Here is a 55,840-nt window from a genome sequence, read left to right as displayed (position 1 = left end):
CGTCGCTGCTGACCGAGTCGCTGTCCGCCGCGGGTGTCGCACACCGAGTGCAGAAGGCGGGTAACCTGCTCAGCGTCTTCTTCACCTCGGCCGCCGGCCCGGTGACCGACTACGAGACCGTCAAGGCCACCGAGACATTCCGGTTCGCGCCGTTCTTCCACGCGCTGCTCGACGGCGGTGTGTACGCGCCGCCGAGCGCGTTCGAGGCATGGTTCGTCTCCGCCGCGCTCGACGACGACGCGTTCACCACGATCGCCACCGCCCTTCCGGCGGCCGCCGCTGCCGCCGCCGCGGCCATCGACCCCAGGGGGAACTAGATGCACACCGTTGTCCACATGATGCGCCACGGCGAGGTGTTCAACCCCGAGGGTGTGCTGTACGGGCGGCTGCCCGGGTTCCGCCTGTCCGACACCGGCCGCACCCAGGCGCGACGGGTCGCCGAGACACTCGCCGACCACGATATCGCCGCCGTGTTCGCCTCGCCGCTGCAGCGTGCGCAGGAGACGGCGGCGCCGATCGCCACCGCACACGGCCTGCAGATCGTCACCAACGACGAACTCATCGAGGCCGACAACGTCTTCGAAGGTCTGAAGGTGTCGGTGGGCGGCGGAGCGCTGGGGCGGCCCCGCCACTGGCCCAAGCTGCGTGACCCGTTCACCCCGTCATGGGGCGAACCGTACATCCAGCTCGCCCACCGTATGCTGGCGGCGGCCACCACCGCGCGCGATGCGGCTCGCGGGCATGAGGTGGTCTGCGTGAGTCACCAGTTGCCGGTCTACACCCTGCGCCGGTTCCTCGAGGGCAGCCGACTGTGGCACGACCCGCGGCGCAGGCAGTGTTCGCTGGCCTCGCTGACCAGCCTGATCTACGACGACGACGCGCTCGTCGACATCGTGTACTCCGAGCCCGCCGGGGCATCGGATCCGATGGTGACGGGAGCCTGAGAGAAGTTCTGATGCGAGTTGAGTCCCGGCGCCCCCCGCGAACCGGTCGGGTGGGTGCGCTGATTGTGTCGTTGCTGCTGGCCGTGTGCGCACTGGCCGGCTGTGGTACCGGCGACGACGCGGTGGCCCAGGGCGGCACGTTCCAGTTCGTCTCGCCGGGCGGCAAGACGGTGATCACCTACGACCCCGCCGACCGCAAACCGGTCTCGGGCATGTCCGGGCCGGACGTGATGACCGACGCCACCCTGTCGCTGGCCGACGAGCGCTTCGCGGGCAAGGTGGTGGTGGTCAACGTGTGGGGTCAATGGTGCGGCCCCTGTCGCGGTGAGGCCGACGCGCTCGAAAAGTCCTACGCCACAACCAAGGACAGTGGCGTCGAGTTTCTCGGGATCAACCTGCGCGACGATCGGCAGTCGGCGCGGGATTTCATCACCGACCGCGAGGTGCGCTACCCATCGATCTACGATTTCGCGGGCGCCACCCTGGCCGCGTGGAAGGTACCCACCGCGGTGCTGCCCACCACGATCATCCTCGACCGTCACCATCGTCCCGCGGTCGTGTTCCTCAAGTCCCTCACCACCGACGAACTGATCCCCGCGATCGAGCGCGTCGCGGCGGAAGAACCGGTCCCCGGCGCGCCGGTGGCGTCCACACAGGCGGGTACCCGGTGATCGAGCTTCTCCCGCAGGCCGCCGTCGGCGACACCTTCGCCGACACCGTGTCCAGTGGTCCGCTGCTGCTGGCACTCGGTGCCTGCCTATTGGCCGGGCTGGTGTCGTTCGCCTCGCCGTGCGTGGTGCCGCTGGTGCCCGGGTACCTGTCGTACCTGGCCGGACTGGTCGGCGCGGAGGCACCCGCGGTCAAGGTCGGCGAACCCGCCAAACAGGGGCGCACCCGGGTGGCGGTCGCGGCCGGATTGTTCGTCGCAGGATTCACCGTGGTGTTCGTGGCGGCCACCGCCACCGTACTTGGGGTGACCAGCACGTTCGTGCTCAACCGTGAGCTGCTGCAACGGATCGGCGGTGTGGTCACCATTGTGATGGGCCTGGTGTTCATCGGGCTGATCCCGATGATGCAGCACGAGTTCCGGTTCGCGCCGCGACGACTGTCCAACATCGTCGGCGCCCCGCTCCTCGGCGCGGTGTTCGCGCTGGGCTGGACGCCGTGCCTGGGGCCGACGCTGGCCGCGGTGATCGCGACCGCCAGCGGCACCGAGGGCGCCACCGCCGCGAAGGGCGTACTGCTCATCGTCGCCTACTGCGCGGGGCTCGGTATCCCGTTCGTGGTGCTCGCCTTCTCGTCGGCGTGGGCGCTGCGCAGCCTCGGCTGGCTGCGCAACCACGCCCGCACGATCCAGGTCTTCGGCGGCATCATGCTGCTCGCCGTCGGTATCGCGCTGGTCACCGGACTGTGGGATCAGTTCATCGTGTGGGTGCGTGACGCCTTCGTCTCCGACACGGAGCTACCGATTTGAGCACGCCCACCCTCACCCCGCCGACCCGGCCCGCCGGCAGGCCCGCCGCACCGCACTGGCTGCTGCGCCGGGTGCTGTGGCCGCTGCGCAACCTGTGGCGTTCGCTGACCTCCATGCGCACCGCGCTGGTGCTGTTGTTCCTGCTGGCGCTGGCCGCGATCCCCGGCGCGCTGCTGCCCCAGCGTGAACTCAACGAACAGAAGACACTCGAGTACATCGACAACCACGGCGCGGTCGGGGAGTGGATGGACCGGCTGCAACTGTTCGACGTGTTCAGCTCGGTGTGGTTCACCGCCGTCTACGTGCTGTTGTTCGTCTCGCTCGTGGGCTGTCTCACCCCGAGGATGATCGAGCACGCCAAGAGTCTGCGCGCCACACCGGTCGCCGTGCCGCGCAACCTGGGCAGGCTGCCGCGGCACAAGACCTTCACCGTCGACGGCACCCCCGAACAGATTGCCGAACGCGTCTCCGGGCGGCTGGGCATGTGGCGGCGCAGCACGACCGAGCGCACGCTCTCCGGCGGCACCGCGGTCGTCGAGATCTCCGCCGAGAAGGGCTACCTGCGCGAGTTCGGCAACCTCGTCTTCCACGTCTCCCTGCTCGGCATCCTCGTCGCGATCGCCCTGGGTAAGGTGTACGGCTACGAGGGCACCCGCAGCCTCATCGCCGACGGCGAGCAGGGTCTGTGCAACACCTCCACCGCGGTGTACGACTCCTTCCGCGCGGGCAGTCTCGTCGACGGCACCGATCTGTCGCCGTTCTGCTTCAAGGTCGACGACTTCTCGGCCACCTTCCTGCCCAACGGCCAGCCGTCGATGTACAAGGCCGAGGTCTCCTACACCGAGAACCTCGCCGACGGGGTGCCGACCGACTGGCAACACACCGCGATCAAGGTCAACGAACCGCTGCGGGTGGCCGGCGACCGGGTGTACGTGCTCGGCAACGGCTACGCGCCGACGTTCTCGATCACCTTCCCGAACGGAGAGAAACGCACTCAGACGGTGCTGTTCATCCCCGAGGAGATGGCCACCATGCTGTCCTCGGGCGCCGCCCGCTTCGACACCCCCGCCGGCCTGTACCCCGACGAGGACGAGCGCCGTAACAATCAGATCGCCCTGCAGGGCATCTTCGCGCCGACCGCCGAATTCACCGGCACCGGCGGCACACTGTTGCAGTCCGCGTCGCCGACCCCGAAGAAACCGGCGGTCGCGATCGACGTCTACAAGGGCGACACCGGCCTCGACACCGGGCGCCCGCAGAACGTCTACCAGCTCGATTCGGACCTGATGCATCAGGGACGGCTCAAGCGCGAGGCCCGCGTCAATCTCGAACAGGGGCAGTCGCACACCCTCGCCGACGGCACCATCGTCAGCTTCGACGGCTACAAGCGCTGGGTGTCAGTGCAGGTGTCGCACGATCCGGCGCAGAACTGGGTGCTCGTGTTCGCCGTCGCCATGCTCGCCGGTCTGCTCGTCTCGCTGCTCGTGCGCCGCAGGCGGCTGTGGGTCAGGATGGTCGAGGTGGCCGATACCGCAGACCCCGAGAAACGACGTACTGTAGTAGAGATTGCCGGGCTGGCACGGACCGACCAGGCCGGCTGGGGCGAAGGCTTCAGCGATCAGGCGGCGGCACTCGTCGACGGCGCCGACGGCGCGCGCCGCCGTATCCGCGGCCTGTGACCGGCCCCGGCCATGGTCGGTGACCACCCGGGTTCGTGATCACCGGGCAGAGTTTGTGAGCAAGGAGAACAGATGGATCCCAACGAGGTCGTCGCCGACGTCGACGAGACGCTCGCGCGATACTCCGACCTGTTGTTCGGCACGGCCATCACCGTGTACGTGCTGGCGATGTTCCTGTTCCTGTGGGCGCTCGGCAGCGCCCGCATCCGCCGCATCCAATCCGCCGAGGCCCAACAACTCGTAGGTGCCACATCAGGGCGGGCCACATCAGGGAGCGCACCGGGTGGCGGCCCCGACCTGAACAAGCCGGGCAAACTTGAGACGGCGCCGCGCCAGCCGTTCAGCGAGAAACTCGCCGCCATGGCCTACCCGGTCGTCATCGTCGGCGTCCTGGCCCACCTGGCGTCCATCGTGACCCGCGGCGTGGCCACCGACCGCGCCCCCTGGGGCAACATGTACGAGTTCATCTCGCTCACCTGCGTCGCATGCGTCATCGCCGGGATCGTCGTTCTGCGCAAAGCCGAACACCGGCCGCTGCTGTCGTTCGTGCTGCTGCCCGTCTCCCTGCTCATGTTCATCGCCGGCCGATGGCTCTACACCCAGGCCGCGCCCGTCGTCCCCGCACTCAAGTCGTACTGGCTGGCCATCCACGTCTCGGTCATCTCGATCGCCTCGGGTGTACTGCTCGTCGCGGGAGTCGCCAGCATCCTGTACCTGATCAAGATGCGCTGGGGAGCACCCGGGGACTCCGCCGACCAGCAGCGCACCGGACGAACCGCCGCACTGCGCCGCATCGTCGACGCCATCCCCGGCGCCGAGATCCTCGATCGTCTCGCCTACAAGTCCGTCGTCTTCGGTTTCCCGCTCTTCGGACTCGGCGTGATCCTCGGCGCCATCTGGGCCGAGTCCGCCTGGGGCCGGTTCTGGGGCTGGGACCCCAAGGAGACGGTCTCCTTCATCGCCTGGGTGATCTACGCCGCCTACCTGCACGCCCGCGCCACCGCGGGCTGGAAGCACACCGCCGCGGCCTGGATCAACGTCGCAGGATTCGTGGCCCTGCTGTTCAACCTCTTCATCATCAACCTGGTCGTCAGCGGCCTGCACTCCTACGCGGGACTCTGACGGGCGGTCGTGGCCGACCACCGATCCCGACCCCGTCGGTCGGATCCGTCGGTCGGACACCGGGCGACCCGGGATGGCCGTGATCGCGATCGCTCGCCTACCGGCGGGATGCGGCGAGTGTCTGAATCGCGCGTACTCTTGGGTGGAACAAGGGAGGTCGGCAGTGACATACGTAGTCGCGTTCATCGGCGTCATCGCCATCGCGTATCTGCTGTGGCGCGCCTTCGGTCCCGCCGCCGGATCGCCGGGGCAGACGAGCAGGGGCAACAACCCCGTCGGTCCCGACGACGATCCGGACTTCCTGCGTGATCTCGACCGCCGGAAACACGACTGAATCTGCTGATCGGGGGACCGGCCGCCCAGCCATTCGGGTGGGTCGTCGCCGGTCCGCCGGCCCTGACATCGCACGCCGGGACCCCTGACATCGCGTGCTGGGGCGTTGCCGGGTTTGCGGGGTTTCCAGGTTCGTCGCTGACGCTCCTCGCACCTCCACCGGTGGTGGTCGCAGGTCGGTGGTGGGTGCCGGCGGCGGTTACGTGTCTCGGGGCTCAGCTGCGCCGGTTGAGGAGGGCGACCACGTCGGCCTCGCGGAAGCGGCGGTGTCCGCCGGGCGTGCGGATGGAGCTGAGCATCCCGGAACTGGCCCAGCGCGCGACGGTCTTGGGGTTGACGTTGAACATGGCGGCGACCTGACCGGGGGTCAAGGTGTGCTGTGCGGCGACGCCGGGGGTGATGAACTCGCTGGGGGCGGCTTCTACGGTGGTCACTGGTGTCCTCCCGACTGGGTGGTCGGCGGTCCCGGAGGGGCCGGCCGAACTGGCTGGATGCCAGTCCGCGGGTCCGAAAGCGCTGCGCCTTCGGGTCCTACGGTCTGTGCGTTACATGGATACACGCAAATCGCCCGGGTACTCGAACAGTCAGCTATTGGTAAAGAAACGGCAAAATGGACTGGCGTACCCTGAACCACGTGCGTAGTGACAACGAACAGCGGAGTCAGGGCAGTGGATCCTCGGGGAGCGGGGCCACGGGGTCGACGGGTTCGCTGATCCGTGCGGTGGCCCTGTACACGCTGGCCAGGCTCGCGCTGGTCGCCGTGTTCACCCTGCTCATCCTGTTCGTTCCGCGCCTGTTCGACGTGACGGTGCCGTTCCTCGCGGCGCTCGCCTTCGGCGTGCTGATCGCGCTTCCGCTGGGCATGTTCCTGTTCAGATCATTGCGAATCGACGTCAACGACAACATCGCGGCCGTCGACGCCGAGCGCCGTCGCAAACATGACGACCTGCAGGCCCGCCTGCGCGGCAAGTGACCCGCGTGCCGGGATCCGGGCCGCCGGGGTGGGCGGCATCCGCGCTCGACATCGATCGCCGGGGCGACACCGCGTGGCAGCGCAACGCGGTCCGGCTCATCGAGGCCGACGCGCGGCGCAGTGCCGATACGCACCTGCTGCGGGTCGAGTTGCCCGACTGGTCACGGTGGACCGGCGATGACGGCATCGAGACCGGCGTCGACCTGTATTTGAAGGACGAGAGCACCCATCCGACCGGTTCACTGAAGCATCGGCTGGCCCGGTCGCTGTTCCTGTACGCCATCTGCAACGGCTGGGTAACCCAGAACACCGCGGTGATCGAGGCGTCGTCGGGGTCGACGGCCGTCAGCGAGGCATATTTCGCGAAGCTGGTGGGGGTGCCGTTCGTGGCGGTGATGACCAAGGGCACCTCCCCGGCCAAGACCGCGCTGATCGAACGTGAGGGCGGGCGCTGCCACTTCGTGGACCGGCCGGGTGAGGTGTACGAGGCGGCGCACCGGCTCGCCGACGAGCTGGGTGGGCACTTCATCGACCAGTTCACCATGGCCGAACGGGCCACCGACTGGCGCGGAAACAACAACATCGCCGAATCGATCTTCGCGCAGCTCGAATGCGAACGCCATCCCGTACCGACCTGGATCGTGGTGGGTGCCGGTACCGGTGGCACGTCGGCGACACTGGGCCGCTACCTGCGATACCGGCGGCACCGGACGTGGCTGTGTGTGGTCGACCCCGAGAACTCGGTGTTCACCTCGGCGTACGCGGCGGGCGACGGCTCTCTCACCACCGACACCGGGTCACGGATCGAGGGGATCGGCCGGCCCCGGGTGGAGCCGTCGTTCGTCTCGCAGGTCATCGACCGGATGATGCGGGTTCCCGACGCCGCGTCGGTGGCCACCGCCCGGCTCATGTCCGACCGGCTCGGCAGGCTCGTCGGCGGGTCGACGGGCACCAACATGTGGGGTGCGCTGGCGCTGGTCGCCGAGATGGTCGCCGAACGTCGTCCCGGCGGCGTCGTCACCCTGCTGTGCGACTCGGGCGACAGGTACACCCACACTTATTTCGACGACGGCTGGGTCGCGGCGCAGGGACTGGACTTGGCCGGACCGCGGGCCGTGCTGGAGGAGTTCTTCGCGACCGGGACGTGGGCCGTTCCCGGTGCGCCGGGCGCCTGAGGTGCACATAGGACGCTGCGTTACGATCCGCACCATGAGCGAATCAGCACGAACCGGACCCGCCGGATCCGGGGTGCCACTGGTTCAGGCCCGTAACCTGGTACGCGAGTACCGGATGGGTGATCAGACGGTACGGGCGCTCGACGGCCTGGACCTGACCCTGCCCGGCGGACAGTTCGCATCGGTCGTCGGCCCGTCCGGCGCCGGAAAGTCGACGCTGTTGCATGTGCTGGGCGCGCTCGACACCCCCACCTCCGGCACCATCATCGTCGACGGGGTGGATCTCGGTTCGCTCGACGACACGGAGGCATCGGCGTTCCGGCGTACCCGGGTCGGATTCATCTTCCAGTTCTTCAACCTGGTCCCGACGATGTCGGCGTGGGAGAACGTGGCGCTGCCGCGGTTGCTGGACAGTCAGTCGCTGCGCAAGGCCAAACCGCGCGCCGTCGAACTGCTCGAACGGGTGGGTCTGGGCGACCGCATCGACCACCGGCCTGCCGAACTGTCGGGCGGGCAGATGCAGCGGGTGGCGATCGCCCGGTCGCTGATCATGGACCCGGCGATCCTGCTGGCCGACGAGCCGACCGGAAATCTCGATTCCAAGACGGGACAGTCGGTCCTCGAACTGCTCGGCGAGGTGGCCCATGACCGGGAACGGGAGGCGGGACGCCTGGTGGTGATGGTCACCCACGACGCGGGGGCCGCGGCGTTCGCCGACACCACCATCACCGTCCGCGACGGCCGGGTCGCCTGATCGATGAGCGCACCGCTGCTCGCGGGTCTGACCCGGATTCGCCTGATCAATCTGCGTGAACTGCGCACCCACCGGCTGCGGGTGCTCACCTCGCTGTCGGTGGTGGTGGTGTCCTCGGCACTGCTGATCGCGGTGCTCGGCACCTACGGGTCGATGACCGAATCGGTCCGGCAGTTCAACGCCTCGATCAGCGGGGCGGCGAAGCTGGAGGTCACCGCGATCGGCGACGCGGGTCTGGACGCCGGTATCGCCGGTGAGATCCGCGCCCGGGTACCGGGTGCCAGGGCGGTCGTCCCGATGGTCCGGGGCACCGCGCGGATCGGCCCGGACACCACCGCGGGCGGTGCCGGTGATGACGACAGAACCGTGCCACTGCTCGGTTCGGACTTCCGGGTGTCGTCGCTGTCGGGTGACCTCCGGAAAGCCGTGGCCGACAGCGGAAACCAGGAGGGATTCAGCCGCGACGAGCTGGCCGACGGCGTGATCGTCGGTCCCCGAACGGGATTGACGAAGGGGCAGACCGCCACCGTCAACGGAACCGTCGTCACCGTGCTCGACGTGGTGTCCGGGGACACCCTCAACGGCGGCGCGTTCATGTTCGCCTATCTTGACCTGGCACAACGACTGACCGCCACACAGGGCAAGCTCGACTCGGTTCTGATCGTGCCGCGCGACGGCGTGCCCGTGGCGCAGCTGCGCACCGAGATCACCCGGATCGTCGACGGGCGCGCCGCCGTCGTCGACCCCGGATATCGGGCCAAGCAGCTGGAGACGGCCACCTCGGTGACCCGGGACGCGACACTGCTGGTGTCGTTGATCTCGTTGGTGATCTCCGCCTTCCTGGTGTTCAACACCATGAACATGGCGGTGGCCTCGCGGCGGCAGTCGATGGCGATGCTGCGGGCGCTCGGTGCCAAGCGCGGCCATCTGGTCGCCGACCTGCTCGGCGAATCCGCGGTGTACGGCCTGGTCGGAGGTCTGATCGGGGTGCCGCTCGGCATTCTCGGCGGCCGCGTGACCGTGTCGCAGGGATCGGGGGACTCCTCGCACGGCATGGTGATGCAGTACCACCTGCCGGTCAGCGCGCCGGTGATCGCCGTTCTCGCCTGTGTGCTGGCATGTGTCGCCGCGACGATGCTGGCGGCGAGATCGGTGTTCGCGGTCGCGCCGGTCGAGGCGATGTCACAGGGTGAGGTGGCCGAATCGGCCGCCCAACGCACCGTGGCGCGGTGGGCCGCGGGACTTCTCGGTGCCGCCGTCATCATCGGCGCCTTCATCGTGGCCCTGCAGGTTCCGGGCAGATCGGCGATCGTGGCGGGGGCGGTGTACGCGGTGGGCGTGCTGTTGCTGTGCTACGCGCTGACCGGACAGCTGGTGTGGCTGGTGGTGCGGGTCGCGAACCTGTTCTCCGGACCCGGCCGGCTCGCCGCCGTCAATACCGATCGCGCGCCGCGCCGCGCGTGGGCCACGCTGATGACCGTGGCCGTGGCCATCGCCGTCGGCATGGGAACCTCCGGGGCGCTGGCCAACATGGTCTCGTCGATGTCCGGCTCACTGGACGGGCTCGACGATCCGGACTTCTACGTGGCCTCGCAGCCACTCGGCGAACTGCCCACCGATCCGCTGCTCGCGCCGGCGATCGCGGAGCAGATCCGGCAGGTGCCGGGGGTGGCGTCGGTGTCCGAAGGGCAGTGGGCCACGGTCAACGTCGGCGAGGCCCGGATCATCGTGCAGGGACTCACCGCCGACGCGCTCGCCCCGTTCATGAAGAAGTCCCCACCCGAGGCCCGTCGGCAGATGCTGGCCGGTGAGGGCATGGTGTTCTCCAAGGTGCTCGCCCGCACCCTCGACGTCTCCACCGGCGACACCGTGCGCCTGGCCACTCCCACCGGCTACCGCGAGACCCGCGTGCTCGCCACTGTCGACTACGTGTCGATGGAGTCGGGGACCGCTGCGATGTCGCTGGACCTGCTGCGCGACTGGTTCGACCGCGACGGCGCCACCTACCTGCAGGTGATGCTGTCCGAGGGCGCCGACGCCGATCAGGTGCGGGCGGCGCTGGAGCGGATCGCCGAACAGAATCCGTCGGCGGGCGGTGCGCCCGTCGACGTGCACAGCGGCGCGCAGGCCATCGAGTCGTCGAAACAGCTGGTCGAGCAGTCCGGGGCGTTCACCGTGGCGATCCAGTGGATCGTGTCGGGTGCGGCCGCCATCGCCTTGCTCAACACGCTCTTGCTGTCGGTGATCGAACGGCGCCGCGAACTCGGGGTGCTGCGGGCGATGGGTGCCTCGCGCCGGTTCATCTCCCGGATGGTGCTCGCCGAGGCCGCGGCCGTCGCGATCGTCGGCTCGGCGACCGGTCTGCTCATCGGCGGGGTGCTGCACTGGCTCGCGGACAAGATCCTGTCGGCGACCACCTCGGTCGGTGTCGAGTACTCGCCGCAACCGTCGACGCTGCTGTTCGTCGCCGTCGCGATGGGGTTGTGTCTGCTCGGTGCGCTGGTGCCCGCGATGCGGGCGGCCCGGCTGAACATCAGCGAGTCGATCGCGCAGGAGTGATCGCGCACGAGCAGGAGTGCCGGGGCCGACGAGGACGCCGGTGTCCTCAGATCGTCTTGCGTCGCTTGGCCGGCCGCTCGGACGGCGGCAGTGGATGCACCGCCCCCACGTGCAGGCGCCGGACGAACGGCAGCGGCGCGGCGATGTGCTCGGCATGGCGCGCGCGCTGCCACCAGCGTCGCCTCCGGAACCGCGGGCAGCCGCACGCCGCGCAGTCCTCGCCCGCGCGGTGATGCGCGTGCGCGCTGCGTGAATGGCCGCAGTCGAAACATTCACCATCTCGCATGGGGCGATTCTAGCCAGCGAAACTGTGTGCCAGGTGGGAGTTCGAACACCGGTCAGATCGATACCGGCGGGGGAGCCGGATCGTCGTCCGGCCCGCCGCCGGTCCCGAATTCCAGCCGGACCGGGTCGCCGCCCTCGGTCGCGGGATCGATGACGACCGTGGCCAGCAGCTGCCGGCCCGGCGGCAGTACCCGCACCACCACCGACCCGGAGACGGCCGAGTCGAGTGCCCCGGCCAGCCCGGCCAGCACCGCCGTCCGCCGCTCGGCGGTCACCTCGTCGAGTGCGTGCCCGTCGACCATCACCACCTCCACACCGCGCGCCCGGGCCCGGGCGGCGGCCGCGGATGCTCCCGCGTCGGCGGCGATCACCGGGGCCCGAACCCGGTCTCGCAGCGACTCCTCGAGTCGGCGGCAGTGCGCGCGTTCGACATCGGTGAGTGCCTCGGGCCGCGCGATCCGGTTGAGCGTCGGCCGCACCTCGGCATCGAGATACCGCATCTGCTCACGGTTCTCCTCCAGCACCGCCAGCGCGGCCGCCTGGGCGGCGTTGGTCTGCACCGACCGGTTGCGCAGTTCGTAGATGTTGTCGACGGCCGGCCGGATCGTCAGCGAGAACAGGGTGGCCGCGGCCAGCCCCGCGACGGTGGTGGCCATGAGTTTGCCGGCCTCACCGATGCCCTGTCCGGTGGAGGTGGTCCACACCGAGCACGCGACGGTGCAGCCGATCATCAGTATCCACGCAGCCGCGGTGCGTCCCCGGATACTCAGATAGATGCAGATCGCGGCCACCGTCGCCAACGGCCACGTCTGCTGCGGCGCGGTCGTCGGTGACGGCGTGGTGGTGAACACCATGTACAGCAGGATCGGCACGGTCACGACCATCGCCGCGGTGATCGGCCAGGGCAGCCGATCCCCGGGTGCGGCGAGCAAGGCCAGCCCGCACAGGGCCACCACCAGCAGCAACAGCACACTGGGCCATCGCGGATGCACGTCGCCGGAGACCATGATCATCTGGATGGTCTTCGACACCAGGAACAGACCCGCGAGTGCCCACGCCGCGCCGGTGGTCATCCCGAGCAGCACGCGGACATCGGTCTGGGCGGTGCGGGGCCCCGGTGGGTCGATCACGTCGGGGTCGATCACAGCGGGCTCGATCACGTCGGGGTCGATCATGACGGGACCGTCCAGGCCAGGCGCACCGCGGTGCCCGCACCGGGGGTGGAGACGATCGCGGCCGTGCCGCCGTCGAGTCCGTTGACCCGGCGCAGGATGCTGACGGCCACGCCCAGTCGGTGCGGCGGAATGGCGGCGGGGTCGAATCCGCAGCCGTTGTCGACGACGTCGACGGTCACCGACGTGGCATCGGCCCGGATCGCCACCTGCCGGACGGTTCCGGTGCCCGCGTGCCGGACGGAGTTACGCATGGCCTCGCCGACGGCCGCGTCGAGGACGTCGACCACATCGGCGGGGACGGTCAGGTCGCCGGCGCCGGGGGCGGCGGTGACATCCACGCGCGGGGTCAGATCGACGGCGAGGACCCCGGCGCGCAACTGGGTGAGCGCGGAGCGGACCGGCACCACGGCGGCCGGTGCGGGCCGGGCGTTGAGCTTGTCCAGGGTGGTCAGGGCCTGCCGACGCACAGAGCCGGTGTTGCCGTGGCGGCCGGCCGCCAGCAGGGTGGAGATCACCCAGTCGTGCAGCAGCGCGTCGATCTTGGTGCGATGCGCCTGGCGGGCCAGGGTGGCGGCGGTCTCCGCGGCGGCGGCATAGGTGGCGGCGCGGGTCCGGTCGAGCAGTCGGGCGGTGCGCAGCGTCATCACCCCGGCGGCGACGAACAACAGGGTGAAGCTGAGGGTGAACGCTATCGACAGCGGCAGCACACCCGCCTTGTCGTCCGGGCGGGCCAGGTATTCGGAGGTACAAGCCAGCAGGACCGCCGCGCACAGGAACACCATCGTCGCCCGTGCGGACAGGACGATCGCCGCCGCGAGTGCCGCGAAGACCGGCAGCATCGAGTACCACAGCGTGACCGGGGAGGACTCATGGTTCCACGCGACGAGCCAGGCCAGGCCGGTGGCCAGGTAGCCGTACGCGGTGGCGGCCGCGGACCAGCGCGCCAGACGTCTGCGGCGGGCCAGCGAGGCGATCAGCATGGTCAGCGGTGCGCCGAACACCACGGTCACCGCGGGCGCGGTCCACCACCGGGCGACGAGGTCGGTGTTGGCATCGATCGACGGGATCAGGATGGCGAGGTAGATGAGGTAGGAGCCACCGACGAAAATCCCGAACAGCCGCTCGATGCGGATCTGGGCGTCGTCGTCGGTGACCGGGGTGCTCATGACGCGGCGAACTCGAGGCGGGTGGCGCGCAGGGCGGAATCGGGGCCGGTCGCGTCGGCGGCGGGGTCGATGACCGCGGTCGCGACGAGCTCGCGCCCCGGCGGGAGTACCCGGATGACGATGGAACCGCCGGTGACCGTGTCGAGCGCGTCGGCGAGACGTTCGAGGACGCTTTCCCGGGTGGTGGGCGCGATGTCGTCGAGTCCGTGGCTGTCGACCATCACCACGGTGACGCCGCGGTCGCGGGCCCGGGCGGCGGCGACGGCGGTGCGCTCGTAGCGGGCGAGGACCGGTGCGCGCAGGGCGTCGCGCAATTGTGCCTCCAGCGCCAGACATTGCCGGCGTTCGTCGTCGGTCAACGGGGTGGGGGCGGCGATCCGTTCGAGCATGGGGCGGACCTGCTGGTTGAGGGCCCGCATCTGCTTGTCGTGTTCGGCGACGGCGGCCAGCGCGGCCTCCTGCGCCGCGTTGCGTTCGACGGCCCTGCGGCGCAGTTCGTAGATGCTTGCCGCGGCCGGGCGGATGGTGAAGGCGAACAGCGTCGCCATGAACAGCGGGCCGAAGTTGATCGCGCCGATGCTCAGGCCCTGCGCCGCACCGTCACCGTCGATCAGCGTCCACACCATGGCCGCGAGGACGACCAGGCACATCAGCAGCCATGCCGCGCCGGCGCGCCCGCGGACACACATGTACGTGGCGATGGCGGTGAACGCTCCGAACTGCCAGGTCTGTTCGGGCCGGGTCAGCGGCAGCGGGGTGCCGACGAACGAGGCGTACGCCGCCAGGGGGCCACCGACGGTTACCGCGACCGCGTACCAGACGGGGAGCGGGTCGTCGGGTAGGGCGAGCAGTCCGAGTCCGGCGAGCGCCACCACCAGCAGGACCACCAGGCTCGGCAGCGGGGAACTGCCGGCGTTCACCGCGACGGCGACCTGGGCGGCGAGCGCGATCATGAAGAATCCGGCCACCAGGTGTGCGGTGCGGGTGTTCATCCCGAGCAGGTCGCGGACATCGCCGGTCGTGGCCGCCGACCCTCGGGTTCGCCGGTTCCGCCGGTTCTCGGATCTCTCGCTCATCGGGCGGCCCGTTCGTGCGCGCGTGTCCGCTGGTCGTCGTCGGTCCAGCTCAACGCCACCGTGGTGCCCTCACCGGGGGCGGTGATGAGTTCGGCCGTGCCGCCCGGCAGCGCCCGCAGCCGGCCCAGGACGCTGACTGCCAGGCCGAGTCGGTGTGGTGGGACATCGCCCGGGGCGAATCCGGCACCGTCGTCGGCGACGACCGCATCGATCCCGTGGCCGGTGATGTGCAGGGACACCGTGCGCGAGGCGCCCGGACCGGCGTGGAGGATGCTGTTGCGCACCGCCTCACAGACCGCGGCGTCGATCACGTCGACCACATCGGCGGGGAGTGCGATGCCGTCGTCCTCGACGCGTGCATCGATGTGCTGGGCGAGGTCGACCTCGAGCACACCGGAGCGCAACTGTGCCATCGCGGTGGCCGCCGGCAGCCGGGTCAGGGCGATCGGTCCGGCGTCGAGTTTGCCGAGGGTGACCGTTGCCTGCCTGCGGACCGACTCGGAATTGCCCTGTCGTCCGGCCGCGAGCATCGTCGAGATGACCCAGTCGTGCAGCAGCGCGTCGATATGGCTGCGCTGGCTGCGCCGGGCGTCGGCGGCGGCCGCGGCGGCGGCCTCGGCGTAGGTGTTGGCCCGGGTGGCGTCCAGGACACGACCGGTGCGTACCGCGACGATCGCCGCGGCCAGGAACAGCAAAATGAAGGAGATCGAGAACAGCGTGATGACCAGGACGTTGTCGGTGAACGAGTCTTCACGAGCGAAGTGCTGGTACACGTTGGCCGGGATGACGGCCGCGACCATCGCGGACAGGGCCCACCGCGAGGAGAGGGTGATGGCGGCGGCCAGTGCCGCGACGCCGGGGATCGCGTAGAACCAGAGGTAGCCGGGCACCGGCTGCCCGTCCCAGGCCAGTCCGAAGGTGGCGGCCGCCACGATGTAGCCGACGGCGGCCGCACGGGCTGCCCAGGTCGAGATCGTCCGGTGGTGGGTGAGCGCGGCGACCAGCAGGACCACGGGCGGACCGAAGGTGAGCGTCAGGGCGAACGGTGTCCACCATCCGGCGGTGTGTTCGGCGGTGGCGGCGATGGCGCCGGCCAGCAGCGGGATGTACCCCAGGTAGCCCGCGCCGACGAAGATGGAGAACAGTCGCTCGATGCGGATCTCGGCGGCCTGGTCGTGCCGCCCCTGCGTTACCTGCGCCGCCGTCGGGGGAAGGGTAGCCATCCGTCTTCCAAGGCGCGTCGGTACAGGTCTGTCTTGGTCGATGCGGGCCGTCCGACCTCGGCGTACTTCTGCCGGATCCGGCCGAGATAGTCGTTGACCGTGTCGACGGACAGTTCGGTGAGCGCCGCGACACGGGCGGCCGACTCGCCGGAGGCGTACAGGCTCAGTACCTCTCGCTGTCGGGGACTGAGCTGCGCGGCGGCGAATTCGGTGTCGCCGTCGACGGCCATCGCCCAGTCCAGTGACCGGACCATCTCGCCGCGGCAGGTGGTGCGGATCGCGTCGATGATCACCGCGTCGCGTTCGGCCTTGTTGATGACCCCGAGCACACCGGCCCGGGCGGCGGTGCGCACGAGGTACGGCTCCTCACCCGAGGTGAACACGAGCACCTTGGCGATACCGGCCGCACCCAGGTCGGCGACGTTGGCGGCGGGGGACGAGCCGTCCGGCAGCCGCAGGTCGAGGATGGCCATGTCGATGCCGGTGGCGGAGTCGAGGAGCTCACCGACGGTCGGGGCGGCCGCGACCACCTCGAGGTCGGGTTCGTCGGCCAGGAGCTGGCGCAGGCCGGTGATCACCACCGTGTGGTCCTCGACGATGCCGATGCGGCATGCGGACATTGTTCCTCCGTCCGTCTCGGTGCGGTCTTGTCACAGGTGTTGTTCAGAGTTCTGAGACTAGGCCAAGACACGGACATTTCTGCCGCGACCGGTTGTTCCCCCGGACCGCACGAGAATTTCTGTCAATAATTATTGACAGGACGACGAGCGTCAATATAACCTGACACCATGCACGACGACCTGAGTGAAGCAGCCCGATCGGACGAATCCGCCGACGGCCTCGCCGGACTGGCCGCCTCGGAGGATCCGCGGAACGGCCTCGGTGCGGTGCGCGCACTGCGCACCCTCGCCGACCGACTCGAAGAGGTTCAGGTGGCCAACGCCCGCCGGGCCGGCTGGAGCTGGCAGCAGATCGCTGAGGTGTTGCAGGTCAGCCGACAGGCGGTGCACCAGAAGCACGCCGACGTGCATCAGAAACACACACACGAACACCGGCCGCACCGGCCGGAAGGAGATCAAGAACCATGATGGAACGATTCACGCGAGAAGATCGCATGACAATGGCATTCGCCGAGCAGGAAGCCCGTGACCTCGGGCACCCGGTACCGGGTAACGACCACCTGGTCCTCGGGATGCTCTGCAACGCCCGCAGCCCGCTGTTCGGGCTGCTCGGAGAACGCGGCCTGACACTGGCCGCCGCACGGGCCGCGGTAACGGCCCATCGGGCCGAGCACGGTACCGGCGACACCGCCGAGGAGACCGCCGCGGCCCGCTACGACGAGGACCGAGAGGCGCTGCGCGCCATCGGTATCGACCTGGACAAGGTCCGGGAGGCCGTGCGCGGCAAGTTCGGCGACGACCTGGCCGAGGGCTGGGGCGGGCGCGGCGGCCGGAGCCGCAAGGGCGGCCGAGGTGGCCGCGGGGGATGCGGTGAAGGGCACCGCGGTCCGCGTCATCCCCGATCCGCGGGCTACGGGCCGGATGCCTTCGGACCCGGCGGATTCGGACCCGGCGGATTCGGGCCGGGCTTCGGCCCCGGCGGACCGAGGGGGCCGCAGGAGTTCGCGGACTGCGCCGACACGGGTGAGCAGGGCGACCGGCGAAGCGGCGGACGCGGACGACGCGGACCCGGCGGCGACGCGCCCTGGGAGGGCGGCCGGGGCAGGCGCGGGCCGCGCGGACGCGGCGGTCGGCCACGGTGGGACGCCGACGTCCGCTCGGCGCTGCGCGCGGCGGTCGATGTCGCCCGCGAGCGCGGTGACCGCACACTGACCGCGGCGCATCTGCTCATCGGCATCATCGACACCGCCGACGACGCCTCCCGCGCGGTGCTCACCACGGCGACGGTGCCGGTGGACGACCTGCGCCGGGCGGTCCTGGACTCGCTGCCCCCGGTCGGCGCTCCCGCCTGACCGGGTCGGGCGCGTAGACCAGGGCGTGCTGTCGCCGAACCCGGCTTCGGCGCGGTCTCGGCGCGACACCGGCGCCGGGATCAGTCCAGGTCCACCTGCACGACGTGGGCCCGCTTGCGCGGGACCGCCACGGTACCGATTCCGCGCAGCGCGTAGCCGGTGCCCTCGGCTGTGACCATGACCTTCGCGCCGGGCACGATGCACGCGGCCACCAGGTCGGCCATGAGTGCGTCGTCGCCCTGCGCGTCCTCGGAGATCGAGCGCACCCGGGCCGAGACCGCGCCCGCCGTGCGTGGAAGATCGGGCAGCCGGACGGCAGCGGGCGCAGGCCGACGGGTGTCGCCGCGTTCGGGAATCGGGTTACCCCAGGGCGAGACCAGCGGCCCGATGAGCGCGGACGCCGCGCCCTCGGCGGCTTCGTCGCTCATCACCTGTGCCCAGCGGCACGCCTCGTCGTGGGCCGCGAGGATCGGCACACCCAGCATGTCGACGAGGATCCGTTCGGCCAGACGATGTTTGCGGGTTGATGAGACCGCCAGCGTCAGACCGGTGGCGGTGAGTTCGACCTGCCGGTCGTCGGTCACCCGGATCAGCGACTCGGCCCGCAGGCGCCCGACCATCTGGGAAACCGTCGGACTCGACAACCCGAGCCGGTCGCACAGCCGGGCCCGGCGGGCCGGCACGCCGTCTTCGGCGAGGTTGTAGACGGTCCGCAGATAGGCGATCGCCGTCTCGGACACGGTGTCGGCGATCCCCGGGTCAACGGGTGCCGTGTCGTGCCCGGCGTCGGACAGTAGGGTTGAGTGCTGGTACATACCTACCTGCCTGGAGAAGGGTGAGTAGCAAGGACATGCGCATCCTGCTGGTGGAAGACGACCGCAACGTGGCCGAGACGGTCCGGCGGACGCTCGTGTCGCAGAGTTGGGTGGTAGAGGTGACCGGCGACGGCGAGTCCGGCCTGCACAAGGCCCTTTCCGCGCACTTCGACGTCGTCGTGCTCGACATCATGCTGCCCGGGCTCAACGGCTACGAGGTGGTCCGCCGGATGCGTGCGGCCAAGGTGTGGACCCCGGTGCTGATGCTCACGGCCAAGAGCGGTGAATACGATCTCGCCGATGCCCTCGATCTCGGTGCCGACGACTACCTGACCAAGCCTTTCTCGGTGGTGGTGCTGATCGCGCGGTTGCGTGCGCTCGCCCGCCGGGTGGCCGCCGAACGTCCGACGGTGCTCACCGCCGGTGATCTGAGGCTGGATCCGGGGGCGCACACCGTTTTTCGGGGCGACAGTGAACTTTCCTTGACGCCAAGGGAATTCGCCGTCCTGGAGTATTTGATGCGCAACCGGGGGCAAGTGTGTGCCAAGGCGGACATCCTGGCCGCGGTGTGGGATGCGGAGGCCGGTGGTGACGACAATCTGGTGGAGGTCTACATCAGCTATCTCCGTCGGCGGGTCGACGCGCCCTTCGGTCGCCGTGCCATCGAAACGGTCCGCGGGCACGGCTACCGCCTGGCCGCCGACGGCGGTGCGCGCGTGTCCTGAACCGCCGCAACGTGATCGCGTCATGTGCTAACCGCCCGGGCGTCGTGGGGAGGTGTCTGACCCGGCGTCCCGGCCGTGGCCGCGGCCAGCGGCAAGGTGATCGCGAAGACTGCCCCGCCACCCGGGTTGTCCTCGGCGACAACGGTTCCGCCGTGTGCGCGGACGATATCGGCGACGATGGCCAGACCCAGTCCCGAACCGCCGCGGTCGCGATCACGGGCCGCGTCGAGCCTCACGAATCGGTCGAACACCCTCGTCTTGTCGGCGTCGGCCACACCGGGCCCGTTGTCGGCCACCGAGACCGTCACGGTGCCCGCCCGGTCGTCGCGGGAGATGGCGAACGACAGCGTGCTTCGCGTGTGCCGGGCGGCGTTGTCGGCGATATTGCGGACCGCCCGCGTGAGCTGGCCGGGATCGCCGTCGACGCGGGCCGCGACGATCGCCGACGAGACATCGGCCGGCGACAGGGCGCGCATCCGCGTGACCTCCGAGCGCACGATGTCGTCGAGGTCGACGCTCTGCGGAGTCGTCCGCATCCCCTTCTCATCGGCGCGGGCCAATATCAGCAGGTCCTCGACGAGTTGTCCGAGCCGGTGCGCATCCGGCAGCAGGATCGTCTCGATGGTGTGGATGTCGATCGGTTGGCCGGTGGTCCGGGCCAGGTCGAGCAGTCCGATGATCGTGGTCAGCGGGCTGTTCAGTTCGTGGGAGGCGTCGTTGACGAATTGCAGCTGCCGTGACCGGGAGTGTTCGATGCGTTCGAGCATTTCGTTCATCGTGCTGGCCAGTCCGGCGATCTCGTCGCCGGTGGCCGGCACGGTCAGTCGTCTGCTGGTGTCGCCGCCGGAAATGGCGTCGGCCTGTTTGCGGATGGATTCGACGGGGCGCAGCGCCCGGCCGACCAGGAAGTAGGTGAGCAGTGCGACGCCGATGATGATGCCGGGGAACACCATGCAGATGGTGTAGGCCACCGTGAGCACAGAGGTGGTGATCGGGCCCTGATCGGTGCTGACGATCACGGTGAGCGGGCCGTTCGGGGTGTCCACGCCCACCGCGTTGGCGGTGTAGGTGTAGTTGTAGCGGCCGACCACCCGGATGTCGCGGACGGTCTTGCTGCTCCCGGGCGGCAGGCTTGCCAGCAGCGGCCGGACACCGACGACGCTGGACTTCTCCACCTCACCGTCGGCGTCGATGATCACGACGTCGGCGACGTTGGGATCCCGCGCGAGCATCAGCGGTGTGATGGCGTGCAGTCCGTCGGCTTCGAGGGCGTCGGCGAGCTGCCGGGCCCTGTTCGCGCCGGCGGATTCGGCGTCCGCGATCAGGCTGCGATGCATCGTCAGCAGCATCCCGATGGCGGCCACGGCCATCGCGACGGTCACCACCGCGGTCGCCACCAGGGTGAGCCGGATGCGTACGGGACCGAGCCAGCGTCCTGCGCCGGGGCGGCGATTGTCGGCGGCGGATGACACGCGTCGACAGTAGGTCGACCTACGATTTGGTCGCCAGTGCTACTCAGGGAGCGCTAAGGACTCCCGGAGCCGGCTGCTAGCCCACGGCCAGCGCGCAGGCGGTGGCGACCGACCACAGCAGCATCGCCCGGCCGGTGGTGGCCAGCGACACGATCAGCGCCGGTCCGATGGCGCCGGTGCGCACCGGCCCCGCGGCCACCCAGGCCAGTGGCGCGGCGAGCAGGCCGATGAGGGCCCACCAGGTGGCCGGGATCAGTACGACCGAGACGATCAGCGGCACCGCGAGCAGTGCGCCGAACAGAACGCGGGTCCGGGCGTCGCCGAGCCGGACGGCGAGGGTGATCTTGCCCGATTCGGTGTCCGACGGGATGTCGCGCAGGTTGTTCACCACCAGCACGGCGCTGGAGAAGCAACCGACGGCCACCGCGCACAGCAGTCCCACCCAGTCGACGGTGTCGGCGGTGACGAACTGGGTGCCGAGCACGGCGACGAGACCGAAGAACACGAATACCGCGATCTCACCGAAACCGAGGTAGCCGTAGGGCGAGCTGCCGCCGGTGTAGAACCACGCACCGGCGATGCAGACGACGCCGACGGCCACCAGCCACCACGCGGTACTGACGGCCAGCACCAGCCCGCACACAGCGGCGATGCCGAAGCATAGGAACGCGGCCCGCCTGACCGCCGCAGGGGCGGCCGCGCCGGACCCGACCAGACGCATCGGGCCGACCCGGTCGTCGTCGGTGCCGCGGATGCCGTCGGAGTAGTCGTTGGCGTAGTTGACACCGATGATCAGCGCCAGCGCCACCGCGAGTGCGAGTGCCGCCCGCCACCACGACAGGTCGCCGGTGCCGGGTACCGCGTGGGCGGCGGCGCCGAAGCCCGCCACGACCGGAGAGATCGCGTTGGGGAGGGTGTGTGGGCGCGCGCCCTGGATCCACTGCTGTGCGGTAGCCACCGTCCGATCCTCGCACGCGGTGGGCGCGCTCGACGCATCCAGGTGATGCGGGTCGGGGGTGTTCGGGGATTCTTTCCCGGGACTTGTCGACGTGACACGCCAGGTAGGTGCCGATTTTAGGACCTTGGCCCCTAGTAGCGGGACGTTCGGGATGAATTGGAGGTGGCGTTTTCGCTCGGGGCGTGGCACACTATGTGAAGTCTCTTCCCGGAGACTTGCGCCCTGCCTGCATCCCCCCCAAGTCGGCAGGGCGCTTCTCCGTTTCCGGGGTCTTTTTCTCCCCGGTCAGGCGTGCGCGCAGCGCGGCCCGGTCGGGTTTTCCCGGACCACGCATCGGCAGGGTATCGACGACGATCACTTCTCGTGGCGCCGCGAAACGATCGAGCCGGGACGCCACCAGTGCGGCGATGGCCCGGCCGTCGACCGTTTCGGAGCCCGAGGCGACGACCGCGGCCACCACCTTCTCGCCCAGCCGCGGGTCGGGCAGGCCCAGCACCACGCATTCGGCGACGGTGCGATCTGTGAGGATCACCTCCTCGACGACCTCGGGCAGGATGGTGAGTCCGCCGGTGCTGATCGCCTGGTCGGCGCGCCCGACCACCCGCAGCAGCCCGGCATCGAGGACTCCGACGTCGTCGGTGCGGAACCAGCGCCGCCCGCTGTCCGATCTCCCGGGGATCGTGTGTGCGGTGCCCGGACGTCCCGGCGCGAAGGCCGGGTGGTCCGGCAGGTTCCGGTAACCGTGGGCCACCACCGGCCCGCCCAGCAGGATCCGGCCGGGGCCGGGGTTCTCGGGATTCTCCGGGGTGTCGGGGGTGTCGGGGGAACTGTCGATCAGCACCTCGATCCCGTCGAGCGGAGTGCCGTCGTAGACACAGCCACCCGCGGTCTCGCTCATCCCGTACGTGCACACGACGGCCAGCCCCGCGTCGACCGCTCTGTGCCGCAACGGCTCCGGCGTCGCGGCGCCGCCGACGAGGATCGCGTCGAACGATCCGGCGGCCGCGACGGCGGTCGGGGAGTCCAGAACCTTGATCAGTTGGGTGGGCACCAGTGAGGTGTACCGCCGGTCGCCGTCGAGCCGGTCGGCGCCGCCGATGAAGTCATCGACGTCGAAACCGGCCCGCACGTCGACGACTCCTGGCCGGTAACCCGCGCCGATGGCCCGCAGCAGTACCTGCAGGCCGGCGATGTGGTGCGGTGGCAGGGTCAGCAGCCAGTTGCCGGGCCCGCCCAGGAACGCCTCGGTGGCCTTCGCCGAAGCACGCAGCGTGGCGGCGGTGTGTTGCGCGCCCTTGGGTGTACCGGTCGAACCGGAGGTGGAGATCACCAGGGTGACCTCGTCGGCGATCGGTTCACCGGCGCCGAGTGCGCCGCACAACCGGGCCGCGGCCGCGGCATCGTCGGGCACCGGCAGCACCGCGTGGCGGCTGTCGTCGTCGAGCAGGGCCGCGAGCACCTCGGTATGTGCCAGCACCTGTGGCGCACCCACCAGTTCCAGCGGGTGCAACCGGTTCAGGAGTCGTCTCCGGTCTCGTCGTCCTGCACACCGGCGCCGTGCTGCCCGGCAGGTGGGGGTTCGGCCTGCGGGGGTTCGGCCTGCGGGGGTTCGGACGGAAGGGGTTGGGCCTGTGGGGATTCGGGCCCGGTGGTCGCCGCGGGAGGCGGATCCGGCCGGTCCCCGTCCGGTGGCCGACGATGCGGAAACAGCGTGTCGGCGAGTGGTTCGTCGTCGAACGGCCAGCCCGCCGCGATGAGCAACTGGCGCACCCGGGCGATATCGGCCTCGTGGGGGAGTTCCTCGGTGACCTTGGTGATGCGGACCCCGGCGTCGATCTTGGATATGGGCTCGAGCGCCTGCAGTGAGTCGTCGATCAGATCGCCGGTCACCTGGTCGAGTTCGTCGGCGGAGAGCTGACGGCGGAGCAGTGCCACGAGCGGGATGTAGTCGCCCTGGGGTACCCCGTTGGGGTACCCGGCCCGCAACCATTCGACGATCTTTTTGAGTAGCTGTGGTCGGTCCACGATCGCCTCCGTTCTTCGTGCCAGATGCGGCCTCGATGTTTCCGGTGTCCGGTACGTCTTCCGGTTTCCGGTACCCGGCCGCGCGGGCGGCCAGGTGCGCCGGATCCTTCCCAGTACACACCCTGCGCGGCGCCGCGGCCCGGATGCAGGTAGTGAACGTGCCGATTCGGCGCCAACCCCGGTGGGGTCGGCGCCGAGCTGACGGTCGTCGGTCCGTGCCCTTATCAGGCGTGCACCTCGTCATCGTTGGTTTCGGAGGTGTGTGCCTGGGCGCGGGCGAGCGGCCAGCCCGCCGCGGCCAGCCGGGCCGCCACCTGGTTGATCTTCTCTCCGGTCGGCTTTTCGTCCGTGGCCTTGGCGATGGCCTCACCGATGTTGTCCTCGGTGAGCGGCACGTCGAGATCATGGTCGCGGGCCAGACGCAGCACCACATCGGTCACCTGCCGTTCGTCCAGCGAACGCACCAGCAGGGCGAGCAGCGGGGGAAAGTCGGTGGCCGGGATGCCTTCGGGGTACCCGGCGCGGATCCAGTTGACGGCGGCTTCGAAGGGCGAGACATTGTCGGTCATAGGAGTTCTCCTTTCGGGCGGTTGCCGATGAAACAGGAATCCCGTTCCTTCAAGGACGGGAGGAGTCAAGAAAGCGGTGAGCCTCTCGCGATGGTTGGTCGGGCCGGCGGGTCGATACGGGGACCGGTCGGTACCGGCGACTGGACCGGTACCGGCTACAGGTCAGTACACGGACTCGGGGAAGACCCGGATGCCGAGGTGATAGTCGAGGGTGTGCCGGCAGACCCAGAGGATGCCGACGATGATCACGGCCACCACCAGCCCGAACAGCAGGTAGCCGGCCGCCTTGAGAGCCGGATTGGGCGCGGTCACCGTGCCGTCGGCGTGTTCGTCACCCGCGCCGTCGGCGTGCAGTTTGAGTCCGACCGCGAAGAGCGCGGGCAGTCCGGCGCCCAGGATCAGGCCCACGACCAGCACTTTGGCGATTGATTCGACTGTGTGCATTTTCTGTCAGTCCTTAGCTGGTTGGCTCGGGCCCTAGACCGAGGCCGGGCGGGAGGTCGGGTCGTCACCGGCGGGCAGAACCGAATTGCCCTCGTCGTCCCAGTCGGCGTTGACGTTGTTGTGGTCGACCTTGTTCTGCTGGGCGCGCCAGTACATGTAGCCCGAGGCGGCCACGAGGATCACGAAGATCACGATCGCGCCGGAGACATCGCCGATGAGGTGGCCGACCCAGAAGCACAGGGCACCGACCGCGGCGGCGGCGGGCAGGGTGGTGACCCAGGCGACGGCCATCCGGCCGGCGACGCTCCAGCGGACCTCGGCACCCTTCTTGCCGACGCCGGTACCCAGGATCGAGCCGGTGGCCACGTGGGTGGTCGACAGCGCCATGCCCGCGGTGGACGACGTGAGGATGATCGCCGCGGACGACGCCTCGGCGGCCATGCCCTGCGGGGAACTGATCTCCACCAGGCCCTTGCCCAGCGTGCGGATGATGCGCCAGCCGCCCAGGTAGGTGCCCAGTGCGATCGCGAACGCGCAGGTGAAGATGACCCAGATCGGCAGGCCGTCGCCGACGGTTCCGGCGTCGAGGTGGTCGGTGGCGATCAGCGCGAGGGCGATGACGCCCATGGTCTTCTGGGCGTCGCCGGTGCCATGGGAGAGTGCGACGAGGGAGGCGGTGGCGATCTGCCCGTACCGGAAGCCGGTTTCCTTGTTCTTCTCGGCCACCGACGCGGTGATCTTGTAGATCAGCCAGGTACCCGTGGCGGCGACGAGGCAGGCGATCACGGGTGCGGCCAGTGCGGGCACCAGGATCTTGTTGGTGATGCCCTCCCAGTTGACGCCGCTGGTGCCGATGGCCGCCAGACCCGATCCGATCAGTCCACCGAACAGGGCGTGCGAGGAACTCGACGGCAGGCCGAACAGCCAGGTGAACAGGTTCCAGAGGATGCCGCCGATGAGGCCGGCGAAGATGATCAGCAGCGCCTTCTGGGCGTCGAGACCGGCAACCAGCTCGCCGGTGTGCTCGCCCGTGGTCTCCTGGATCTTCAGGACGTCCTTGGTGATGGTTGCCGCGACCTCGACGGACAGGAAGGCGCCGACGAGATTGAGGATCGCGGCCAGGGTGACCGCCATTTTTGGCTTGAGGGCACCGGTGGCGATCGAGGTTGCCATGGCGTTGCCGGTGTCGTGGAATCCGTTGGTGAAGTCGAAACCCAGTGCGGTGATGACAAGCAGCACCAGGATAAGCATCTCTCCGCTCATGCTCATCATCATGCGGTGCGACGGGCGTTCGCACCTAACTTTCGGACAGCCAAAAGACCCCTATTGACGTGCTTGTTTGCCCGGAGGATCCATCTGTTCATCGAGAGTTCACGTAGCGGCGGCCAAGTGGATATCTTCTGGTGGGTGGCAGGGAGCATTTGGTCCCGTGCCGTTGGTCCGCCGATAACCGGGACGATGCCGGTAAGTCGCCGACCGACCGCTCGGACAAGTGTGGAAGAATCCGACCATGACGTCATCTGGGGCACCGATGAAGCTGGGAATGCCGATCAACTATGCCGGCGATTTCCGCGAGACCATTGACAATCTCGGAGATTTCGAGCGCGCCGGAGTGCGGCGGGTGACCGTTCCGGAGGCGTACAGCTTCGACGCGGTCAGCCAACTCGGCTACATCGCCGCCCGCACCGAGAAGATGGAATTGCAGACCGGCATTCTGCCGATGTTCTCGCGCACCCCCACCAACCTGGCGATGACCGCCGCCGGACTGGACTACATCTCCGGTGGCCGCGCGGTCCTGGGCATCGGCGCCTCCGGCCCCCAGGTCATCGAGGGCTTCCACGGTGTGCCCTACAACGCCCCGCTGGGCCGGGCCCGCGAGCATGTCGAGATCTGCCGCAAGGTGTGGCGACGCGAGCCGGTCGACTTCGACGGCAGGTACTACCATCTGCCGCTGGATGCCGAGCACGGCGGATCCGGCCTGGGCAAGGCACTCAAGATCATCAATCATCCGGTGCGGGAACGCATCCCGATGCTGCTGGCGGCTATCGGTCCCAAGAACACCGAGTTGGCGGCCGAACTCTTCGAGGAGTTCCAGCCGTTCCTGTTCCACCCCGAATACGTCGACGCCGCGTTCGGTGACGCGCTGGCCGCGGGCAAGGCCAAACGCAGCCCGGACCTGCCGCCGCTGAGCATCGTGGTGAACGCGGCGGCACTGATCACCGACGACGCCGACCAGATCGCCGCGGCCACCGAACAGGTCCGGCACCACTACGCGTTGTACATCGGCGGTATGGGCGCCCGCGGCAAGAACTTCTACAACACCCTCGTCGTCCGCTACGGTTTCGCCGACGAGGCCACGCTGATCCAGGATCTGTACCTGGACGGCAAGAAGGCCGAGGCCGCGGCCGCGGTCCCGCAGGATCTGGTCGATTCGACCGTGCTGATCGGGCCCCGGTCGAAGGTTGCCGAGCGGGTCGAGGCATTCCGCGCCGCAGGCGTGGGAGTGTTGCTGGCCGCACCGTCGGCGCGCACCCACGCCGAGCGTGTCGAGGACATGGAGATCCTGAGCGAACTGATCGGCTGAGCACCGCGGGCCGTCCTCCCGCGAATCTTCTGTGGCTAAACCGCTGCGTCCAAACCTCTGCGCCCAAACCTCTGCGCCTAAACCTCTGCGGCGGCGGCGAGAGATATGGGCGCCGTCGCCGGTCGGTCGTCAGGGGCACGGCATCCGGCCGGCCGGAGATCCCGGCCGGCCGTCGCCGTCAGGGGCAGTGCCGCCAGTGGTGGTACGCCGTCAGTAGTAGTACGGGAAGGCGTCCCAGTCGGGGCTGCGCTTCTCCAGGAAAGCGTCACGGCCCTCCACCGCCTCGTCGGTCATGTACGCCAACCGGGTCGCCTCACCGGCGAACACCTGCTGTCCCATCAACCCGTCGTCGGTGAGGTTGAACGCGAACTTGAGCATCCGCTGCGCCGTCGGAGACTTGCCGTTGATGGTGCGCGCCCACTCGATCGCGGTGTTCTCCAACTCGGCGTGGTCGACGACGCGGTTGACCGCGCCCATCCGGTGCATCGTTTCGGCATCGTAGGCCTCGCCGAGGAAGAATATCTCCCGGGCGAACTTCTGGCCGACCTGCTTGGCGAGGTAGGCGCTGCCGTAGCCGGCGTCGAACGAGCCCACGTCGGCGTCGGTCTGTTTGAACCGGGCGTGCTCACGTGAGGCGAGTGTCAGGTCGGCCACCGCGTGCAGCGAATGTCCACCGCCCGCGGCCCAGCCGTTGACCACCGCGATCACCACCTTCGGCATGGTGCGAATGAGTCGCTGCACCTCCAGGATGTGTAGCCGCCCGCCCTCGGCCTTCACCCGTGCCTCGTCGACGCCCTCGATGCCGGCCGCCGCCACATTCGTGTCGTGGCTGGTGGCGTACTGGTAGCCGGACCGGCCGCGGATCCGCTGGTCTCCGCCGCTGCAGAAGGCCCAGCCGCCGTCCTTGGGACTGGGCCCGTTGCCGGTGAGCAACACCGTGCCCACATCGGGGGAGCGGCGCGCGTGATCGAGGGCGCGGTACAACTCGTCGACGGTGTGCGGCCGGAACGCGTTGCGTACCTCCGGCCGGTCGAAGGCGATGCGCACGATGCCGTTGGCCCGGCCCTCGCCGGAGTGCCGGTGGTAGGTGATGTCGGTCAGATCGTCGAATCCGGGGACCGTCGCCCACTGGGTCGGATCGAAGGGTCCCGCTGCCGGTGAGGTGCTCATGGCTACTCACATTAGGCGCCTGGCCATTCGATCCGGTCTCCACCCGAATGCCGGGCCCGCCCGATCGGCCGGCGCGACCGTCAGGTCGATGGCCGGTACCCGGATTCGTCACGCCGATCGGTCCGGTACGCGCATCCTTGAGGGAACCGCGGTACCCGTGATTGAACACGTCCTACTACGGTGATGGGATGAGTGACGCGCAAGACATGGTGACCGGTGTGAACGCCGGGTCCGCAGCCGAGGAGAACACACACCGGGGCGGCTTCCGGCCGATCGACCCGGCCGTCGGAGACCGGGGCGGCCCCCGCTACGGCGAGTTCATCGAGCAGGTGCGGCTGTTCATGGACAACGTGCGCCTGGGGTGCCCGACACCGGAGCTCGGCGACGAACTCATCGACATCCTCAAAGACGTCAACGCCAAACTCGCCGACGTGCAGATCGACGAGTGGCACACCCCGTCCGGCACCCGTATCGACCTGCCCGCCCGCGGCAACATCACCCTGCCGCCGTTCGTCGTCGACCACGTCGATCACGACAACGGCGCGGTCGAGGCGACCGTGACGTTCACCAACTATCACCTCGGCGGCAACAGGGCCGCCCACGGCGGGCAGATCGCCATCGCCTTCGACGACATCGGCGGCTACGCCTCGGCGGTGGCCACCGCCGGGATCTGTCGCACCGGCTACCTGCGGGTCGACTACCGCTCGGTCACCCCGCTCAACACACCCCTCACGGTGCGTGCGTGGGCCGACCGCATCGACGGGCGCAAGGCGTTCATCAAGGGCACCATGCACGACGGCGAGCGCCTGTGCGCAGAGCTCGACGGCCTGTTCATCCGGCTCAACCCCGGCCAGCCGTAACACCCGCTACGGCCTGGGTGCCACAGCGTTGCCGCGCGACATCGTTGCGGTGCTACAGCGCGACGGCGTCGATGGTGCAGCCCGCGCGGCGAAGGCGTGCGATGAGCGCATCGCCCATCGCCACCGCGGGCGTGAGCACACCGTGGCGCTCGGGCAGCGAGTCCCGGTCGAGGGCCAGTGTCAGGGCGCTTTCGCCGAGCATCACCGCCGTCGCCTTGTAACCAGGATCGCCGTGCGCGCGGAAACGGGACCGGTAACGTCGCCCCGTGGTGCTGGTGGTGAATGTCTCGACGGTGAAGTGCCCTCTGTCCCTGGTCTTCTTGTTCGGTCCGTCGCCGGGGGCGGGCAGGATGCGGTCGAGCAGTATGCGGGTGGGTCGTAGACTCATCGCCCCCAGGAAAGCGCCGGTGCCCACACCCACCAGCCCGGCGGTCACCGCCGACACCACCGGGATGTCGCCGACGTTCATCGTTTCCCCGTAGTGGAAGTTCTCGCCGTAGGCGTTGTCCAGCAGGGTGTTCGAGCGCCGGACGATGCGGGTGTTGTGTGAGGCCATGAAGAACGGGGCCAACGTGCCCGACAGTGACGGATCGACCTTGCGCGCCGAGACGATGTTGAGATCGCTGGGCTCCGAACGCATGCCGGCGCGGGGCGGGCTGCCCGGGCCCGACGAGAGCGCCTGCGGATTGAGCATCAGCCTGCGCACCTGCGGGTCCTTGGCCTGTTCGGCGATCACCCGCACCGAGTCGATCGTGCCGCCGGACACCCCGCCGCGGACCGACTGCAACACGAGGGTCGTGTCGGTGAGCTCCCCGGCGCCGTCGTCGGCGATCGTGCGGTACAGCGCCCACACCGTCAGGTCCGACGGGACCGAATCGAAACCGCACGAATGCACGATGCGGGCGCCCGAGGCCGCGGCGATGTCGTGGGCCTTGTCGATGGAGAACCGGACGAACGGCACCTCGCCGGTCAGATCGACATAGTCGGTACCGGCAGTGGCCGCGGCGACCACCAGCGCCTCCCCGTATTTGAGGTAGGGGCCGACGGTGGTGCACACCACGCGGGTGCGGGCCACCATCGCATCCAGCGACGCCGGCGAATCGGCGTCCGCGATGATCACCGGCCAGCCCGCCGCGGCACCGCCGATCCGCTCGCGGACGGCGACGAGCTTGGTCTCCGATCGACCCGCCAGCGCGATCCGTGTCCCGGCGGGCGCATGGTCTGCCAGATAACGGGTGGTCAACTCGCCGACAAAACCCGACGCGCCGAACACCACCACATCGAACTCACGTGCGTCGGAGCCGCCGGACGCCACGGTTGCGTCTTCACTCATGCCGCCGACTCTAGCGCTCCGCCGCACACATCTAGGGTGGGAGGATGCACGAGGCGCACACCGAACACCCATCGACCCTGCAGGCCCGGGTGATCGTCGACGAACTGGTCCGCGGCGGGGTGCGCGAGGCGGTGCTGTGCCCGGGCTCGCGGAACGCGCCGCTGGCGTTCGCGCTGCACGCGGCCGACGCGACCGGACGGCTGCGGCTGCACGTGCGGATCGATGAGCGCTCGGCAGGGTTCCTGGCACTCGGTCTGGCTGCGGCGTCGCGGCATCCGGTGCCGATCATCATGACCAGCGGCACCGCCGTCGCCAACATGTCACCGGCGGTGTTCGAGGCCAACTATGCCCGGATCCCACTGGTGGTGGTGTCGGCGAACCGGCCGTACGAACTGCTCGGGTCCGGCGCCAACCAGACCGTCGAACAGTTCGGCATCTTCGGCACCCAGGTGCGGGCGGCGATCAGCCTCGGCCTGGCCGAACAGGACCTCGACACCAATTCGCAGTGGCGTTCGGCGGTCGGCCGGGTACTCGCGGCCGCGCGCGGCGCGCGCACCGGCAACGCCGGACCCGTCCAGTTCGACATCCCGCTGCGCGAACCGCTTGTGCCGGCCCGCCCGGGCGGTGCCGACCAGGACCCGTGGGAACTGGGCAGGTTCGCCGGACGCCCGGACGGGCTGCCGTGGACGCAGGCACCCACCGGCAGACTCGATGTGCCGCTGCCCATCGACCTGTCACTGGACACCGTCGTCGTCGCCGGGCACGGCGCGGGCATCCACCCCGAACTCGCCGCGGTGCCCACCGTCGCCGAGCCCACCGTCAGCACACCCCCCGGTGGGGGCCCGGGCTCCACACCGTTGCATCCGCTCGCCCTCGACCTGATCTCGCCACGGCAGGCCATCATCTGTGGGCGGCCCACCCTGCACCGGGGAGTGTCTCGACTGCTCGCCGACCCCGATGTGCGTGTGTACGCGCTCACCACCGGCCCTCGCTGGCCCGACGTGTCCGGCAATGTGTACGCCACCGGCACTCGTGCCGAGGTCACCGGCGCCCCCGGCGAGACCTGGCTCAAACACTGCGCCACCGTCCAGCACCGGGTGGTGACCGCCGTCGACGCCGAACTCGACGTGGCCGGCACCACCACCGGACTGCACGTGGCGCGGGCGGTGTCGGCGGCGCTGCGGCCCGGCGACCAGCTGGTGGTGGGCGCCAGCAATCCGATCCGCGACATCGCGCTCGCCGGTCGGGTCAATCCGGAGGTGCGGGTGCTGTCCAATCGGGGTGTCGCCGGTATCGACGGCACCAACTCCACCGCCATCGGTGCCGCCCTGGACCTGCAATCGCGCGACCCCGATGCCCGCACCGTCGCCCTCATGGGTGACCTGACGTTCATCCACGACGCCACCGGACTGGTCATCGGCCCCGGCGAGCCACGGCCGGCCAATCTGCGGATCGTCGTGGCCAACGACGACGGCGGCGGCATCTTCGGCCTCCTTGAACAGGGTGACCCCAGATTCAACACCGGCCCGTACGCCGGCGCCTACGAGCGGGTGTTCGGCACCCCGCACCGCACCGACCTGGCCGCCCTGTGCGCCGGATTCCACATCGAGCACCGCCGCGTGGACGTCGGCGAGCTCGTCGCCCACCTGCAGACCGACGTGCCAGGTGGCCTTGAGGTGGTGGAGGTCAGCACCGATAGGTCACGGCTGCGCGATCTGCACGCCGCGATCGCGACCCGTTGTCGGGGCGCCCGATGACCCCGTCGACCCCGATGACCCCGTCGACCGCCCACACCCGGGGCCGGGGTCTCTCCGCCCGACCGGCCGTCCCGCGATGGTCGGGGCCGCTCAACCCGACGCTGTTGCGCCGCGTCCAGAAGGGACTGCTGCTGATCGGGCTCATCGGCACCGTGATGGGTGTGATCCTGGTGGTCGCCTGCTTTCGCAACGACGGCCAGATCGAGGCGAACAAGGCCACGGTGATGGCCGACGTGCTGTCCGCCGACGCACTGCACGCCGACGTCAGTTTCCAGACCCCCGACGGCCAGCTGCACAGTCCACGACTTGGCCTGCTCTATCCCACCGAGCTGACCGAGGGGCAACGGATCAGCGTCGAATACGATGCCACCAACCCCGACCTCGCCCGTCCCGCCGGCCGCGACGCCACGCTGTCGATCATCCCGGCCCTGTCGGTGGTGGCTCTGCTGTGGCTGATCGTCGGCGTCATCGTCGTGGGCCTGGCCGAAACCAATCGCGGACTCATCGCCCGGGCCGGGGCGGGAGCCGATCGTGACACCTCCACCGATCGTGACATCTCCACGCAGTAGCGTTGACGCCATGGCTGATGCAGCAGGGCCCCGGACGCGGGCGACACTCGACAAGGACCCGGCCGAGGTCGCGGAGATGTTCGACGGCGTCGCCAAGCGCTACGACATCACCAACACGGTGCTCTCGTTCGGGCAGGACCGGCGCTGGCGGGCCGCCACCCGCAAGGCGCTCGCCCTCACCGACTCGGATGTGGTGCTCGACCTCGCCGCCGGCACCGCGGTGTCCACCGTTGAGCTGGCCAAGTCCGGGGCGCGCTGCATCGCCGCGGATTTCTCGCTCGGCATGCTCAAGGCGGGTGCCGGGAGACCGGTGCCCAAGGTGGCCGCGGACGCCTTGAACCTGCCGTTCGCCGACGAATCCTTCGACGCGGCCACGATTTCCTTCGGCCTGCGCAACGTCAACGACGTACCGCGCGCACTGGGCGAATTCCATCGGGTACTCAAACCCGGCGGTCGGCTGGTCATCTGCGAGTTCTCCACGCCCACGCTCGGTCCGTTCCGCACGGTCTACATGGAATACCTGATGAAGGCCCTGCCCTCGGTGGCCACCAGGGTTTCGAGCAACCCCGAGGCCTACGTGTATCTCGCCGAGTCCATCCGGGCCTGGCCCGACCAGTTCGACCTGGGCGAGCTGATCCGCGGCGCCGGATTCTCCGCGGTCCGCTGGCAGAACCTCACCGGCGGCATCGCCGCCATCCACTCCGCCGTCCGCTGACCGCCCCTGATCCTCCTGGGGCCGGTCGCGGGAGGAGCGGGTCAGCGGAACGGCGGACGGTCGTCGACACGGGTGGAGATGCGTCCGGCGGTGCGCCAGGCGCGCGCCACCAGGTCGGCGTCGTCGGGGGTGATCAGGTTGCCCATCACCCGCACCACCATCGACATCAGACGTGCCGACCGGATCCCGGGCCGTCCGAGCGCCGGCACCGCCTGTGGCACGGTGAGCACCCCGGCCAGTCGCCGGGCGGCGGAGAACGCCAGTCCGTAGTGCCCGGTGAGCACGTCACGCCAGCGGGTCGTGTAGTCGTCGGCACCGAGCAGTTCCACCGCCAGGCGCCCGGTCTCCATCGCGTAGTCGATACCCTCGCCGTTGAGGGGGTTGACGCATGCGGCGGCGTCGCCGATCAGCATCCAGTTGCGGCCGGCCACACCGCTGACCGCACCACCCATCGGCAGCAGCGCCGACGCCACCCGCATCGGGTTGCCGGCGATCCGCCATTCGTCGCGGACCTGCTCGGTGTAGTGCTCCAGGATCGGCCGCAGCTGCATGTTCGCCGGCCGCCGGGCGGTCGCGAGCGCACCCACGCCGATGTTGAGTTGCGCGCCGCCGAGGGGGAACACCCAGCCGTAGCCGGGCAGCAGCCCGCCGTCGGGACCGCGCAATTCCAGATGCGACCCCATCCATTCCTCGTCGGCGCGTTCCGATGACACGTACGCCCGTGCCGCGACCCCGTATGCGGTGTCGCGATGCCACTGTCGGCCGAGCACCTTGCCCAGGGTCGAACGCACCCCGTCGGCGACGATCACGTCCCGCACCCGGATCGTCGAGATCCCGTCCGGCCCGGCCAGGGTGACCGCCTCGACGCGGTCCCCGGCCAGCACCGCGTCGACCGCCTTGGTGCCCTGCAGCATGGTCGCCCCCCGTGCCACGGCGTGCGCGCGGATCTGTTCGTCGAGTTCGGTGCGGGCCACCGCGCTGCCGTGTTCGGGGAACCGGCCCGACGGCCACGGCACCTCGCTGGTGGCGCCCCACCCGGCCAGCCGCAATCCGCTGATCCGCGGCCGGCCGTCGAGCAGTCCGCGCAGGCCGACGGAGTCGAGTTCGGCCACGGCGCGCGGGGTGAGTCCGTCGCCGCACGTCTTGTCCCGGGGGAACGTCGCCGCGTCGACGAGCGTCACGTCGCGTCCGGCCGCCGCGGCATGGGCGGCGGCCGCGGCCCCGCCGGGACCGGCGCCGACGACCAGCAGGTCGGCGGGTTTCGGGGTGTTGATCACCCGACCAGTATGTCGGCAGTGGTGAACGGTTACGCTCACAGGCACGTGTGGTGGTCGTCGGTGGCCGCCGCGAGGAGAGCAACGAGATGGGCGGCACGGGACGTGAAGTCGACATTCGCCGGACTTGACCTGGGTACCGACGAGTTCGCCGAGGTGGTGCGGTCGGCGCTGGCCGATGTCGAGGAACTGCTGATCGCCGAGTTGTCCTCGGGCGATGCGATCATGACCGAGGCCGCGACCCATCTGGCCCGGGCGGGCGGCAAACGGTTCCGCCCGATGTTCGCGATCCTCGCCGCGCAGTTCGGTCCGGACCCGGGCGGCCGGGATGTCATCACCTCCGCGACGGTGGTGGAGATGATTCACCTGGCGACCCTCTACCACGACGACGTGATGGACGAGGCGCCGATGCGCCGTGGTGCGCAGTCGGCCAATTCGCGCTGGTCCAACAGCATCGCCATCCTCTCCGGTGACTTCCTGTTCGCACGGGCCTCGAGGCTGGTGTCGACGCTGGGTCCCGACGCAGTGCGGATCATCGCCGAGACATTCGCCGAGCTGGTCACCGGCCAGATGCGCGAGACGGTCGGTGCGGGTGAGGGCGTCGACCCGATCGATCACTATCTGAAGGTGGTGTGGGAGAAGACGGGGTCGCTGATCGCCGCCGCGGCCCGATTCGGGTCGATGGCCGCCCGCGCCGACGCCGACAGCATCGAGCGGCTGGCCCGGATCGGCGACATCATCGGCATCGCCTTCCAGGTGTCCGACGACATCATCGACATCTCCTCGGCGACCGGCGACTCCGGTAAGACGCCTGGCACCGACCTGCGCGAAGGCGTGCACACGCTGCCCGTGCTGTACGCGCTGCGGGGCGAGGACCCGTCGTCGCAGCGGTTGCGCGCACTGCTCCTCGACGCGGAGGGGAATCCGCGGGCGCTGACCGACGACGCCGAGGTGACCGAGGCGCTGGAACGGCTCAACGCCTCGCCCGGCATGGCCCGAGCCCACGCGAAACTGCAGTCCTACGCCGACGAGGCACTCGCCGAACTGGCCCGGCTCCCCGAGACGCCCGCCAGCGGTGCCCTCTCGTCCCTGGTCCGGTACACCATCGACCGCACCGGCTGACGAACGTCGTCCGATTCAGGGTCGGCTCGGCCACATGTGCTTGAGCGGGACGCTGTATCGGACGACATTGTCCGCCCTGGAACTCAACCGCATCTCGCGTACGTTTGACACAGTGAACCGGCCGTGTCGCCGGTGTCGATGTGGAAAGCGGGTGCGCGGTGCATTTCAACGGGCTCAAGACGGCGTTGTTGCTCGGAACGATGTCGGCGATCATCGTCGGGATCGGCGCGATGTTCCGAAGCCCGGTGATCCTGCTGGTGGCGATCGTCTTCGCCGTCGGCATGAACGGCTACGTGTACTTCAACAGCGCCAAGATGGCGTTGCGCTCGATGCGCGCCCAGCCTGTCACCGAGGTCCAGGCGCCGGTGCTGTACCGGATCGTGCGGGAACTGGCCACCATCGCCCATCAGCCGATGCCCGCGCTCTATATCAGCCCCACCGAGTCACCCAACGCGTTCGCCACCGGCCGCAACCCGCAGAACGCCGCGGTGTGCTGCACCGCGGGCATCCTGCAACTGCTCAACGAGCGGGAGCTGCGCGCGGTCCTCGGGCACGAACTGTCCCACGTGTACAACCGCGACATTTTGATCTCGTCGGTGGCCGGAGCGATGGCGTCGGTGATCACCGGTATCGCCAACTTCGCGTTCATGCTCGGCGGCAACCGCAACAACGGACCCGGTCTGCTCGGGGTGCTGGCGATCTCGCTGCTCGGTCCGCTGGCGGCCACCGTGATCAAGATGGCGGTGTCGCGTTCGCGCGAGTTCCAGGCCGACCAGTCCGGTGCCGAACTCACCGGTGATCCGCTGGCACTGGCGTCGGCGCTGGCCAAGATCTCCGGCGGCGTCGACAGAGCCCCGTTGGCGCCCGAACCCGCGATCGAATCGCAGAGTCACCTGATGATCGAGAACCCGTTCCGTGGCGGGGGACTGTCGAAGATGTTCTCGACGCATCCGCCGACCGAGGAGCGGATCGCCCGGCTGCAGGAGATGGCGCGGCGCGGTTGACGCGGGTGATCCGGGCAGGTGAACCCTGCCCGGATCACCCGACGATCACCGGTAGTTGACGAACTGCAGCGCGATCCCGAAATCGTCGCCCTTGAGCAGAGCGATGACGGCCTGCAGGTCATCGCGCTTCTTGCTCGACACCCGTAGCTCGTCGCCCTGGATTTGCGCCTTGACGCCCTTGGGGCCCTCGTCGCGGATCTTCTTGGAGATCTTCTTGGCGTGCTCGGAGTCGATGCCCTGCACGAGGTTGCCGGCGATCTTGTAGGTCTTTCCCGACGAGGTGACCTCGCCGGCGTCGAACGCCTTCAGTGAGATATCTCGCCGGATCAACTTCTCCCTGAATACCTCCAGCCCCGCCTGGGCGCGTTCCTCGGCATCGGAGGTGATCACGATGCCCTCCTCGCCGGACCACGCGATGGTGGTATTGGTGCCGCGGAAGTCGTAGCGCTGCGACAGTTCCTTGGCGGCCTGGTTGAGGGCGTTGTCGACTTCCTGGCGGTCGACCTTGCTCACCACGTCGAACGATGAATCAGCCATGGCTGACAGGGTAACCGCAGGCCCCGGCAGGGAAACCGCAGGCTCTGGCAGGGTTGCCGCAGTCCGCGGTCGTCCCGTCGTCGAGGCCTCTCACCGACTCTCGTGGCAGGCCTCTCACCAGGCGATTTGCGCTATGGGGCATGGTTCGTTGTATTCTTCACCGCGTTGTTCTGATCGGTTCACGCCGACACGGAACAACACGGCAGGTTGCCCGAGCGGCCAAAGGGAGCGGACTGTAAATCCGTCGCGCAAGCTACATAGGTTCGAATCCTATACCTGCCACAACGTGGTTTCTCGTCGAAGACGAGCGCGCCCACATCGCCCGGCGAACAGGCGATTTGGAACGTGCGAGGCTTGGTGTGTAACCTCGTAAAGGCTCTCGGGAAGCCCCACAAGGGCAACCCGGGTACGCCCCCTTAGCTCAGTCGGCAGAGCGTTTCCATGGTAAGGAAAAGGTCGACGGTTCGATTCCGTCAGGGGGCTCGCTGGACCGGACCAGTCCACAGGGCGGTGTAGCTCAGCTGGTTAGAGCGCACGACTCATAATCGTGAGGTCGAGGGATCGAGTCCCTCCACCGCTACTCACAACGGTGCATCGCGACGAGTTCTCGTTCTCCGAACCAGTCGTGAGCCAACCGAAGACCATGAACCCGAAAGAAGACTGCAGTGGCCTCCTCAACCGATGTTCGCCCCAAGATCACCTTGGCATGCGAGGTGTGCAAGCACCGTAACTACATCACGAAGAAGAACCGTCGCAACGATCCCGATCGCCTGGAGATCAAGAAGTTCTGCCCCAACTGCGGAACCCACCAGGCGCACAAAGAATCGCGTTGACACTGTTCGTCCACAGATTTGATCCCATAGCGACAAACCGCGGGCTGCCTCGATAGAGGCGGCCCTTCGGTGTTGTTGTGGCCCGTCTGATGAAGGAGACCACCGAATGTCCCAGGTGTCCGCCGAAGAGTTGACGCAGCGTGCGTTGGCGTTCCGGAGCGGTGAGCGGTCCTCGCCCGAGGAACTCGCGGCCCGAACCGCTGAGCTGGTGGGCTACCACTACACCGTGGACGACTACTTCGAGGTCGGGCGCGAGGACGTCCGTAGACACGCGCTCGCCGTCCAGGACGCCCACCCCGTGCATTGGCATGAGGCCAAGGCCCGTGATCTCGGTCATGACACCCTGATCGCCGCCCCGACCTTCGTCTCGATCATCGGTGTTGTCGCCCAGCGCAAACTGTTCGACGAGGTGATCGTGGGGTACGACCTGTGGTCGATCCTGCAGACCGATCAGCGGCTCATGTACCACCGGCCCATCAAGGTCGGCGATCAGCTCGTCTGCGATGTGACGCTCGATTCGTTCCGGCATGTCACCGGCCCGGAGATCGTCGACCTCATGGTCACCAAGAACGTCATCTGGAACCAGCACGGCGAGCCGGTGATGACCACCTGGACATCGCTCGCGGCCCGGCCGGGACTGGACATCGATCCCGCGCTCGTGGAGTCCCTCGACCACGTGATGATGAAGGTCGACACCGTGCCCGACCCGGGGAAGACCATCGTCGCGGACGCCGGCGCCGAGCGCAGGCCGGATCCGACCGAACTCCCGCAGGCATACGGGGCGATCGACTTCGATTCGCTCACCGTCGGCCAGGAACTGCCCGACAAGCGCTTTCTGCTGACGCGCGGCAACCTGGCCAACTACGCCGGCGTGGCCGGTGACCCCAACCCGATTCACTTCTCCGATCATGTCGTCAAGGCGGCCGGTCTGGAGGGCGTGGTGGCCCACGGCATGCAGACGATGGGCCTGGGCGCGAGTTATATCTCCGAGTTCATCGGTGATCCCGCCGCCTTCTGCGAGTACAACGTGCGCTTCACCAGCATGGTGTACGTGCCCGAGGACGACAGTGCGGCCGTCGACTTCACCGGCAAGATCAAATCGCTCGACCCGCAGAGCCGTCGTGGCACCATCGCGATCGTCGCCAAACAGGGCAGTCGGCGTATCTTCGGCCGGGCGCAGGCGGTCATCCAGTTCGGCTAGCGCCCGTTCGGGGCTGTCGCGTGTCACCCGACTCGGTGACGGATGAACAGTCGAACTCACTCGTGAGGTTGGTGAGAGCTCGCTGAGAATTGATAGATTCTCTCCTGTGAAAATTCGTCGCATGATAGCTACGGCTGGTATCGCACTGGGGGTTGTGGCCGGGGGGAGCCTGGCGTCGCCGACACCGCAGGCCGATGCCTATACATACAATTGGGGCGCCATCGCCTGGGACTGGGACGGGCGCACAGCAGCGGTGATCGACCGCGGCTCGAGCCAGGCCGCCGTCAACGCCGTCGTCCGCAGGTGCGGTCGGCACTGTGGATACTTCAGCTTCTACAACTCGTGCGGGGCCGTCGCCTACACCCACAATCTCTCGCATGTGGGCAGGTCGTGGGGCTACCAGACCGCACGCGGGGCCCGTGGCCGCGCGCTCAAGCAGCTGCCCCGGCGCGGCTACGTGGCGACCTGGGCGTGCACCACTCGTCCGGCCCGATAACCATCCGGTGTGCCCGGCCGGGATCGTCGTATCGTGGCCGGGCACACCCGAGTCCGGGGGCCGTTTTGGGTTCCCGGGTGTTCGTGATCTACACTGAACTGTCGATTGAATTGACTTGCGCGCTGCCCTGAGGGTGGCGCGTTGATTCTGTAGGACGCGGTTTGTCTTCGGGCGTCGTTTCGGAGAGTCTGGGTACTACAGAAGCCGTCAGGCACAATCGACTGTGGCCGCCACGGTGGCCGCAAAGGGGCGTAGCTCAACTGGCAGAGCAGCGGTCTCCAAAACCGCAGGTTGCAGGTTCAAGTCCTGTCGCCCCTGCCCTGGACTGATACTCAGGTAGACCAGTCAGGGCACACGTTGACGAGAGGAACCGCGAAGGTGAGCAAGCGAGACCGCGCTGCCCGGGCCAAAGGTGCCCCCGAAGTCACCGACTCGGTGGCCGACGACCTTGAGGTAGATCTCTCGTCCGACGACGACGCGGACCTTCGCCCCCAGGGCAAGCGTTCGGCGCGGGGACGCCGTCAGGGTTCCGGAGTCGCGGCAGACGTCGGTTCATCGGTGGCCGTTGCCGAACGCGCGAAGGACACCACGGCGTCGAAGAGTGCCAATCCGTTTGTCCGTATCTGGACGTTCCTCAAAGAGGTCGTCACCGAACTGAAGAAGGTCATCTGGCCGACGCGCCGGGAGATGATCACCTACACGATCGTCGTGCTGGTGTTCGTGGTGCTCATGACAGCCTTCATCGCCGGTATCGACCTCGCCTTCGGCAAGGGCGTCCTCTGGCTGTTCGGCTGATCGCCGGGCCGTTCACGCCGGACAACACCGCATCGGATGTGCCGCATCCGATGAGACCGGGCCGGCAGCGCCGCTGCTGACGACCAGCAAGTGAAAGAGGAGCGTGGGCTGCAGTGAGCACCCCCGAGAACGAGATCGAAGCGACCGAGGTGCTGACCGCGGACGCCGATGCGGTGGACGCTGCTGACGTCGACGTTGCCGAAACCGATGAGATCGATTCCGACGTGACCGACGACTCCGCAGCCGATGAGGTACCGTCCGACGAGGCTTCGGACGACGAGGCGGCGGCCACCGAAGTGCCCGCCGGTGAAGCGCCCGTGGAGGAGCCCGCCGAGGTCGATCCGGTCGAGGAGCTGCGCAAGCAACTGCGCCGCGCCCCCGGCGACTGGTACGTCATCCACAGCTACGCCGGTTACGAGAACAAGGTGAAGACCAACCTCGAGACCCGCGTGCAGAACCTTGACGTCGGCGATTACATCTTCCAGGTCGAGGTGCCCACCGAAGAGGTCACCGAGATCAAGAACGGCCAGACCAAGAAGGTCAACCGTAAGGTGCTGCCCGGATACATCCTGGTGCGCATGGAGCTCAACGACGAGTCGTGGGGCGCGGTCCGCAACACACCGGGCGTCACCGGGTTCGTCGGTCTGACCTCCCGACCGTCGCCGCTGTCGATCGATGAGGTGCTCAAGTTCCTCGCGCCGCCCGCCGCGGCCAAGAAGCAGTCGGCCACCAGGGCCGCCGCCGAGACCGTCGAGGCGGCCGCCGCCGCGGCCACCGCGGTCATCGAGGTCGACTTCGAGGTCGGCGAGTCGGTCACCGTCATGGACGGTCCGTTCGCGACGCTGCCCGCCTCCATCAGCGAGGTCAACGCCGAGCAGCGCAAGGTCAAGGTTCTGGTGTCGATCTTCGGTCGCGAGACCCCGGTCGAACTGAACTTCAACCAGGTCGAAAAGATCTGACGCACGCGCTCCCGTTGCGGAGCGGTCACAGACTTCCACGCCTCCAGCGGACGTGGATTCGCAAGGTACGAACAAGGAACAAGAATGCCTCCCAAGAAGAAGAAGCTTGCCGGGATCATCAAGCTCCAGATCCAGGCAGGCGCTGCCAACCCGGCACCGCCCGTCGGCCCCGCACTGGGTCAGCACGGCGTCAACATCATGGAGTTCTGCAAGGCGTACAACGCCGCGACCGAGTCGCAGCGTGGCAACGTCATCCCGGTCGAGATCTTCGTGTACGAAGATCGCTCGTTCGACTTCAAGCTGAAGACTCCGCCCGCCGCGAAGCTGCTGCTCAAGGCAGCCGGTCTGCAGAAGGGCTCGGGCGAGCCGCACACCAAGAAGGTCGGCAAGGTCACCCTCGATCAGGTCCGCGAGATCGCCAAGACCAAGCAGGAAGACCTCAACGCCAACGACATCGACCAGGCGGCGAAGATCATCGCCGGCACCGCCCGCTCCATGGGCATCACGGTCGAGTGAGCTTGCGATCTCGCATCCCTCTCGAGGGTTAAGCACCACCACCACCCCCATTCGTAGTGACTCGTGGGAGGGCCGGCTCGGTCCGCACCACACACCCGCGTCGTACTAGCGGAGAAAGAACAGAGCAATGAGCAAGAAGAGCAAGGCCTACGCCGAATCGTCGGCCAAGGTCGACAAGTCCAAGCTGTACAGCCCGCTGGAGGCTGTGAAGCTCGCCAAGGACACCTCGTCCAAGAACACCGACGCGACCGTCGAGGTGGCCATCCGCCTCGGTGTCGACCCCCGCAAGGCAGACCAGATGGTTCGAGGCACCGTCAATCTGCCGCACGGAACGGGTAAGACCGCCCGCGTGATCGTGTTCGCCGCCGGTGACAAGGCCGCCGAGGCCCTCGCCGCCGGTGCCGACGAGGTGGGCGCCGAGGATCTCATCGAGAAGATCCAGGGTGGCTGGCTGGACTTCGACGCCGCCATCGCCACCCCGGACCAGATGGCCAAGGTCGGCCGCATCGCGCGTGTCCTGGGCCCGCGTGGTCTGATGCCCAACCCGAAGACCGGCACCGTCACCGTCGACGTGACCAAGGCCATCAATGACATCAAGGGCGGCAAGATCAACTTCCGCGTCGACAAGGCCGCCAACCTGCACTTCGTCATCGGCAAGGCCTCGTTCGATCCGGCCAAGCTGGCCGAGAACTACGGCGCCGCCTACGACGAGATCCTGCGGGCCAAGCCGTCGGCGGCCAAGGGCCGGTACCTGAAGAAGGTCACCATCACCACTACCACCGGTCCCGGTATCCCCGTCGACCCGGCCGTCTCGCGTAATTTCACCAGCGAGGCAGACGCCTGATCGCTCCGGTGTAGCCATCGGCGAGAACATGAATCGACCCCCTCACAAGAGGGGGTCGATTCATCTTTGTGTGCAGGGCTGCCGGCAACGGTCCGGCAACAGTTGTACGCGTGGCGAACGGACGGCTCTCTCGACTGCACTACGATGACCGGTGTCGTGAGTGGTGCTCGCCCACCCGGCCCGGGGCGAATTGCCCAGGGTCAGCACCGATCGGCCCGCCATTGCCAGTCCTCGTACAACCAGGTGTTCGGTGTGGTCGGAGTGCCGTCGTAGGCAATGTTGAGCACCGTTGCTGTTGTGTCGTTTTCGATGGTGATGCGGTACCGTTCAGGGCCGGAGAAGTCCCGACCGGATTTCGGCCCATACTTGATCCGGTACGATTCTGCGATGTCGGCGCGGGTTCGACGTTCTTGGCAGCGCCGCGTGTAGAAGTCCCACATGATGTCCCAGTTACCCTGTTGAACATACCGGTACTCCTCATGCAGTCGCAGGCGCAGCGCTGCCATCTTGTCGATGTTCGATTGCCCGCCCGCCGGTGTGGGTGTGATCCGGACATGGCCGGGCAGTGTCGGAAACCGTTGCGGCTCGGCCTTGGCGTCCGGAGCCGCATCGACGCCCGCAGCGGCGATCAGAATCAGCGCGGTACCGGCGAAGCTCGGCATGCGTAATCGGTGGGTCATCTGTGCATCTTCCTCCCCGCAGGATTGAACCTGCTGATCGACATCCACTGCCCATCCTTGCGGGAACCCGTGCACCTGACACGAGTAGTGGACTACTCGAGTCTCGGATGCGCAGCCCGTGATGGCGTGAACGATCCGCCCATCCGCCCATCCGCCCATCCGCCGAGTCGACCGGCGACGTTCGAGCAGTTTCCACCCTCTACGGCGAAGTGGCTGGGCGTTGGCCGGGTTGTGGTAAGGAGGTTCTCTTGCCGAGGGTGTGCCGGCATACCGGCGGCTGCGCATAGCGGGACCGGGTGGGGCGGGTAACAATGGGAGCACGGAGTTCGGACGGTGGAGGGGATCATCTGATGGAAGCTCGGCAAACGAAACTGGCGATCGTCGGGGCGGGTGCGGTCGGTACTGCGGTAGCGTATTCGTCGCTGATCCGCGGCGTGGCCCGCACGGTGGCCCTGCTCGATATCAACAAGGCGAAGGTCGATGCCGAGGTGCTTGACCTGTCGCACGGACTGGAGTTCGTTCCGCGTGCCGACATCATCGGCGGCGATGACGTGGCTGTCTGCGCCGGTGCCGATGTGGTTGTGTTCACCGCGGGCGCCAAACAGAAGCCGGGCCAGTCGCGACTCGAACTGGCCGATGCCACAATCAGATTGACCCGGAACATCCTGCCCGGACTGTTGGAGGTGGCCCCGGACGCCATCTACGTGATGGTCACCAACCCGGTTGATATCGTCACCTACGCGGCGTTGAAGTTCAGCGGCCTGCCGCATAGTCAGTTGTTCGGCTCAGGTACGGTACTCGATTCGTCGCGGCTGCGGTTCTTGCTGTCCCGATACACGGGGGTGGCGCCGCAGAACGTGCACGCCTATATAGCCGGCGAGCACGGCGACAGTGAGATCCCGTTGTGGACATCGGCGACGATCGGGGCGGTGCCGCTGCTCGAATGGGAGGCGCTGCCCGGCTACGAGCCACTCGATGAGGCGGCGCGCCGAACCATCCACGACGAGGTGGTGCACGCCGCCTACCGGATCATCGAAGGCAAAGGCGCCACCAATTACGCGATCGGTTTGGCCGCCACCCGCATCGTCGAGGCGATCCTCAAGGACGAGCACCGTATCCTGCCGGTCTCCACCCTCGCCGACGGTTTCGCCGGCCTCGACGATGTGTGTCTGTCGCTGCCGTCGATCGTCGGCCGCTGCGGGTGCGGCCGTCGGCTCGAGGTCAAGCTCTCCGACGGTGAACGCGCCGGGTTGATGCGGTCGGCGCAGACGTTGCGGGATATGCAGGCCAGATTCGGGCTATAAGTGAAAGAATCACCCTCCACATCCTGCTTTGACACACCGAGCTGTCATCTTGGGCCTCCACTTGGATACGGTTACTTCAAACGCTGTCGTGTCGGTCTCGGACGATAAATACGATGAGATCGTGATGCACTCCGTGAGGGCCGAGTACTTTCGTGCCATATCGACGCGACGAGGTTGTAGCATCGCGCTCGCCCGTTTATGGCTCCCGACGGTTAGTCCACCTCGGTTGAGGAATTCTCCGGCCGCGTTCCAGGAATCCAGGTAATTTCTGAGTAGTCGGCCCGCCAATTCAGGGTCATGGTCCTGCACTTCTTGGGCGGCCTCCGCATAGTCCGAAGCCTTTACGAGTAGTGGCAACGCACTTGCCGGGTAAAGCCAGTATTTGCACGAGATCGACTTGTTGAATGGATTTGTGAAAGTGATTCGGACCTGGTTGACCAAGACCGCCTCGCCTGCGGTTGCGGCATGTCCGGGTCTTGTCTCCCACGCATTGGCGAGGCCCGCGGTTGCGAATGTCGGCACTACCGCGACGATGTACGCGCTCATGATTATTAAAAGGCGCGTGATGAAGGTGCGCATCGGCTGCCTTTCTGGTGTCTGTCGTTGGAAACGGGTTGACACCCTGTTTCTTGGACGAGTGACGTCAGCTTCCGAAGATGTCGTCGAGACTCCCCGATCCGTTCGCCGACTTGGGCTTGATCGCGAATGCTGAATGATCACGCTCCAGGCCGCTTCCGTCGGCGGATGAGCATTCCACATAGCCGGCATATTCGCTGAGGGCCGGCTGTGGCGGTACCCAGGTCGTTGATTCCGATTGCAGAGCATTGAGCGTGTGCCACCCAGATTGTTTTTTCAGGGGAGTCCCGGCGGATGCCATTATTGCGTCTGCTTTGGCAGCGGTTTCATCCGCTTGGGTGGGATTTCCGGCGGCCCGCTGCTTGAATGAAGTGTTGTACAGTTTCGCTGCCTCGCTGAGCTTGCCGAGCTTATTGGCGGTATAAATTGTCTCGAAACACGTCACCTTTTCGGCGGTAGGGTTTTTGAAGGTCACCACCACCTTTCCCTCGTCGATGACACCGGACCCGGCGTGACCGGGGGCGTCGATCCACGCGGTCGCCGACCCTATCCCGGCAATGCTCGCGGCCGCGGCGGCCGCCGCCATCGCGATCGTGAGTCGGTGGCGGACCGGAAGAGCTTTCGGTGCGGGCATGGAGAACCTCCTGTGCGATGTTGGCCGGTACCCGACCGATCTTCGCAAGCCCCTGGGCACTTGCCACGAGTAGTCGACTACTCGAATCGTCTACTCGCACTGGCGAGGGTATGAATGGATCCACGTGTGGGGTGGTGGCGGATGATTCTGCGCCCATCTCGACCTCGACGGCGAGCCGGCCGACAGCAGTCACGCACCCGACCGTAGCGTCCCCGGCTGTCGACTCCGGCAGTAGCCGCCACTTCGGTGGCCAGTCAGGAGGCATCATTACCCTGGCCGCGACTTCCGGGTCGATCTGAGGTCAGACGTCGACCGGCCACACGTGGAACGCGGTGGTATCACCCTGGAACGCCACGGGGCCTTCGGTTGCGGGGTTCGCGTAGCGGCAGTCGGTGAGCGCCGAATAGTGACGGGCCGGTTTTCCGCTCGGCCGAATGAAAATGATTTTCCGGGTACCGGGTGACACGCTTGTGGTGGTACGCGATTCGTACAGGGGCAGGCCGGCTGACCGGAGGGCGGCCGCCGCGTGGGTCAGCGATGTCTGCGCTGCGGACTTCTTCTTGTTCACGAGCTGCTGCTCGGCGAGATTGCTGAAGTACGCCGACTGCCGCAAGATCTTGAGCTTGGCCACCGGGTAGACCCCGACCCGGCATTTGATGCTCGCGTCGAGTGGATTGGTGTAGGTGATACGCACCTGGCCCGCGACAGTCCTCCCGGACCCCGAATGTTGCGGCGTGCCGACCCAGGCATCGGCGGGGGCCGCGGTGATGGTGGACGCGACGGCAAGACCGGTCGCGGCCAGCGCCACACGACGATGAAAGCGCACACTCATTCGGTTCTCCTGTGACAACGGTATCGGAGGACCATCGTGCCATCTGCTGTCGCACGGCGATGAGGCGGGACTCCGACGACGTCGTCGGAGTCCCGAATGTGACGAACCGGGTGTGCCTCGTGTCGCTGATGGCTGATCGGTCCCTTGCGTCAGCTTCCGAATGCTTCCAGGAGTTGATCGAGTGGTGACTTCGGCGTGGCGGGCGTGGGCTCGGGAGCGGGCTTCGGATCGGTGATGTCCTTGGGCAGTGGCTTGATCTTCACCTTGTCGACTGGTCCGTCGATCTTTGGGATCTTGATCTTGGGAGTGTCCTTCTCTTTCGGCTTCGGCGCCAGTTTCACAACCTTCTTCGTATCCGGCACGTCTACCATCAGCTGGGTCTTGATGTCGTATTTTGGCGGAAACAGCCCATCGGTGTGTGAACGGCACTTGCTCCAGAACTGACGCAGACCGGACGGGACGTCGGTCGCGGTGGCGTTGTCTTTCGTACCGCGGGCGACGGCGAAGTCGGGGTAACGTTTGCCGCCGATTGCCCATTCGCAGTTGACGCCCCGGTCCAGCTGATTATCGAGTGTCACCTGAACTTTTCCGGGGGAGGTGGTGATCGTCATGTGAAACTGGTTATCGTAGGCGCCTTGGTGATAGGTCTTGGCGTCGGCATTCCCCGGTGTGGTCCCGAGCAGGCCACCGACGGCTGCGGCGCCTACTATGATTGCTGCTGCTGTGCGTCGACGTGGTGTGATCATCGGGTGCTCCTGTCGGTGTGTGGTTGTTGTGCGAGCCGTGGCGGACAACCGGTAATAACCTTAGGGGCACATGCTCAATCAGCTAAGAGTAGTGGACTACCCGAATCTGCCGACAAGGGTATCGAGGGTCTGCCGGTCGCCACGGCGTGTGGAGTCAGTCCCCGCGGGTTCTCACAATGAATGCAGCGGCTTCGGCGTCGCCGGTGCCGCCGACGCAATGAACGAAAACCGAGCAGGTTTTCGACGGTGAACCCTTCACCGTCAGCGACTTGACCTGTTATTGGCCTGGTGCGAGTGTGACTGTTTGCGAATCGGAGCGGGCGGCGGTGGCATTCGCCGCGGCGCGGAGGAATCTTGTGTATGCCGTCTGTGCTCCGGCCGTGTCTCCTGCCGCCACAGAACGGATAGCTTTGTTGTAGTTCCGAGTAGTCGACTACTCGTTTATCGAATTGATCCGAACGGGCGACTACTCGGCCTTCGCGATACTCAGTGTCGGCGGCCGGTGCGGACCGGTTCGCCGAGTACCCGCGCTGCCCGGTACAGGTGGCCCTCGACGGTGCGCACCGATAGTTGCAGTTTATCGGCGATGCCCTTGTTCGATGCGCCCGCGCGGGCGAGGATGACGATCTCGCGCTGACGGGCCGACAAGCCATCCGACAGCCGGGCCGCTGTCATCATCGGAGTGGCGATACCTCGCGGATCGGCGGTCCGCGCGAGATTCTCCAGTGCGGTAAGGCGAGCGCCGTTGCGGCCTTGATCGCCGTGGGCGATAGCGGCCGCTGCGTGGGCGTCGGCCGCACAGGTGTGGAGGTCGAATCCGGTGTACAGCTCGGCCACCTGGTCAAGTTTCTGGGCATCACCGACCGCTCGCGCGTGGGCAGCGGTCGCGACCGCACGCGGCAGGTCGGGAAATGACTCGGCGAGGAGCTCGGCCCGGGCCACGCAGGTCGTGGCACCGAACCGGACGGCGAACTGCAGCGCGAGAATTTCGTGGCCCACGCGTTCTGCGGTTCGGGCGTCGTCGGCGATACGCAACGCGACTGCGATGGCTGCGGTGACCGCACCCTGCCAGGCCAGCGACCAGGCCTTGAGCAGGTCGATACGTGGCCGCAGAAATCCGAACGCGCCGTGTGCATGGTCGGCCAGATGGGTGATGAGAGTGTCCAGGGTCGCGCGATCGCCTGCCATCGCGGCGGCCTCGGCACGCTCGAGACAGAACGGGATCCACATGAACGGTGGTGCGCCGAGCTCATCGAAGCCGCGGAGTGCGGTGTCCAGGAGCCTGGTCGCGAGACTGATATTGCCGCACGCCACGCCCAGCATTCCGTCGGCGCCGGTCAGCCACACGCGGGGGAGGCCGGGGGCGAAGCCGATGATGTCGGCGAGGTCAGCGACCGCTCGACCGGCGGTGCCGGGATCGCCCAGCAGGCAGCAGAAGTAGGCGTGCAGGTGGGTGAGCGCGCTCCGATGGTGAGCGGTAGTAGGTGTATCGGTCGCCGCATATCCCGCGGCAGCCCATGCCGTGAGGTCATGGACCCTGCCGGTCTCCCCGGTGGCGATGACCATCGCCCAGCAACGAAGAACCTCCCCAAGGGGTGGGACTCCCGAGAACGCCGGACCGTCAAGTGCGTTCAGTACCGCGCACGGACGGCCGGACAGCGCATCGAGGATGCCGCTGATCGTGGCCGCGGTGCGGGGACGGAGGTTTTCGTTGTCGGCGACCGACCGCGCCTCGTCCGGACGATCACGTGTCCAGACATGATTGTTGGCCCGCACCAGTGCGATCAGCTCGATCTCCTCGGGTGTGGCGGCCTGGCCGGTGACGGCGGCCAGCGTGGCCTCGGCCGCATCGCCCTGTCCGAGTAGTGACAGGGCATAGCCCGAGATCAATTGAGACTGAACCGATCGATCAGGTGACCGGACAGCCGCACACAACTGGAGGGCCAACGCCAAATCCGTACTGCCCAAAGCCGCGTGCGCCCCGGCCACCAGAATCTGATCGCGGCCGTCGAAGTCCTCGGCGTCGAGCGCCAGGACCGCCTGCTTTATACCCGACATCGATGATGTGCCCGGCGCCGCTGCCAGCGCACGAGCGATCTGCCCACGTAGTCTGCTGTGTCGCACGGAAGCCGAGGCTCGGCGTATCTCGCCGAGGATCGGATGTGTCAACCGCAGTTCGGGGTGAACGGCGGTGCCGCCGGTGGCGACGAATCCGTGCCGCTCGGCACGTTCGATGGCACCGTATCCGGTCAGTTCAGCCACTACCGGAACTGGAAGTGGCTCGGCGACTGCGAGAACGTCGATCACGTCTATAACATCGGCGCCGGCTGATTCGCAGCGGTTCGCGAGCATCGCGGACAAACTGTCCGGCAACGACGGCCGGCCCGCCGATATCCAGACCCCATCGGACAGAGTGAGGTCGCCGGTGTCGCGGCTGTGCTCCAGGAGAGCGCGCAGGAATAGTGGGTTGCCCCGTGTTCGATGGAACAGTGAGGCAAGTAGCTCATCGGAAGCGGGTGCACCCAGCCCGGCGAAAACGTAATCCGCGGTTTCGGTTTCAGTCAGTCCGGGCAGCTCGATCAGCATCGCGTTCTCGTGGTCGACGACCTCGGCGGACGTCGGGGTGAGTGGATCATCGGACCGGACGGTGGCAATCACCGCGACGTGACCGGCGTGCATCAACGTCATCACCACGAACAATGACATGTCATCGAGCCGCGGCAGGTCATCGACGACAACCAGTGTCGACCGGTCCGATGTCATGGTCTCGATCAGCGTGTTCACCCGCCGTAGCGGATCGGTGACCGTAGGATCAACCCAGGCCGCGAATGCGCCCAGCGGAATGTGTCGGCCGGACAGGGTGCCCCGCACCCAGAACACCGTCCCGTTGAACGCTTTGCCCACTTCCCGCGCGAGGCGTGTCTTGCCGATTCCCCCAGCGCCTCGGATCACGACCGGCCTGCGGTGTGCGTCGGCGATGGCACGAGAGATCGTGGCGCGCTCCTTGGTGCGTCCGATCAACGGCCAGCGCTCGAATCCGGTGCTCACAGTTTGACTCTATGCAGGGCGTAATAACTGCTCAAGACAAGTGTGTCCGCTGTTCGAATCAACTTCGGCCTGGCGACGCATCGTCGATCGATCTGGCGGTGGCCCGCTCACCCGGCCGGGCTCGAATCGGCCTGGAGCATACCGGGCGGTTGTCGACGGCGGCGTCTACGACCCCCACCCGAAGGGAGTCACGTAGACGTACTTGTACGAGCCGTCGTCGGGGAGTTGGATCGCATCGAAGTCACGATACTGCCCGGCGTTCTCTTTGATGAAGCAGGTGACCAGCACGAGATACGCGGCAGTCCAGGGTCGGGCCGGGGCTCGGTACGAGTAGGTCACTGTGGTCTTTCGGGTGGTGACGGACTTGTTGTGGCCACGTGCCGGGATGAGCGGACCGGCCGCCGACCCCAGCGGAGAACCTGCCGACGAGCCGCCGAGGCCGAACGGGCCGCCCTGCTCGTCGATGTTGATGGAACACTTTTTGTTCACCGGCGGTAGGTTGGTGACGCGAACGACGATCATTCCGTTCGACACCGAGTACGTCGCTGTGGGTTTGGCGGGTGCGGCGACCGCCGGTGTCAGGGCGAACGCGTAGCTGAGAAGGGCTGTCAGTGCGGCGACGACGACGCGATGTCGGTGAGGCATGGATGTTCTCCTGATGTCGGCGGTTCTCGGGTTCCGGGGGCCGGTCGCACTCTGACTCTCCGATGACGTCATCGGGCAACCTGAATATGACACATCGGGCCGCGGCCGGCATTCCCCGGCAGTCACTGCGGTTGATCGTGATGTCAGGCATCTCGGATCAACCACAGCGACACGGTGGGAGCCTCGCGGGTGGTTCGGTTCCAGACGGAGGGCCGCTACACCCCGGGGGTCCGCACGATGAACGCTTTGGCATCAGCGACGCTGGTCCCTGCGTCTCGGCAAGCGACCACGACCGAGTATGTTTTCGATGCGGTACCGGTCGGTGTCACGGTCTCGACCTTCGATTGTCCCGGGGTGAGTATGACGGCGCTAGTATCTGCGCGTGAGTTGCCGGCCGAGTACGCGGCACGAATGTACTTGTTGTAGGCCCGGTCCTGGGCCGCGGTATCCCCGGTCTGCACTGCTTTCATGTACTTGTTGTACTGGGTTGCCATGTTCGACAGCCAGTGGAACCGCCCGGTGTCGAAGACGAATCCCGCGCAGTCGACGGTTACCGCTGTCGGGTTCCTGAACGTGATTTCCACGGTCTTGCCCTTGACGATGCCGGATGCCGAGCCTGCGGGGCCGCCGGGGATCGCCGAGGCGGTGCCGCCGCCGACGGCGATGGCGGCCGCCGCCGCGACGGCCGTCGTAGTGGCTGCCATGCGGCGCGAGGTGGTGGTCATTGGTCCTCCATGTGTCGTGGTGGGTGGTGCTGTCGGATGGGACATGATCATCGTCACCGCGAATCGGGTAGGTGGCGTGAGTAGTGGACTACTCGTTTTCGGGAACCGGATCGCCCGAGTGTCGTTCGGGAGGTGTCCACAGGCCCCGACTGCTTCGTGGCATCCGCCCGGATCGGCCATAGGCTGGTGGGTATGCGCGATGACAAGCTGCTGACCCGAATCGCGGCGCTGCTGCGACAGGCCGAGAACACCGACAACGAGCATGAGGCGGAAACGTTTATGCAGGCCGCGCAGCGCCTGGCGACGGCATCGTCGATCGATCTGGCGGTGGCCCGCGCGCATGATCCGGCGGCCCGCAGGCGGACCACGCCGATCACCCGGCAGATCGCGATCGGGGAGGCCGGCCGGCGGGGGCTCAAGACGTACGTGCAGTTGTTCGTCGTCATCGCCCGGGCCAACGACGTGACCGTCGACGTGGCGGGCAATTCGACCTTCGTCATCGCCTACGGCTTCGAATCCGACATCGATACCTGTGAGGCGCTCTACACCTCGCTCGTCGTGCAGATGGTGGCCGCCTCCGACGCGTATCTGCGGTCGGGCGGACATCGGGGAGAGGTTGCCGCGCGGGTGGTCTCGCGCGGCGGCGGGCGCCGGGTTGTCGAGCGGAAGCCGTTGTCGGGAATCACCGCCCGGCTCAACTTCCAATCGGCGTTCGCCACGCGGATCGGTACCCGGCTCACCGAGGCACGCGATGCGGCCCAGGCCGAGGCCGTCGACGCGGAGAAGGCCGGAAATGCGGCGGCATCGACAGCTATAGCACTGCGCGACAAAGAAGTCGAGGTTATCGGGTTCTACCGAAAAGAATCGAAGGCGCGGGGGTCGTGGCGGCCCACATCGGCGTCGGCCGGGTACTCGGAGGCCGCGCGCCGGGCCGGTGACCGGGCCGGACGTCGGGCGAAGATCGGCGCCGATCGCGAATTCGGTTCCGCGCGAGGCGTATTGGAATGAATTATGCCAGACGATGAGGTATGTGGACGGTCAGAGACACCGGGCTATCAGGGGTGCCGGATGATGGGCGGTGCCGGTAGATGAGCGGCCGGGATTCGTTGCGGTCGCGGGTGTACGAGGCCGAACACCTCGCGCACCGGATGTTCGACCGGACGTCGTCGTCGCGTCTCGTGCAGCTCGCCGGAGCGTCCATCACCCTGCCGCCCGAGGCACGGTTCGCCTCGGTCGGCTCGGTGCGTGACTATGTCGGCAGGGTATTGGAGATGGACGTTGTCACAGAACAGTTCACCGCTGCGGGGATTCCCGTCGCGGTGGTCGAGCGCGGGGGGCATCGCTCGGCCGAATATCGTAGACGGCCCGACGGCAGCCGGGAGATAGCCATTCCTACCTCACGTGAAGGTCGGTGGGCGCTACGTGAACTCGTGGTGCTGCACGAGTTGGCGCATCACTTCGATGATTCCGGCGGCCCCGCGCACGGCGTGGGGTTCGTGCATACGCTCATCGCGCTCGTCGGATCGGTACTGGGCCCCGAGGCAGCCTTCGTCTACCGGGTCGTGTTCGCCGATTCGGGTGTCCTGTGATGTGGCGAAAGCCGTCGAACCGGACGGGTGAGTCGGTGATACTGGTGACATGGCATTCAATGACTCGCGTCCGCAGGCGGAACGGCAACGGCTGAGGAAGCTGGCGCAGGCCGCGCTCAACGCGGATGCCACGGTCGATCAGGTCAACGAGATCCTGGGCGGCCTGGGACCGACACTGATCGAACTGGACAAGACGATCGGAAAGCTCGACGCGGCCATCGACGAGTTGAACCCCACTCTGGCCAGGTTCGCCGAGACCATCGACGGCGTCGACAGGGCGGTGGCCGGCCTCGCCGAGATCACCGTGCGGATGGAGCGGGTGGTCACCAGGGTCGAGGCGATCGTCGGGATCGCCGAGGCGGCACTCCGACCCATCAGCATGATCGAGTCGGCGGGACGCAGCATCACCACCCGACTCGGGCTGAGTTGATCGGCCGGTCGCGTCGATCCCCATAGCGGGTCCGAACGCGGACACCCGCCCTGATCGGTGATGGGGGCGGGTGTTCGGGTGTCTGGGTGATATGGCGTCAGATGATCGGCAGATCGGCCTCGAAGGTGAGGTAGCTCGGGTACATCGGGTCGATCACCAGGCGCTGATGGTGGCCGCGGAACTTGATGAGGTTGGGAATCACGTTCAAGTACCGCGGATAGCTGGCGGCGTAGATATCCACGCGCAGCCGGTGACCCGGTTCGAGGACGGCGTCGGTGGGGGTGAGCGAGACGTCGATTCGCACCGGCTCGTCGGCGGGCACCGGCAGTTTGTGGTCCCGGGTGAGCTGGTGGTACGCCTTGGCCACGGCGCCGTCCACGGTGTACCGGGTCCGGGTGTGGTCGAGCGCCCGGTTGGCGGTGGACAGCGCGCCGCTGGTGAGTACGGTCGAGCGGCCGTCGGGGGCGACGTCGTTGACGGTGACCGCCCACACGGCCTCGTGGCCGGTGGTGGCCACGTTGAGCCGGAGGTTGAGCGTGCCGCTGATCCGGACCCGCTCGATCACCGCATCGGAGGTGAACGACAGGCCGCCCTTCTCCTGGAACCGGGCGTCGGTGTTGAAGTGCGGGCCGAGCGCCATCGTCGCGCCGGCGGTGACCTGCGTCATATCGCGCGAGATCAGGCCGCGCAGGTCCCGCTTGACCTTCAGCGATGCCGCGTGTGGGCCCGGTACCGAACTGAGGGTGCCGTCGTGGACGGTGTGTGCGGCGCTGCCCGACGGCGCGTCGGACAGGTACAGGCGCTGATGCTCCACTCCCGGACGCGGGAAACTCGGTCCCGATGTCCAGGCCCCACCCTGCTGCAGCATGGTGACCGGGCCGTAGTACTCGATGCCGTTGCGCTGATCCTTGAGCCAGCGGTCGAACCAAGCGCGTTCGAGTACGTCCAGCCGCGGTGGGGCGGCGTCGCCGCCGTAGCCGGAGCCCGCGTCGAAGTGGTAGCCGTCGCCCACCACCATCTGCTTGCGGCCCGGTTCCATGGCCAGGCGCTCGTAGATGCCGGTGGCGCTGTGGCTGAACAGGTCGTGCCAGGCGCCGACGGTGAACGTCGGTACCTCGATTCGGTTGATTTCGGGATCGCGTTC

The 55,840-nt window shown here is 67.8% G+C and carries 58 protein-coding genes, 4 tRNA genes and 1 pseudogene (2 of these 63 running past the window's edge); 36 read left to right on the top strand and 27 right to left on the bottom strand.

Going from position 1 to position 55,840, the window contains the following annotated elements; translation table 11 throughout:
• The 7 genes from hemL to GII31_RS18535 form a co-directional block, all read left to right on the top strand.
• Window positions 1-317 carry the end of a glutamate-1-semialdehyde 2,1-aminomutase gene (gene hemL, locus GII31_RS18565; RefSeq protein ID WP_213244849.1) on the top strand. It extends 1,027 nt beyond the left edge of the window, so the window shows 317 of its 1,344 coding nt (coding positions 1,028-1,344); the start codon falls outside the window, past its left edge; it ends in the stop codon at window positions 315-317.
• Window positions 318-944 carry a histidine phosphatase family protein gene (locus GII31_RS18560; protein WP_260840098.1) on the top strand — a complete coding sequence of 209 codons (627 nt, stop codon included), beginning with the start codon at window positions 318-320 and terminating at the stop codon, window positions 942-944.
• Between the two features lie 11 nt (window positions 945-955).
• Window positions 956-1,615, top strand: coding sequence for a TlpA family protein disulfide reductase (locus tag GII31_RS18555; protein ID WP_213244847.1), 660 nt, complete (start codon window positions 956-958; stop codon window positions 1,613-1,615).
• Window positions 1,612-2,418, top strand: coding sequence for a cytochrome c biogenesis CcdA family protein (locus tag GII31_RS18550; RefSeq protein WP_213244846.1), 807 nt, complete (start codon window positions 1,612-1,614; stop codon window positions 2,416-2,418). Before GII31_RS18555 ends, GII31_RS18550 begins: the two co-directional genes overlap by 4 nt.
• A complete protein-coding gene (gene resB / locus GII31_RS18545) occupies window positions 2,415-4,097 on the top strand; it encodes a cytochrome c biogenesis protein ResB (RefSeq protein WP_213244845.1) in 1,683 nt (560 codons plus the stop codon). The genes GII31_RS18550 and resB overlap by 4 nt, the downstream gene beginning before the upstream one ends.
• Window positions 4,098-4,169: 72 nt before the next feature.
• On the top strand, window positions 4,170-5,219 hold the full coding sequence (gene ccsB, locus GII31_RS18540; protein ID WP_213244844.1) for a c-type cytochrome biogenesis protein CcsB: 1,050 nt from the start codon (window positions 4,170-4,172) through the stop codon (window positions 5,217-5,219).
• A gap of 163 nt (window positions 5,220-5,382) precedes the next feature.
• A complete protein-coding gene (locus tag GII31_RS18535) occupies window positions 5,383-5,553 on the top strand; it encodes a hypothetical protein (RefSeq protein WP_213244843.1) in 171 nt (56 codons plus the stop codon).
• 214 nt (window positions 5,554-5,767) lie between these two features.
• Here GII31_RS18535 and GII31_RS18530 read toward each other — a convergent pair whose 3' ends face one another.
• Window positions 5,768-5,986: a BldC family transcriptional regulator gene (locus GII31_RS18530; RefSeq protein WP_213244842.1), complete on the bottom strand. Its 219-nt coding sequence runs from the start codon at window positions 5,984-5,986 to the stop codon at window positions 5,768-5,770.
• A gap of 176 nt (window positions 5,987-6,162) precedes the next feature.
• Between GII31_RS18530 and GII31_RS18525 the strand changes: the two genes are divergently transcribed.
• The 4 genes from GII31_RS18525 to GII31_RS18510 are packed head-to-tail and all read left to right on the top strand — an operon-like array spanning window position 6,163 to window position 11,013.
• A complete protein-coding gene (locus GII31_RS18525; RefSeq protein WP_213244841.1) occupies window positions 6,163-6,525 on the top strand; it encodes a DUF4229 domain-containing protein in 363 nt (120 codons plus the stop codon).
• 5 nt (window positions 6,526-6,530) lie between these two features.
• A complete protein-coding gene (gene cds1 / locus GII31_RS18520) occupies window positions 6,531-7,700 on the top strand; it encodes an L-cysteine desulfhydrase Cds1 (protein ID WP_287383439.1) in 1,170 nt (389 codons plus the stop codon).
• Window positions 7,701-7,734: 34 nt separating this feature from the next.
• On the top strand, window positions 7,735-8,454 hold the full coding sequence (locus GII31_RS18515) for an ABC transporter ATP-binding protein (protein ID WP_213244840.1): 720 nt from the start codon (window positions 7,735-7,737) through the stop codon (window positions 8,452-8,454).
• Window positions 8,455-8,457: 3 nt separating this feature from the next.
• The gene (locus GII31_RS18510; RefSeq protein ID WP_260840097.1) at window positions 8,458-11,013 is read left to right on the top strand and encodes an FtsX-like permease family protein; all 2,556 of its coding nucleotides are present in this window, start codon (window positions 8,458-8,460) and stop codon (window positions 11,011-11,013) included.
• A gap of 46 nt (window positions 11,014-11,059) precedes the next feature.
• On the opposite strand, the gene GII31_RS18505 is transcribed toward GII31_RS18510, so the two are convergent.
• The 6 genes from GII31_RS18505 to GII31_RS18480 are packed head-to-tail and all read right to left on the bottom strand — an operon-like array spanning window position 11,060 to window position 16,558.
• A complete protein-coding gene (locus GII31_RS18505; RefSeq protein WP_213244838.1) occupies window positions 11,060-11,299 on the bottom strand; it encodes a hypothetical protein in 240 nt (79 codons plus the stop codon).
• 52 nt (window positions 11,300-11,351) lie between these two features.
• Window positions 11,352-12,473, bottom strand: a complete 1,122-nt coding sequence (locus GII31_RS18500; protein WP_213244837.1) for a hypothetical protein — start codon at window positions 12,471-12,473, stop codon at window positions 11,352-11,354.
• On the bottom strand, window positions 12,470-13,639 hold the full coding sequence (locus GII31_RS18495; RefSeq protein ID WP_213244836.1) for a sensor histidine kinase: 1,170 nt from the start codon (window positions 13,637-13,639) through the stop codon (window positions 12,470-12,472). The genes GII31_RS18500 and GII31_RS18495 overlap by 4 nt, the downstream gene beginning before the upstream one ends.
• Window positions 13,636-14,715 (bottom strand): hypothetical protein, encoded by a 1,080-nt coding sequence (locus tag GII31_RS18490; protein ID WP_213244835.1) that lies wholly within the window; start codon window positions 14,713-14,715, stop codon window positions 13,636-13,638. Before GII31_RS18490 ends, GII31_RS18495 begins: the two co-directional genes overlap by 4 nt.
• Window positions 14,712-15,938, bottom strand: a complete 1,227-nt coding sequence (locus GII31_RS18485; RefSeq protein WP_213244834.1) for a sensor histidine kinase — start codon at window positions 15,936-15,938, stop codon at window positions 14,712-14,714. Before GII31_RS18485 ends, GII31_RS18490 begins: the two co-directional genes overlap by 4 nt.
• Window positions 15,905-16,558, bottom strand: coding sequence for a response regulator transcription factor (locus GII31_RS18480; RefSeq protein ID WP_213244833.1), 654 nt, complete (start codon window positions 16,556-16,558; stop codon window positions 15,905-15,907). The genes GII31_RS18485 and GII31_RS18480 overlap by 34 nt, the downstream gene beginning before the upstream one ends.
• 168 nt (window positions 16,559-16,726) lie before the next feature.
• On the opposite strand from GII31_RS18480, the gene GII31_RS18475 reads away from it, so the two are divergent.
• On the top strand, window positions 16,727-17,026 hold the full coding sequence (locus tag GII31_RS18475; RefSeq protein ID WP_213244831.1) for a helix-turn-helix domain-containing protein: 300 nt from the start codon (window positions 16,727-16,729) through the stop codon (window positions 17,024-17,026).
• Window positions 17,023-17,910, top strand: a complete 888-nt coding sequence (locus tag GII31_RS18470; protein WP_213244830.1) for a Clp protease N-terminal domain-containing protein — start codon at window positions 17,023-17,025, stop codon at window positions 17,908-17,910. Before GII31_RS18475 ends, GII31_RS18470 begins: the two co-directional genes overlap by 4 nt.
• An 80-nt stretch (window positions 17,911-17,990) precedes the next feature.
• Here GII31_RS18470 and GII31_RS18465 read toward each other — a convergent pair whose 3' ends face one another.
• Window positions 17,991-18,725, bottom strand: coding sequence for a metal-dependent transcriptional regulator (locus GII31_RS18465; protein WP_213244828.1), 735 nt, complete (start codon window positions 18,723-18,725; stop codon window positions 17,991-17,993).
• A 35-nt stretch (window positions 18,726-18,760) separates the two neighbouring features.
• On the opposite strand from GII31_RS18465, the gene GII31_RS18460 reads away from it, so the two are divergent.
• Window positions 18,761-19,450: a response regulator transcription factor gene (locus GII31_RS18460; RefSeq protein WP_213250680.1), complete on the top strand. Its 690-nt coding sequence runs from the start codon at window positions 18,761-18,763 to the stop codon at window positions 19,448-19,450.
• A gap of 20 nt (window positions 19,451-19,470) precedes the next feature.
• Here GII31_RS18460 and GII31_RS18455 read toward each other — a convergent pair whose 3' ends face one another.
• The 7 genes and pseudogenes from GII31_RS18455 to GII31_RS18425 all read right to left on the bottom strand — a co-directional run bounded on the left by GII31_RS18455 (window position 19,471) and on the right by GII31_RS18425 (window position 26,181).
• Window positions 19,471-20,922, bottom strand: a complete 1,452-nt coding sequence (locus tag GII31_RS18455) for a sensor histidine kinase (protein WP_213244827.1) — start codon at window positions 20,920-20,922, stop codon at window positions 19,471-19,473.
• Window positions 20,923-20,998: 76 nt separating this feature from the next.
• Entirely contained in the window at window positions 20,999-21,880 is an 882-nt protein-coding gene (locus GII31_RS18450) for a 1,4-dihydroxy-2-naphthoate polyprenyltransferase (RefSeq protein WP_260840096.1), read from the bottom strand.
• Window positions 21,881-22,070: 190 nt separating this feature from the next.
• On the bottom strand, window positions 22,071-23,399 hold the full coding sequence (gene menE, locus GII31_RS18445) for an o-succinylbenzoate--CoA ligase (protein ID WP_407649994.1): 1,329 nt from the start codon (window positions 23,397-23,399) through the stop codon (window positions 22,071-22,073).
• A 212-nt stretch (window positions 23,400-23,611) separates the two neighbouring features.
• Window positions 23,612-23,905 (bottom strand): annotated as a pseudogene (locus GII31_RS18440) (DUF3349 domain-containing protein); the annotation flags it as partial.
• Between the two features lie 224 nt (window positions 23,906-24,129).
• Window positions 24,130-24,474, bottom strand: a complete 345-nt coding sequence (locus GII31_RS18435) for a DUF3349 domain-containing protein (RefSeq protein WP_213244823.1) — start codon at window positions 24,472-24,474, stop codon at window positions 24,130-24,132.
• Window positions 24,475-24,636: 162 nt separating this feature from the next.
• Window positions 24,637-24,918, bottom strand: coding sequence for a hypothetical protein (locus tag GII31_RS18430; protein ID WP_260840095.1), 282 nt, complete (start codon window positions 24,916-24,918; stop codon window positions 24,637-24,639).
• A gap of 33 nt (window positions 24,919-24,951) precedes the next feature.
• A complete protein-coding gene (locus GII31_RS18425; RefSeq protein ID WP_213244819.1) occupies window positions 24,952-26,181 on the bottom strand; it encodes an inorganic phosphate transporter in 1,230 nt (409 codons plus the stop codon).
• Window positions 26,182-26,449: 268 nt separating this feature from the next.
• On the opposite strand from GII31_RS18425, the gene GII31_RS18420 reads away from it, so the two are divergent.
• Complete coding sequence (locus GII31_RS18420) at window positions 26,450-27,502, top strand: LLM class F420-dependent oxidoreductase (protein ID WP_213250679.1); 1,053 nt, start codon at window positions 26,450-26,452, stop codon at window positions 27,500-27,502.
• A 210-nt stretch (window positions 27,503-27,712) separates the two neighbouring features.
• On the opposite strand, the gene GII31_RS18415 is transcribed toward GII31_RS18420, so the two are convergent.
• On the bottom strand, window positions 27,713-28,672 hold the full coding sequence (locus tag GII31_RS18415; RefSeq protein WP_213244818.1) for a 1,4-dihydroxy-2-naphthoyl-CoA synthase: 960 nt from the start codon (window positions 28,670-28,672) through the stop codon (window positions 27,713-27,715).
• Between the two features lie 188 nt (window positions 28,673-28,860).
• Between GII31_RS18415 and GII31_RS18410 the strand changes: the two genes are divergently transcribed.
• Window positions 28,861-29,532, top strand: coding sequence for a PaaI family thioesterase (locus GII31_RS18410; RefSeq protein WP_246221946.1), 672 nt, complete (start codon window positions 28,861-28,863; stop codon window positions 29,530-29,532).
• A gap of 52 nt (window positions 29,533-29,584) precedes the next feature.
• Here GII31_RS18410 and GII31_RS18405 read toward each other — a convergent pair whose 3' ends face one another.
• Complete coding sequence (locus GII31_RS18405; protein WP_213244816.1) at window positions 29,585-30,865, bottom strand: saccharopine dehydrogenase family protein; 1,281 nt, start codon at window positions 30,863-30,865, stop codon at window positions 29,585-29,587.
• Window positions 30,866-30,909: 44 nt separating this feature from the next.
• On the opposite strand from GII31_RS18405, the gene menD reads away from it, so the two are divergent.
• The 3 genes from menD to GII31_RS18390 are packed head-to-tail and all read left to right on the top strand — an operon-like array spanning window position 30,910 to window position 33,906.
• Window positions 30,910-32,622: a 2-succinyl-5-enolpyruvyl-6-hydroxy-3-cyclohexene-1-carboxylic-acid synthase gene (gene menD, locus GII31_RS18400; protein ID WP_213244814.1), complete on the top strand. Its 1,713-nt coding sequence runs from the start codon at window positions 30,910-30,912 to the stop codon at window positions 32,620-32,622.
• Complete coding sequence (locus GII31_RS18395) at window positions 32,619-33,191, top strand: DUF3592 domain-containing protein (protein WP_322973034.1); 573 nt, start codon at window positions 32,619-32,621, stop codon at window positions 33,189-33,191. The genes menD and GII31_RS18395 overlap by 4 nt, the downstream gene beginning before the upstream one ends.
• A gap of 10 nt (window positions 33,192-33,201) precedes the next feature.
• Window positions 33,202-33,906, top strand: coding sequence for a demethylmenaquinone methyltransferase (locus GII31_RS18390; RefSeq protein WP_213244812.1), 705 nt, complete (start codon window positions 33,202-33,204; stop codon window positions 33,904-33,906).
• Between the two features lie 41 nt (window positions 33,907-33,947).
• Here the strand turns inward: GII31_RS18390 and GII31_RS18385 are convergent, their stop codons facing one another.
• Window positions 33,948-35,183, bottom strand: coding sequence for a geranylgeranyl reductase family protein (locus GII31_RS18385; RefSeq protein WP_287383427.1), 1,236 nt, complete (start codon window positions 35,181-35,183; stop codon window positions 33,948-33,950).
• A gap of 102 nt (window positions 35,184-35,285) precedes the next feature.
• Here GII31_RS18385 and GII31_RS18380 point away from each other — a divergent pair, with 102 nt between their 5' ends.
• Together GII31_RS18380 and htpX are read left to right on the top strand one after the other, a co-directional pair.
• Entirely contained in the window at window positions 35,286-36,302 is a 1,017-nt protein-coding gene (locus tag GII31_RS18380) for a polyprenyl synthetase family protein (RefSeq protein WP_246221945.1), read from the top strand.
• Window positions 36,303-36,460: 158 nt separating this feature from the next.
• A complete protein-coding gene (htpX, locus tag GII31_RS18375) occupies window positions 36,461-37,306 on the top strand; it encodes a zinc metalloprotease HtpX (protein ID WP_213250671.1) in 846 nt (281 codons plus the stop codon).
• A 45-nt stretch (window positions 37,307-37,351) separates the two neighbouring features.
• On the opposite strand, the gene GII31_RS18370 is transcribed toward htpX, so the two are convergent.
• Complete coding sequence (locus GII31_RS18370; protein WP_213244809.1) at window positions 37,352-37,843, bottom strand: YajQ family cyclic di-GMP-binding protein; 492 nt, start codon at window positions 37,841-37,843, stop codon at window positions 37,352-37,354.
• A 201-nt stretch (window positions 37,844-38,044) separates the two neighbouring features.
• Here GII31_RS18370 and GII31_RS18365 point away from each other — a divergent pair.
• The 11 genes from GII31_RS18365 (at window position 38,045) to rplA (ending at window position 43,487) form a co-directional block, all read left to right on the top strand.
• Window positions 38,045-38,125 (top strand) — tRNA-Tyr (locus GII31_RS18365).
• Window positions 38,126-38,253: 128 nt separating this feature from the next.
• Window positions 38,254-38,326, top strand: a tRNA-Thr gene (locus GII31_RS18360).
• A 23-nt stretch (window positions 38,327-38,349) separates the two neighbouring features.
• Window positions 38,350-38,423, top strand: a tRNA-Met gene (locus GII31_RS18355).
• An 85-nt stretch (window positions 38,424-38,508) separates the two neighbouring features.
• On the top strand, window positions 38,509-38,676 hold the full coding sequence (gene rpmG / locus GII31_RS18350) for a 50S ribosomal protein L33 (protein WP_005188102.1): 168 nt from the start codon (window positions 38,509-38,511) through the stop codon (window positions 38,674-38,676).
• 106 nt (window positions 38,677-38,782) lie between these two features.
• Entirely contained in the window at window positions 38,783-39,877 is a 1,095-nt protein-coding gene (locus GII31_RS18345) for a fused (3R)-hydroxyacyl-ACP dehydratase subunits HadA/HadB (RefSeq protein WP_213244807.1), read from the top strand.
• 121 nt (window positions 39,878-39,998) lie between these two features.
• The gene (locus GII31_RS18340; RefSeq protein WP_246221944.1) at window positions 39,999-40,373 is read left to right on the top strand and encodes a DUF4189 domain-containing protein; all 375 of its coding nucleotides are present in this window, start codon (window positions 39,999-40,001) and stop codon (window positions 40,371-40,373) included.
• A 245-nt stretch (window positions 40,374-40,618) separates the two neighbouring features.
• A tRNA-Trp gene (locus tag GII31_RS18335) sits at window positions 40,619-40,691 on the top strand.
• 60 nt (window positions 40,692-40,751) lie between these two features.
• Window positions 40,752-41,168 (top strand): preprotein translocase subunit SecE, encoded by a 417-nt coding sequence (gene secE, locus GII31_RS18330; RefSeq protein WP_213244806.1) that lies wholly within the window; start codon window positions 40,752-40,754, stop codon window positions 41,166-41,168.
• Between the two features lie 113 nt (window positions 41,169-41,281).
• A complete protein-coding gene (gene nusG / locus GII31_RS18325) occupies window positions 41,282-42,127 on the top strand; it encodes a transcription termination/antitermination protein NusG (protein ID WP_213244805.1) in 846 nt (281 codons plus the stop codon).
• Between the two features lie 84 nt (window positions 42,128-42,211).
• The gene (rplK, locus tag GII31_RS18320) at window positions 42,212-42,643 is read left to right on the top strand and encodes a 50S ribosomal protein L11 (protein ID WP_213244803.1); all 432 of its coding nucleotides are present in this window, start codon (window positions 42,212-42,214) and stop codon (window positions 42,641-42,643) included.
• 127 nt (window positions 42,644-42,770) lie between these two features.
• On the top strand, window positions 42,771-43,487 hold the full coding sequence (gene rplA / locus GII31_RS18315) for a 50S ribosomal protein L1 (protein ID WP_213244802.1): 717 nt from the start codon (window positions 42,771-42,773) through the stop codon (window positions 43,485-43,487).
• Between the two features lie 200 nt (window positions 43,488-43,687).
• On the opposite strand, the gene GII31_RS18310 is transcribed toward rplA, so the two are convergent.
• Entirely contained in the window at window positions 43,688-44,326 is a 639-nt protein-coding gene (locus GII31_RS18310) for a hypothetical protein (RefSeq protein WP_213244801.1), read from the bottom strand.
• A 191-nt stretch (window positions 44,327-44,517) separates the two neighbouring features.
• On the opposite strand from GII31_RS18310, the gene GII31_RS18305 reads away from it, so the two are divergent.
• Window positions 44,518-45,471 carry an L-lactate dehydrogenase gene (locus GII31_RS18305; RefSeq protein ID WP_213244800.1) on the top strand — a complete coding sequence of 318 codons (954 nt, stop codon included), beginning with the start codon at window positions 44,518-44,520 and terminating at the stop codon, window positions 45,469-45,471.
• 643 nt (window positions 45,472-46,114) lie between these two features.
• Here the strand turns inward: GII31_RS18305 and GII31_RS18300 are convergent.
• The 6 genes from GII31_RS18300 to GII31_RS18275 all read right to left on the bottom strand — a co-directional run bounded on the left by GII31_RS18300 (window position 46,115) and on the right by GII31_RS18275 (window position 52,677).
• Complete coding sequence (locus tag GII31_RS18300) at window positions 46,115-46,681, bottom strand: hypothetical protein (RefSeq protein ID WP_213244799.1); 567 nt, start codon at window positions 46,679-46,681, stop codon at window positions 46,115-46,117.
• Between the two features lie 301 nt (window positions 46,682-46,982).
• Window positions 46,983-47,513: a hypothetical protein gene (locus GII31_RS18295; protein WP_213244798.1), complete on the bottom strand. Its 531-nt coding sequence runs from the start codon at window positions 47,511-47,513 to the stop codon at window positions 46,983-46,985.
• Between the two features lie 149 nt (window positions 47,514-47,662).
• Window positions 47,663-48,259, bottom strand: coding sequence for a hypothetical protein (locus tag GII31_RS18290; RefSeq protein ID WP_213244797.1), 597 nt, complete (start codon window positions 48,257-48,259; stop codon window positions 47,663-47,665).
• A gap of 486 nt (window positions 48,260-48,745) precedes the next feature.
• On the bottom strand, window positions 48,746-51,307 hold the full coding sequence (locus GII31_RS18285; RefSeq protein ID WP_213244796.1) for a LuxR C-terminal-related transcriptional regulator: 2,562 nt from the start codon (window positions 51,305-51,307) through the stop codon (window positions 48,746-48,748).
• A 165-nt stretch (window positions 51,308-51,472) separates the two neighbouring features.
• A complete protein-coding gene (locus tag GII31_RS18280) occupies window positions 51,473-51,952 on the bottom strand; it encodes a hypothetical protein (protein WP_213244794.1) in 480 nt (159 codons plus the stop codon).
• A gap of 215 nt (window positions 51,953-52,167) precedes the next feature.
• The gene (locus GII31_RS18275; RefSeq protein WP_213244793.1) at window positions 52,168-52,677 is read right to left on the bottom strand and encodes a hypothetical protein; all 510 of its coding nucleotides are present in this window, start codon (window positions 52,675-52,677) and stop codon (window positions 52,168-52,170) included.
• Between the two features lie 192 nt (window positions 52,678-52,869).
• Between GII31_RS18275 and GII31_RS18270 the strand changes: the two genes are divergently transcribed.
• The 3 genes from GII31_RS18270 (at window position 52,870) to GII31_RS18260 (ending at window position 54,696) form a co-directional block, all read left to right on the top strand.
• Window positions 52,870-53,685 carry a DUF2786 domain-containing protein gene (locus tag GII31_RS18270; RefSeq protein ID WP_213244792.1) on the top strand — a complete coding sequence of 272 codons (816 nt, stop codon included), beginning with the start codon at window positions 52,870-52,872 and terminating at the stop codon, window positions 53,683-53,685.
• A gap of 80 nt (window positions 53,686-53,765) precedes the next feature.
• Window positions 53,766-54,266 carry a TIGR04338 family metallohydrolase gene (locus GII31_RS18265; protein ID WP_213244791.1) on the top strand — a complete coding sequence of 167 codons (501 nt, stop codon included), beginning with the start codon at window positions 53,766-53,768 and terminating at the stop codon, window positions 54,264-54,266.
• A 49-nt stretch (window positions 54,267-54,315) separates the two neighbouring features.
• Window positions 54,316-54,696 (top strand): hypothetical protein, encoded by a 381-nt coding sequence (locus tag GII31_RS18260; protein WP_213244790.1) that lies wholly within the window; start codon window positions 54,316-54,318, stop codon window positions 54,694-54,696.
• Window positions 54,697-54,793: 97 nt separating this feature from the next.
• Here GII31_RS18260 and GII31_RS18255 read toward each other — a convergent pair whose 3' ends face one another.
• On the bottom strand, window positions 54,794-55,840 hold the 3' portion of the coding sequence (locus tag GII31_RS18255; RefSeq protein ID WP_260840094.1) for a CocE/NonD family hydrolase. Its footprint extends 1,008 nt past the window's final position; only the last 1,047 of its 2,055 coding nucleotides appear in the window; its start codon lies beyond the right edge, outside the window — the gene reads right to left on this strand; it ends in the stop codon at window positions 54,794-54,796.

It is taken from the genome of Gordonia pseudamarae (assembly GCF_025273675.1).
GTDB classification, from domain to species: Bacteria; Actinomycetota; Actinomycetes; order Mycobacteriales; family Mycobacteriaceae; genus Gordonia; species Gordonia pseudamarae.
Note: the sequence above shows the minus strand (reverse complement) of the source record. Positions and strands in the feature narration are given on the sequence as shown.

Bases quoted from the DNA above. Each gene is read 5' to 3' on its own strand.
- GII31_RS18345 (WP_213244807.1), top strand. From the start codon at position 38,783: ATGTCCCAGGTGTCCGCCGAAGAGTTGACGCAGCGTGCGTTGGCGTTC.
- GII31_RS18485 (WP_213244834.1), bottom strand. From the start codon at position 15,938: ATGGCTACCCTTCCCCCGACGGCGGCGCAGGTAACGCAGGGGCGGCAC.
- GII31_RS18475 (WP_213244831.1), top strand. From the start codon at position 16,727: ATGCACGACGACCTGAGTGAAGCAGCCCGATCGGACGAATCCGCCGAC.
- GII31_RS18460 (WP_213250680.1), top strand. From the start codon at position 18,761: ATGCGCATCCTGCTGGTGGAAGACGACCGCAACGTGGCCGAGACGGTC.
- GII31_RS18410 (WP_246221946.1), top strand. From the start codon at position 28,861: ATGAGTGACGCGCAAGACATGGTGACCGGTGTGAACGCCGGGTCCGCA.
- menD (WP_213244814.1), top strand. From the start codon at position 30,910: ATGCACGAGGCGCACACCGAACACCCATCGACCCTGCAGGCCCGGGTG.
- GII31_RS18280 (WP_213244794.1), bottom strand. From the start codon at position 51,952: ATGCCTCACCGACATCGCGTCGTCGTCGCCGCACTGACAGCCCTTCTC.
- GII31_RS18470 (WP_213244830.1), top strand. From the start codon at position 17,023: ATGATGGAACGATTCACGCGAGAAGATCGCATGACAATGGCATTCGCC.
- GII31_RS18495 (WP_213244836.1), bottom strand. From the start codon at position 13,639: ATGAGCACCCCGGTCACCGACGACGACGCCCAGATCCGCATCGAGCGG.
- GII31_RS18510 (WP_260840097.1), top strand. From the start codon at position 8,458: ATGAGCGCACCGCTGCTCGCGGGTCTGACCCGGATTCGCCTGATCAAT.
- GII31_RS18395 (WP_322973034.1), top strand. From the start codon at position 32,619: ATGACCCCGTCGACCCCGATGACCCCGTCGACCGCCCACACCCGGGGC.
- GII31_RS18310 (WP_213244801.1), bottom strand. From the start codon at position 44,326: ATGGGCGGATGGGCGGATGGGCGGATCGTTCACGCCATCACGGGCTGC.
- GII31_RS18370 (WP_213244809.1), bottom strand. From the start codon at position 37,843: ATGGCTGATTCATCGTTCGACGTGGTGAGCAAGGTCGACCGCCAGGAA.
- GII31_RS18490 (WP_213244835.1), bottom strand. From the start codon at position 14,715: ATGAGCGAGAGATCCGAGAACCGGCGGAACCGGCGAACCCGAGGGTCG.
- GII31_RS18560 (WP_260840098.1), top strand. From the start codon at position 318: ATGCACACCGTTGTCCACATGATGCGCCACGGCGAGGTGTTCAACCCC.
- rplK (WP_213244803.1), top strand. From the start codon at position 42,212: ATGCCTCCCAAGAAGAAGAAGCTTGCCGGGATCATCAAGCTCCAGATC.
- GII31_RS18465 (WP_213244828.1), bottom strand. From the start codon at position 18,725: ATGTACCAGCACTCAACCCTACTGTCCGACGCCGGGCACGACACGGCA.
- GII31_RS18265 (WP_213244791.1), top strand. From the start codon at position 53,766: ATGAGCGGCCGGGATTCGTTGCGGTCGCGGGTGTACGAGGCCGAACAC.
- GII31_RS18300 (WP_213244799.1), bottom strand. From the start codon at position 46,681: ATGCCCGCACCGAAAGCTCTTCCGGTCCGCCACCGACTCACGATCGCG.
- GII31_RS18500 (WP_213244837.1), bottom strand. From the start codon at position 12,473: ATGATCGACCCCGACGTGATCGAGCCCGCTGTGATCGACCCCGACGTG.
- GII31_RS18260 (WP_213244790.1), top strand. From the start codon at position 54,316: ATGGCATTCAATGACTCGCGTCCGCAGGCGGAACGGCAACGGCTGAGG.
- GII31_RS18515 (WP_213244840.1), top strand. From the start codon at position 7,735: ATGAGCGAATCAGCACGAACCGGACCCGCCGGATCCGGGGTGCCACTG.
- GII31_RS18405 (WP_213244816.1), bottom strand. From the start codon at position 30,865: ATGAGTGAAGACGCAACCGTGGCGTCCGGCGGCTCCGACGCACGTGAG.
- GII31_RS18270 (WP_213244792.1), top strand. From the start codon at position 52,870: ATGCGCGATGACAAGCTGCTGACCCGAATCGCGGCGCTGCTGCGACAG.
- GII31_RS18390 (WP_213244812.1), top strand. From the start codon at position 33,202: ATGGCTGATGCAGCAGGGCCCCGGACGCGGGCGACACTCGACAAGGAC.
- GII31_RS18295 (WP_213244798.1), bottom strand. From the start codon at position 47,513: ATGAGTGTGCGCTTTCATCGTCGTGTGGCGCTGGCCGCGACCGGTCTT.
- GII31_RS18555 (WP_213244847.1), top strand. From the start codon at position 956: ATGCGAGTTGAGTCCCGGCGCCCCCCGCGAACCGGTCGGGTGGGTGCG.
- GII31_RS18290 (WP_213244797.1), bottom strand. From the start codon at position 48,259: ATGATCACACCACGTCGACGCACAGCAGCAGCAATCATAGTAGGCGCC.
- GII31_RS18305 (WP_213244800.1), top strand. From the start codon at position 44,518: ATGGAAGCTCGGCAAACGAAACTGGCGATCGTCGGGGCGGGTGCGGTC.
- GII31_RS18420 (WP_213250679.1), top strand. From the start codon at position 26,450: ATGAAGCTGGGAATGCCGATCAACTATGCCGGCGATTTCCGCGAGACC.
- ccsB (WP_213244844.1), top strand. From the start codon at position 4,170: ATGGATCCCAACGAGGTCGTCGCCGACGTCGACGAGACGCTCGCGCGA.
- GII31_RS18430 (WP_260840095.1), bottom strand. From the start codon at position 24,918: ATGCACACAGTCGAATCAATCGCCAAAGTGCTGGTCGTGGGCCTGATC.
- GII31_RS18275 (WP_213244793.1), bottom strand. From the start codon at position 52,677: ATGACCACCACCTCGCGCCGCATGGCAGCCACTACGACGGCCGTCGCG.
- GII31_RS18525 (WP_213244841.1), top strand. From the start codon at position 6,163: ATGGACTGGCGTACCCTGAACCACGTGCGTAGTGACAACGAACAGCGG.
- GII31_RS18415 (WP_213244818.1), bottom strand. From the start codon at position 28,672: ATGAGCACCTCACCGGCAGCGGGACCCTTCGATCCGACCCAGTGGGCG.
- rplA (WP_213244802.1), top strand. From the start codon at position 42,771: ATGAGCAAGAAGAGCAAGGCCTACGCCGAATCGTCGGCCAAGGTCGAC.
- GII31_RS18435 (WP_213244823.1), bottom strand. From the start codon at position 24,474: ATGACCGACAATGTCTCGCCCTTCGAAGCCGCCGTCAACTGGATCCGC.
- GII31_RS18505 (WP_213244838.1), bottom strand. From the start codon at position 11,299: ATGCGAGATGGTGAATGTTTCGACTGCGGCCATTCACGCAGCGCGCAC.
- GII31_RS18480 (WP_213244833.1), bottom strand. From the start codon at position 16,558: ATGTCCGCATGCCGCATCGGCATCGTCGAGGACCACACGGTGGTGATC.
- GII31_RS18340 (WP_246221944.1), top strand. From the start codon at position 39,999: ATGATAGCTACGGCTGGTATCGCACTGGGGGTTGTGGCCGGGGGGAGC.
- GII31_RS18425 (WP_213244819.1), bottom strand. From the start codon at position 26,181: ATGAGCGGAGAGATGCTTATCCTGGTGCTGCTTGTCATCACCGCACTG.